General features: G+C 74.1%; 45 protein-coding genes. 26 read left to right on the forward strand and 19 right to left on the reverse strand.

Features of this window, described 5'->3' with window-relative positions; translation table 11 throughout:
• Window positions 1-26: 26 nt before the first annotated feature.
• The 6 genes from pgl to tkt form a co-directional block, all read right to left on the reverse strand.
• Complete coding sequence (gene pgl / locus PSD17_RS19560) at window positions 27-809, reverse strand: 6-phosphogluconolactonase (RefSeq protein ID WP_013675520.1); 783 nt, start codon at window positions 807-809, stop codon at window positions 27-29.
• Window positions 810-857: 48 nt separating this feature from the next.
• A complete protein-coding gene (opcA, locus tag PSD17_RS19565; RefSeq protein WP_013675519.1) occupies window positions 858-1,811 on the reverse strand; it encodes a glucose-6-phosphate dehydrogenase assembly protein OpcA in 954 nt (317 codons plus the stop codon).
• 28 nt (window positions 1,812-1,839) lie between these two features.
• Entirely contained in the window at window positions 1,840-3,408 is a 1,569-nt protein-coding gene (zwf, locus tag PSD17_RS19570; protein ID WP_013675518.1) for a glucose-6-phosphate dehydrogenase, read from the reverse strand.
• An 86-nt stretch (window positions 3,409-3,494) separates the two neighbouring features.
• Complete coding sequence (locus PSD17_RS19575; RefSeq protein ID WP_339124047.1) at window positions 3,495-5,006, reverse strand: glucose-6-phosphate isomerase; 1,512 nt, start codon at window positions 5,004-5,006, stop codon at window positions 3,495-3,497.
• Window positions 5,007-5,013: 7 nt separating this feature from the next.
• Window positions 5,014-6,126 (reverse strand): transaldolase, encoded by a 1,113-nt coding sequence (gene tal, locus PSD17_RS19580; RefSeq protein ID WP_339124048.1) that lies wholly within the window; start codon window positions 6,124-6,126, stop codon window positions 5,014-5,016.
• 37 nt (window positions 6,127-6,163) lie between these two features.
• On the reverse strand, window positions 6,164-8,251 hold the full coding sequence (tkt, locus tag PSD17_RS19585; protein WP_013675515.1) for a transketolase: 2,088 nt from the start codon (window positions 8,249-8,251) through the stop codon (window positions 6,164-6,166).
• 384 nt (window positions 8,252-8,635) lie between these two features.
• Between tkt and PSD17_RS19590 the strand changes: the two genes are divergently transcribed.
• Window positions 8,636-9,562, forward strand: a complete 927-nt coding sequence (locus PSD17_RS19590; RefSeq protein WP_103381984.1) for a heme o synthase — start codon at window positions 8,636-8,638, stop codon at window positions 9,560-9,562.
• A 67-nt stretch (window positions 9,563-9,629) separates the two neighbouring features.
• Here the strand turns inward: PSD17_RS19590 and PSD17_RS19595 are convergent, their stop codons facing one another.
• The 5 genes from PSD17_RS19595 to mptB all read right to left on the reverse strand — a co-directional run bounded on the left by PSD17_RS19595 (window position 9,630) and on the right by mptB (window position 15,264).
• The gene (locus PSD17_RS19595) at window positions 9,630-10,601 is read right to left on the reverse strand and encodes a quinone oxidoreductase family protein (protein ID WP_103381972.1); all 972 of its coding nucleotides are present in this window, start codon (window positions 10,599-10,601) and stop codon (window positions 9,630-9,632) included.
• 116 nt (window positions 10,602-10,717) lie between these two features.
• The gene (locus PSD17_RS19600) at window positions 10,718-11,782 is read right to left on the reverse strand and encodes a COX15/CtaA family protein (protein WP_339124049.1); all 1,065 of its coding nucleotides are present in this window, start codon (window positions 11,780-11,782) and stop codon (window positions 10,718-10,720) included.
• Between the two features lie 59 nt (window positions 11,783-11,841).
• Window positions 11,842-12,627 (reverse strand): ABC transporter permease, encoded by a 786-nt coding sequence (locus tag PSD17_RS19605; RefSeq protein ID WP_013675511.1) that lies wholly within the window; start codon window positions 12,625-12,627, stop codon window positions 11,842-11,844.
• Between the two features lie 47 nt (window positions 12,628-12,674).
• Entirely contained in the window at window positions 12,675-13,631 is a 957-nt protein-coding gene (locus PSD17_RS19610) for an ABC transporter ATP-binding protein (RefSeq protein ID WP_013675510.1), read from the reverse strand.
• Between the two features lie 28 nt (window positions 13,632-13,659).
• Entirely contained in the window at window positions 13,660-15,264 is a 1,605-nt protein-coding gene (gene mptB / locus PSD17_RS19615; RefSeq protein ID WP_013675509.1) for a polyprenol phosphomannose-dependent alpha 1,6 mannosyltransferase MptB, read from the reverse strand.
• A gap of 96 nt (window positions 15,265-15,360) precedes the next feature.
• Here mptB and PSD17_RS19620 point away from each other — a divergent pair, with 96 nt between their 5' ends.
• From PSD17_RS19620 to PSD17_RS19650, 7 genes are all read left to right on the forward strand, one after another.
• On the forward strand, window positions 15,361-16,200 hold the full coding sequence (locus tag PSD17_RS19620) for a helix-turn-helix transcriptional regulator (RefSeq protein ID WP_013675508.1): 840 nt from the start codon (window positions 15,361-15,363) through the stop codon (window positions 16,198-16,200).
• On the forward strand, window positions 16,197-17,633 hold the full coding sequence (sufB, locus tag PSD17_RS19625) for a Fe-S cluster assembly protein SufB (protein WP_013675507.1): 1,437 nt from the start codon (window positions 16,197-16,199) through the stop codon (window positions 17,631-17,633). The genes PSD17_RS19620 and sufB overlap by 4 nt, the downstream gene beginning before the upstream one ends.
• Window positions 17,630-18,823: a SufD family Fe-S cluster assembly protein gene (locus PSD17_RS19630; RefSeq protein WP_013675506.1), complete on the forward strand. Its 1,194-nt coding sequence runs from the start codon at window positions 17,630-17,632 to the stop codon at window positions 18,821-18,823. The genes sufB and PSD17_RS19630 overlap by 4 nt, the downstream gene beginning before the upstream one ends.
• Window positions 18,824-18,916: 93 nt before the next feature.
• Entirely contained in the window at window positions 18,917-19,693 is a 777-nt protein-coding gene (gene sufC / locus PSD17_RS19635; RefSeq protein WP_013675505.1) for a Fe-S cluster assembly ATPase SufC, read from the forward strand.
• Window positions 19,690-21,009: a cysteine desulfurase gene (locus PSD17_RS19640; RefSeq protein WP_013675504.1), complete on the forward strand. Its 1,320-nt coding sequence runs from the start codon at window positions 19,690-19,692 to the stop codon at window positions 21,007-21,009. Before sufC ends, PSD17_RS19640 begins: the two co-directional genes overlap by 4 nt.
• Window positions 21,009-21,467, forward strand: a complete 459-nt coding sequence (gene sufU, locus PSD17_RS19645; RefSeq protein ID WP_339124050.1) for a Fe-S cluster assembly sulfur transfer protein SufU — start codon at window positions 21,009-21,011, stop codon at window positions 21,465-21,467. Before PSD17_RS19640 ends, sufU begins: the two co-directional genes overlap by 1 nt.
• 125 nt (window positions 21,468-21,592) lie before the next feature.
• Window positions 21,593-21,955, forward strand: a complete 363-nt coding sequence (locus PSD17_RS19650) for a metal-sulfur cluster assembly factor (RefSeq protein ID WP_049803698.1) — start codon at window positions 21,593-21,595, stop codon at window positions 21,953-21,955.
• Between the two features lie 65 nt (window positions 21,956-22,020).
• Here the strand turns inward: PSD17_RS19650 and PSD17_RS19655 are convergent, their stop codons facing one another.
• From PSD17_RS19655 to PSD17_RS19670, 4 genes are read right to left on the reverse strand one after another with little or no spacing between them, the layout of a single operon-like run.
• Window positions 22,021-22,968 (reverse strand): adenylate/guanylate cyclase domain-containing protein, encoded by a 948-nt coding sequence (locus PSD17_RS19655; protein ID WP_013675501.1) that lies wholly within the window; start codon window positions 22,966-22,968, stop codon window positions 22,021-22,023.
• A gap of 7 nt (window positions 22,969-22,975) precedes the next feature.
• Complete coding sequence (locus PSD17_RS19660) at window positions 22,976-23,425, reverse strand: universal stress protein (protein ID WP_013675500.1); 450 nt, start codon at window positions 23,423-23,425, stop codon at window positions 22,976-22,978.
• 51 nt (window positions 23,426-23,476) lie between these two features.
• Complete coding sequence (locus PSD17_RS19665; protein WP_339124065.1) at window positions 23,477-24,760, reverse strand: lycopene cyclase family protein; 1,284 nt, start codon at window positions 24,758-24,760, stop codon at window positions 23,477-23,479.
• Entirely contained in the window at window positions 24,757-25,563 is an 807-nt protein-coding gene (locus tag PSD17_RS19670) for an SDR family oxidoreductase (RefSeq protein ID WP_339124051.1), read from the reverse strand. The genes PSD17_RS19665 and PSD17_RS19670 overlap by 4 nt, the downstream gene beginning before the upstream one ends.
• 186 nt (window positions 25,564-25,749) lie before the next feature.
• Between PSD17_RS19670 and PSD17_RS19675 the strand changes: the two genes are divergently transcribed.
• From PSD17_RS19675 to PSD17_RS19690, 4 genes are all read left to right on the forward strand, one after another.
• The gene (locus PSD17_RS19675) at window positions 25,750-27,375 is read left to right on the forward strand and encodes an ABC-F family ATP-binding cassette domain-containing protein (RefSeq protein WP_103381980.1); all 1,626 of its coding nucleotides are present in this window, start codon (window positions 25,750-25,752) and stop codon (window positions 27,373-27,375) included.
• 237 nt (window positions 27,376-27,612) lie between these two features.
• Window positions 27,613-27,822: a helix-turn-helix domain-containing protein gene (locus PSD17_RS19680; protein ID WP_013675497.1), complete on the forward strand. Its 210-nt coding sequence runs from the start codon at window positions 27,613-27,615 to the stop codon at window positions 27,820-27,822.
• 182 nt (window positions 27,823-28,004) lie between these two features.
• A complete protein-coding gene (locus tag PSD17_RS19685; RefSeq protein WP_041759757.1) occupies window positions 28,005-28,814 on the forward strand; it encodes an enoyl-CoA hydratase/isomerase family protein in 810 nt (269 codons plus the stop codon).
• 252 nt (window positions 28,815-29,066) lie between these two features.
• Entirely contained in the window at window positions 29,067-30,509 is a 1,443-nt protein-coding gene (locus PSD17_RS19690; protein ID WP_339124052.1) for an MFS transporter, read from the forward strand.
• Window positions 30,510-30,682: 173 nt separating this feature from the next.
• Here PSD17_RS19690 and PSD17_RS19695 read toward each other — a convergent pair whose 3' ends face one another.
• The gene (locus PSD17_RS19695) at window positions 30,683-31,285 is read right to left on the reverse strand and encodes a TetR/AcrR family transcriptional regulator (protein WP_013675494.1); all 603 of its coding nucleotides are present in this window, start codon (window positions 31,283-31,285) and stop codon (window positions 30,683-30,685) included.
• A 108-nt stretch (window positions 31,286-31,393) separates the two neighbouring features.
• Here PSD17_RS19695 and egtA point away from each other — a divergent pair, with 108 nt between their 5' ends.
• From egtA to gcvT, 6 genes are all read left to right on the forward strand, one after another.
• Window positions 31,394-32,773 (forward strand): ergothioneine biosynthesis glutamate--cysteine ligase EgtA, encoded by a 1,380-nt coding sequence (egtA, locus tag PSD17_RS19700; RefSeq protein ID WP_339124053.1) that lies wholly within the window; start codon window positions 31,394-31,396, stop codon window positions 32,771-32,773.
• Window positions 32,770-34,176 carry an ergothioneine biosynthesis protein EgtB gene (gene egtB / locus PSD17_RS19705; RefSeq protein ID WP_379653083.1) on the forward strand — a complete coding sequence of 469 codons (1,407 nt, stop codon included), beginning with the start codon at window positions 32,770-32,772 and terminating at the stop codon, window positions 34,174-34,176. Before egtA ends, egtB begins: the two co-directional genes overlap by 4 nt.
• A gap of 4 nt (window positions 34,177-34,180) precedes the next feature.
• Complete coding sequence (gene egtC, locus PSD17_RS19710; protein WP_013675491.1) at window positions 34,181-34,996, forward strand: ergothioneine biosynthesis protein EgtC; 816 nt, start codon at window positions 34,181-34,183, stop codon at window positions 34,994-34,996.
• 7 nt (window positions 34,997-35,003) lie between these two features.
• Window positions 35,004-35,996, forward strand: coding sequence for an L-histidine N(alpha)-methyltransferase (gene egtD, locus PSD17_RS19715; protein ID WP_339124054.1), 993 nt, complete (start codon window positions 35,004-35,006; stop codon window positions 35,994-35,996).
• Between the two features lie 97 nt (window positions 35,997-36,093).
• Window positions 36,094-36,570: a cupin domain-containing protein gene (locus tag PSD17_RS19720; RefSeq protein ID WP_339124055.1), complete on the forward strand. Its 477-nt coding sequence runs from the start codon at window positions 36,094-36,096 to the stop codon at window positions 36,568-36,570.
• A 122-nt stretch (window positions 36,571-36,692) separates the two neighbouring features.
• Window positions 36,693-37,802, forward strand: a complete 1,110-nt coding sequence (gcvT, locus tag PSD17_RS19725; protein ID WP_339124056.1) for a glycine cleavage system aminomethyltransferase GcvT — start codon at window positions 36,693-36,695, stop codon at window positions 37,800-37,802.
• Window positions 37,803-38,643: 841 nt separating this feature from the next.
• Here the strand turns inward: gcvT and PSD17_RS19730 are convergent.
• Entirely contained in the window at window positions 38,644-41,463 is a 2,820-nt protein-coding gene (locus PSD17_RS19730; protein ID WP_379653084.1) for an aconitate hydratase, read from the reverse strand.
• A gap of 204 nt (window positions 41,464-41,667) precedes the next feature.
• Entirely contained in the window at window positions 41,668-43,257 is a 1,590-nt protein-coding gene (locus tag PSD17_RS19735; RefSeq protein ID WP_339124057.1) for a hypothetical protein, read from the reverse strand.
• Between the two features lie 294 nt (window positions 43,258-43,551).
• Here PSD17_RS19735 and PSD17_RS19740 point away from each other — a divergent pair, with 294 nt between their 5' ends.
• The 7 genes from PSD17_RS19740 (at window position 43,552) to PSD17_RS19770 (ending at window position 50,560) form a co-directional block, all read left to right on the forward strand.
• Window positions 43,552-44,868: an NlpC/P60 family protein gene (locus tag PSD17_RS19740; RefSeq protein ID WP_339124058.1), complete on the forward strand. Its 1,317-nt coding sequence runs from the start codon at window positions 43,552-43,554 to the stop codon at window positions 44,866-44,868.
• A 73-nt stretch (window positions 44,869-44,941) separates the two neighbouring features.
• Window positions 44,942-45,988 (forward strand): AAA family ATPase, encoded by a 1,047-nt coding sequence (locus PSD17_RS19745; protein WP_339124068.1) that lies wholly within the window; start codon window positions 44,942-44,944, stop codon window positions 45,986-45,988.
• 9 nt (window positions 45,989-45,997) lie between these two features.
• Window positions 45,998-46,975 (forward strand): DUF58 domain-containing protein, encoded by a 978-nt coding sequence (locus tag PSD17_RS19750; RefSeq protein ID WP_339124059.1) that lies wholly within the window; start codon window positions 45,998-46,000, stop codon window positions 46,973-46,975.
• Window positions 46,972-47,955 (forward strand): VWA domain-containing protein, encoded by a 984-nt coding sequence (locus tag PSD17_RS19755; RefSeq protein WP_339124060.1) that lies wholly within the window; start codon window positions 46,972-46,974, stop codon window positions 47,953-47,955. Before PSD17_RS19750 ends, PSD17_RS19755 begins: the two co-directional genes overlap by 4 nt.
• A gap of 43 nt (window positions 47,956-47,998) precedes the next feature.
• Complete coding sequence (gene fabG / locus PSD17_RS19760) at window positions 47,999-48,709, forward strand: beta-ketoacyl-ACP reductase (RefSeq protein WP_041759752.1); 711 nt, start codon at window positions 47,999-48,001, stop codon at window positions 48,707-48,709.
• A gap of 32 nt (window positions 48,710-48,741) precedes the next feature.
• Window positions 48,742-49,518, forward strand: coding sequence for an enoyl-ACP reductase FabI (gene fabI / locus PSD17_RS19765; protein ID WP_013675480.1), 777 nt, complete (start codon window positions 48,742-48,744; stop codon window positions 49,516-49,518).
• A 7-nt stretch (window positions 49,519-49,525) separates the two neighbouring features.
• On the forward strand, window positions 49,526-50,560 hold the full coding sequence (locus PSD17_RS19770; protein WP_339124061.1) for a ferrochelatase: 1,035 nt from the start codon (window positions 49,526-49,528) through the stop codon (window positions 50,558-50,560).
• Between the two features lie 44 nt (window positions 50,561-50,604).
• Here PSD17_RS19770 and PSD17_RS19775 read toward each other — a convergent pair whose 3' ends face one another.
• Window positions 50,605-51,882 (reverse strand): tyrosine-type recombinase/integrase, encoded by a 1,278-nt coding sequence (locus PSD17_RS19775; protein ID WP_339124062.1) that lies wholly within the window; start codon window positions 51,880-51,882, stop codon window positions 50,605-50,607.
• Window positions 51,883-52,030: 148 nt separating this feature from the next.
• Here PSD17_RS19775 and PSD17_RS19780 point away from each other — a divergent pair.
• On the forward strand, window positions 52,031-52,844 hold an 814-nt coding region (locus PSD17_RS19780), incomplete at its 3' end, for a hypothetical protein (RefSeq protein ID WP_339124063.1).

A 52,844-nucleotide genomic window follows, 5' to 3' on the forward strand; every position in this document is an offset into this window, starting at 1 on the left:
ATGGGAACACCGCGCGCGCCGGACCGTCAGGCGATCGGCGGGACGAGGTCGCGCGGCAGCTTCGAGGCGGCGGCCCGGTCGAGCAGCCACCGCGTCCGGCTGCGGCCGCGGACCCCGGCGACCGGGATCGCGACCTCCCCGGCACCGGTCAGGGCCATCGCGACCGCGGCGGCCTTCGGCTCGCCCGTCGTCACCACCCAGACCTGGTCCGCGCTGCGGATCGCGGGCAGCGTCAGCGAGACGCGGGTGGGTGGGGGCTTGGGGCAGTTGTGCACCGCGACGACGGTGCGTTCGGTCTCGTAGACGGCGGGGGAGTGCGGGAAGATCGACGCGGTGTGCCCCTCGGGACCCATGCCCAGGAGCAGGACGTCGAGCGTCGGCATCGGACCGTGGTCCTCGGGGGCGGCCCGGCTCGCCAGCATGTCGGCGTAGGCCTGGGCGGCGTCCTCGGCGCCCGCCGGCCCGGTACCGGTGTCGGCGCCCATGGCGAAGATCTTGGCCGGGTCGACGGCGACGTGGTCGAGCAGCGCCTCGCGGGCCTGGGTCTCGTTGCGGTCGGCGTGCCCGCGGGGCAGGAACCGCTCGTCGCCCCAGAAGAACTCCACCTGTGACCAGTCGACGGCGTCGCGGGCCGGACCGGTGCGCAGCTGCTCGAGCAGCGCGATCCCGATCCCGCCGCCGGTGAGCCCGAGCCGCGGCACCCGGCCGGCGGACTGCAGGTCGACCAGCCGGGTCACGAGGCGGGCCGCGACCGCGGCGGCCAGCACGTCGGGACTGCGGTGGACGACGATGTCCGGTTCGGACGCCATGGGGACTCCCTCTCGCGCGCGACGGGTGAGGACGGGGTGCGGGGACGGTCAGGGGACGAGGTTGACGGGCGAGCGGCCCCGCGAGACCAGCCCGATCCCGGCGAGCGCCTCGCCGTAGATCTCGTCGGGGTCGAGCCTGCGCAGCTCCTCGGCCAGGCAGTCGGGGACCCCGCGGCGGCTGAGCACGATCATCCGGTCGGGCTGCCCGGGCTGGCGCAACGTCGCGGTGCGACCGTCGGGCCGCAGCAGCTCGATACTGCCGGAGCGGCGTGCGAGCTGCACCGACGACATCCCGCCGCCGCCCGCGGTCGAGGGCGAGCGCTTGACCTTCACCCCGAGCCGGACGGCGAGCCAGCCGGCCAGCAGGTCGGTCGAGGGCGACACGGCCTCGCCGGCGACGACGGCACCGGTGACGGGCTCGTGCGGCGGGTTGTCGAGGGCCGTCGCGAGCAGCGCACGCCAGTGCGTGAGCCGGGTCCAGGTGAGGTCGCTGTCGCCGGCGACGTGCCCGGACCGGCGCTGCTCGAAGGCCTTCGTCGGGTTGCGGGCCGAGAGCGCGTCGGTGATGCGACGCTGGGCGAGCCTGCCGATCGGGTCGTCGGAGGGGACGGCCGGGGCGTCGGCGGGCCACCAGGCGACGACGGGCGCGTCGGGCAGCAGCAGCGGCACGACCATGCCGGCGCCGGCGTCCTCGGAGGCGAGCGGGCCGTAGCCGCGCAGGACGACGACCTCGCTCGCACCCGCGTCGCCGCCGACGCGGATCTGGGCGTCGAGGCGGGCCGCGGCCTGCCGGGAGCCGCGGGCGATGACGAGGACGCGGCACGGGTGCTCGCGGCTCGCGGCGTTGGCGGCCTCGATGGCCTGCTCGGCGGACCCGCCGTCGTCGGTGACGATGACGAGGGTCAGCACCCGGCCGAGCGCCATGACGCCGCCGGCCTCGCGGAGCTCGACGAGCTTGCGGTTGACCGCCGAGGTGGTGCTCGACGGCAGATCGACGATCATCGCGGGCTCCTCGTGGAGGGTGGGACGGTCACGGCCGCCGCCAGGTGCGTCCGGTGCGGGCGAGCATGCGGTTGGCGGAGTCCGGGCCCCAGCTGCCGGCGGGGTAAGGGTCGGGGCCGTCCTCGCGGGCTGCCCACGCCTCGAGGACGGGGTCGAGGATCTGCCAGGAGCGCTCGACCTCCTGGTTCACCGGGAACAGCGAGGGTTCGCCGAGCAGCACGTCGAGGATCAGCCGCTCGTACGCCTCGGGGGAGGCCTCGGTGAAGGCGGTGCCGTAGCCGAAGTCCATCGTGACGTCGCGGACCTCCATCTGGCTGCCCGGCACCTTGGACCCGAACCGCATCGTGACGCCCTCGTCGGGCTGCACCCGCACGACCAGTGCGTTCTGCCCGAGCTCCTCGGTCATCGTCGCGTCGAACGGTAGGTGCGGGGCCCGCTTGAAGATCACCGCGATCTCGGTGACGCGACGACCCAGCCGCTTGCCCGTGCGCAGGTAGAACGGCACGCCCGCCCAGCGGCGGGTGTCGACCTCGACGGTGATCGCGGCGAAGGTCTCGGTGCGCGACTCGGGGTCGTAGCCCTCCTCCTCCTTGAGCCCGACGACCTTCTCCCCGCCCTGCCACCCGCCGGTGTACTGGCCGCGCGCGGTGGTCTCCTCGAGCGGGCCGACGAGGCGCGTCGCGTTGAGCACCTTGATCTTCTCGGCCCGCAGCTCGTCGGAGGAGAAGGAGACCGGCTCCTCCATCGCCGTGAACGCGAGCAGCTGCAGCAGGTGGTTCTGGATGACGTCGCGGGCGGCCCCGATGCCGTCGTAGTAGCCGGCGCGCCCGCCGAGGCCGATGTCCTCGGCCATGGTGATCTGCACGTGGTCGACGTAGTGGCTGTTCCAGATGGGCTCGAACAGCTGGTTGGCGAAGCGCAGCGCCAGGACGTTCTGGACGGTCTCCTTGCCGAGGTAGTGGTCGATGCGGAACACCGAGTCCTCGGGGAACACCTCGTTGACGATCTCGTTGAGCTCGATCGCCGAGCCCAGGTCGTGCCCGAACGGCTTCTCGATGACGACGCGGCGCCACTGGTCGCCGTCCTGCGCCGACAGCCCCGAGCGCGCCAGCTGCTTGCAGACGACGGGGAACGCCGAGGGCGGGATCGAGAGGTAGAAGGCGTGGTTGCCGCCGGTGCCGCGGACCCGGTCGAGATCGTGCAGGGTGCGGGCGAGCTGGTCGAACGCGTGGTCGTCGTCGAAGCTGCCCTGCACGAAGCGGAAGCCCTCGGCGAGCTTGTCCCACACCTCCTGCCGGAACGGGGTGCGGGCATGCTCGCGCACCGCCTTGAGCACGACGTCGCCGAAGTCGTCGGCGGCCCAGTCGCGCCGCGCGAACCCGACGAGTGCGAAGCCCGGTGGCAGCAGCCCGCGGTTGGCGAGGTCGTAGATCGCCGGCATGAGCTTCTTTCGGGACAGGTCGCCCGTGACACCGAAGATCACCAGTCCGCAGGGGCCGGCGATGCGGGGGAGCCGCTTGTCGCGGGGGTCGCGCAGTGGGTTGGTCCAGCCGTCCGCCAGTTGACCGGCGGTTCTGCCCGTCGGCATCGGTGTCATCCCCGTTCTCCTCGCATCCGAGGCGGTTCGCCGGCCCGGGGCCGGATGGGTGTCGCGGCGGGTGCCGGTGTGGTCGTCGATGATCCTCACAGCTGTTCGACGGCGCGCGCGACCGTGACGAGCCCGCCGAGCCGGTCGCGCAGGTGCAGGCCGAGCACCGGTCGGCCGCGGGCGACCAGGTCGGCGGCGTCGGCACCGACCTGGGCCGCGACCAGGTCGGCGAGGGTCCCACCGCCCGGCACCGCACGATCATGCTCGCTCTCGCCGGTGACGACGCAGAACGCGGCGCCCGGCGCGTCGCGATGGTGGCGGCCCAGCCCGTCGTGCCCCCGGGGTGCCCAGCCGAACGTGGTGAGCAGCCCGGTCCGACGGGCCAGCTCGGGGCGCAGCACGGCGGCCGAGGCGTCGTCCACCGGGTCGAGCCAGGCCTCGACGGCGAGCGTGCCCTCGGCGCGGGCCGCGAGGGCCCGCAGCGCGTCGGCCACGCTGGTGGTGCCGTCGGGCAGCCAGTCGCCCGCCGCCCTGATCTCGACGTCCCCGTCGACCCCGACGCACGGCAGCGCCGCCGGGGTGCCCTCGGCCAGGGCCGGGGCGATCCCGCCCGCGAACGGGTCGGCGCCCAGCACCCGGGCCGCGACGGCGACGGCGTGCTGCCAGAGCACGACCTGCGCGCCGACGCCGCCGCGGGTGGCGAAGAACGTCTCGTCGCGCAGCAGGGACAGCACCCGCCCGCTGCCGCCCGCACCGGGCCACGGGTCGCCGACCAGCGGCAACGGTCCGAGCCCGCCGGTCGACCCGCCGACGAGGTGCTCGACCCACCCGGCCAGCCCGTCCGGCCCGGTGCCGGCCGCGATGCGCAGGGGCCCGGACCCTGCCGTCAGCAGGCCGGCAAGCTCCAGCGCGGGGTTCTCGGCCGCGTCCGCGACGACCGCGTCCACCGCGCCGGCCGCGTCGGCGAGGATCTCCTCGAGGTCGGCGCCCGCGAGCCCGGCGGCGACCAGCCCCGCGGCGCCGAGGGTGCCGAAGCGGGCCGGGACGTCGCGCTCGCACGTCACGACCGTGGCCCCGGCCGCGCGGGCCGGGCCGTCGAGCGGAGACCCCGGCTCGGTGACGGCGACGGTGCGCCCCGCGGGCTCGACGCCCTCCTCGCGGATCGCGTCGGCCAGCACCCGGGCCACCGCCGCCGCGGGGCCGTCCGGATCGCCCATCGGGTCGACGACGACCAGCACGGTCGTCGCCATGTCCCCGGCCAGCGCGTCGGCGACCGCGCCCGGATCGGCCGAGTCGAGGACCGTCAGCGGCGCACCCGCGGCCCGCGCGAGCAGGTCGGCGCCGTGCGCGAGCCCGGGCGCGGTGACGAGCACCACGCGACGAGCCCCGTCGACCCGGAACCGCTCACGCAGCCCCGCCACCTGCCCGAGCAGCGGCCGGGACGTCCGGGGCAGGGCGGCCCAGCCGAGCGCGTCGGTGGCGGCGCGCCCCCACACGCTCGGGTCACCGTCCCCGATCCGTGACGCGACGGTCTCACCGGCCAGCCGCGCCGCGACGAGCGCGGCGTCGGCGGCGAGCGGTCCGTCGGCGGGGTCGAGGAGTGCCATCGCCCGGTCAGCGGGAGGCGTCCAGCTGCTGCTGCACGGTCGCGGCCAGCTCGTCCCAGGACTTGTCGAACTTCTCGACGCCCTCGTTCTCGAGGACGAGGAAGACGTCGGTCAGGTCGACGCCGACGCGCTCCAGGTCGTCGAACACCCGCTGCGCCTGGGGGCCGGTGCCGGTGACCTTGTCGCCCTCGATCACGCCGTGGTCGGCGAAGGCCTTGAGGGTCTTCTCCGGCATCGTGTTGACGGTGTCGGCCACGACCAGCTCGGAGACGTAGAGGGTGTCGGGGTAGTCGGGGTTCTTGACCCCCGTCGAGGCCCACAGCGGCCGCTGCACGTGAGCGCCCTGGGCCTTCAGTGCCTCCCACCGTGCACCGGTGAAGACCTCCTGGAACGCGGCGTAGGCCAGCCGCGAGTTGGCCACGCCCGCCTTGCCGCGCAGGGCCTTCGCCTCGTCGGTGCCGATCGCGTCGAGCCGCTTGTCGATCTCGGTGTCGACCCGGGACACGAAGAACGACGCGACCGACCGGATCGACGCGAGCGGGTGCCCGTTCGCCGCGGCCTGCTCGAGGCCGCTGAGGTAGGCCTCCATGACGGCCCGGTAGCGCTCCACGGAGAAGATCAGCGTGACGTTGACGCTGACCCCCTCCGACAGCGCACGGGTGATCGCGGGCAGGCCCTGTTCGGTGGCCGGGATCTTGACCAGCAGGTTGGGCCGGTCGACCGCCTTCCACAGGTCCAGGGCCTCGGCGACGGTGGCGTCGGTGTCGCGGGCCAGCGTCGGGTCGACCTCGAGCGAGACCCGGCCGTCGACGCCGCCCGTGGCCTCCCACGTGCCGCTGAACAGGTCGCAGGCCTGCTGCACGTCGGCGACGGTGATCTCGCGCACGGCGTCGGCGACCGACGCGCCGCGGGCCGCCAGCTCGCGGACCTGCTCGTCGTAGGCCTCGCCGTGGGCCAGGGCCCCGGCGAAGATCGTCGGGTTCGTCGTGACGCCGACGACGTTCCAGTCCTCGATGAGCTCGCGCAGGTTGCCGCTGCGCAGCCGCTCGCGGGACAGGTCGTCGAGCCAGATGGACACGCCCGCGGCACTGAGGCCGGCGAGCCGCTCGTGGGTGCTCATGAAGATCTCCTCTGCTCGTGTCCCGGCACGGGGCCCGTCATGCCCGCGCGAGGCTCTTGCGGGCCGCCGCGACGGCGGCTTCGGTCGTGATCCCGAACTCGCGGAACAACGTCTGGTAGTCCGCGCTCGCGCCGAAGTGCTCGATCGAGACGTGCTCGCCGGCGTCGCCGGTGTAGCGGTACCAGGGCATCGCGATGCCCGCCTCGATCGAGACCCGGGCGCGGGTCGCGGCGGGCAGCACGTCCTCGCGGTAGAGGTCGTCCTGCTCCTCGAACCACTCGACGCACGGCATCGACACCACGCGGGTGGGCACGCCCTCGGCCTCGAGAACGGTGCGGGCCTCGACGGCGATCTGGACCTCCGAGCCCGTCGCGATGAAGATCAGCGCGGGCCCGTCGGCCCCGGACTCCTTGGCCAGCACGTACCCGCCGCGCGCGACGCCCTCGGTGGACGTGCCCTCCAGCACCGGCAGGTTCTGCCGGGTCAGCGCGAGGCCGACGGGCCCGTCGCGGCGCTCGAGGGTCGCCTTCCAGGCGGCGGCGGTCTCGTTGGCGTCGCCGGGGCGGACGAACGCCAGGCCCGGGATGGCGCGCAACGCCGCGAAGTGCTCGACGGGCTGGTGGGTGGGGCCGTCCTCGCCGAGGCCGATCGAGTCGTGGGTCCACACGAAGATCGGGTCGGCCTTCATCAGGGCGGCGAGCCGCACCGACGGACGCATGTAGTCGCTGAACACGAGGAACGTGCCGCCGTACGGCCGGGTCGGGCCGTGCAGCGCGATGCCGTTGAGCGCGGCGCCCATCGCGTGCTCGCGGATGCCGAAGTGCAGCGTCCGGCCGTACGGGTTCGCGTTCCACATGCCGGTGGCGGCGTCCTTGGGGCCGAACGAGTCGGCGCCCTTCATCGTCGTGTTGTTGCTCTCGGCGAGGTCGGCCGAACCACCCCACAGCTCCGGCAGCACGTCGGCGAGTGCGTTGAGCACCTCGCCCGACGCCTTGCGGGTGGCGATGCCCTTGGGGTCGGGCTCCCAGCTCGGCAGCGCCTTCTCCCAGCCGTCCGGGAGCTGCTGGGCGACGAGCCGGTCGTAGAGCTTGCGGCGCTCGGGCTCGCGGGCGGACCAGTCGTCGAACGACTTCTGCCACTCCTCGTGCGCGCGGCGGCCGCGGTCGCGGACCTCGCGGGCGTGGGCGAGGGCCTCGGGGTCGACGTCGAAGCTCTTCGCCGGGTCGAAGCCGAGCGCCTCCTTGACGGCCGCGACCTCGTCGGCTCCCAGTGCGGCCCCGTGCGCGGCGCCGGTGTTCATCTTGTTGGGGGCCGGGTAGCCGATGATCGTCCGGAGCAGGATGAACGAGGGCCGCTGCGTCTCGGCGCGGGCGGCCTCCAGCGCCGCGAGGATGCCGGTGACGTTCTCCCCGCCCTCGACGACCTGCACGTGCCAGCCGTAGGCCTCGTAGCGCGCCGCGGTGTCCTCGGACAGCGCGATGTTCGTGTTGTCCTCGATGGAGATCTTGTTGTCGTCGTAGACGACGGTGAGGTTGCCCAGCGCCTGGCGCCCGGCCAGCGACGACGCCTCGGAGGTGATGCCCTCCTCGATGTCGCCGTCGGAGGCGATGACGTAGATCTGGTGGTCGAACGGGCTCGCGCCCTCGGGGGCGTCCGGGTCGAACAGGCCGCGCTCGCGGCGGGCGGCCATCGCCATCCCCACCGCCGACGCCAGGCCCTGCCCCAGCGGCCCCGTGGTGATCTCGACGCCGGGGGTGTGCCGGTGTTCGGGGTGGCCGGGGGTCTTGGAGCCCCAGGTCCGCAGCGCCGCGAGGTCGTCGATGGTGAGGCCGTAGCCCGACAGGTAGAGCTGCAGGTAGAGCGTCAGGCTGGAGTGGCCGCAGGACAGCACGAACCGGTCGCGGCCGGGCCAGTCCGCATCGGACGGATCGTGCCGCATGACGCGCTGGAAGAGCGTGTACGCCAACGGTGCCAGGCTCATCGCCGTGCCGGGGTGACCGTTTCCGGCCTTCTGGACGGCGTCCGCGGCGAGCACCCGGACCGTGTCGACGGCCTTGCGGTCGAGCTCGGTCCAGTCGGCCGGTACGTCGGCGCGCAGGAGGGGGGAGACGTCGGTCGCTGACACAGGTGCGCTCCTGGGGTCGTCTCGATGTGCGGATCCCGCGTGGTCGCGGGTCCGGGTCGCGGTCAAGCCTAGTCACGGTGACCACCCCTCGTACGTGTCCGAGTGGTGTCGCGACGGTGACGGACGGCGCGTCGTCGCGAACACCCCGTGGAGATCGCCACGGAGGGGCGCGGGCGGCCGCCGTAGCGCCGGTCACCTGCGCCGGGAGCGGCACCGGTCTGCGGTCTACCCCACGGCCCGGCCCGTCATGCGTCCGGTTACCATCGACGCGCTGTAGAACTGCCGACGGACCTGCCCCGGTCCTTCCCACCACACCGAGCGAGGTACCAACTGGTGAGCGCCCCGGCGACCCCGGCGGACCCGGCGAGCACGCCGACCGCGGGCGTGCGGCGCGGCCGCGGCACGACCCGCGTGCAGCGGGCGCGCGAGGTCGTCGACTCCTACCTCGCGCTGACCAAGACGCGCATCATCGAACAGTTGCTCGTGGTCACGGTGCCGGCGATGTTCCTGGCCCAGCGCGGGGTGCCGTCGGTCTGGCTGATCCTGGCGACGCTCGTGGGCGGCGCGATGGCCGCCGCCAGCGCACACGCGCTGAACTGCGTCGTCGACGCCGACATCGACGCCAAGATGAAGCGCACCTCGCGGCGGCCGCTGGCCAAGGGCGTCGTCCCGCCGCGCAACGCGCTGATCTTCGGGCTGGTGCTGGGCGCGGTCAGCTCCGCGTGGCTCGCGCTCACCACGAACTGGCTGGCGGCAGCGCTGTCGGCCGCGGCCATCGCGTTCTACGTCCTCGTCTACACGCTGCTGCTCAAGCGGCGGACCGCGCAGAACATCGTCTGGGGCGGCGCCGCGGGATGCATGCCCGTCGTCATCGGCTGGGCGGCGGTCACCGGCACGGTCGGCTGGCCGGCGCTGGTGATGTTCGGTGTGATCTTCTTCTGGACCCCGCCGCACTTCTGGGCGCTCGCGATGCGCTACCGCGACGACTACGCGGCGGCCGGGGTGCCGATGCTGCCGGTCGTCGCGCGGCCCGACCAGGTCTCGGTGCGCATCGTCGGCTACGCCGTCGTGATGGCGCTGTGGACGCTGCTGCTGCTGCCCGTGACGTCGTGGATCTACGCGGCCGTGGCGGTGCTGGGCGGTGGCTGGTTCGTCTTCAAGAGCGTCCGGATGCACGTGGCGGTCAAGGCCGGCCGCGACGTCACGCCGATGAAGCTGTTCCACCTGTCGAACATCTACCTGTGCGTGCTGTTCGCGGCGATCGCCGTCGACGCCGCCGTCGGGCTCCCGACGTTCGGCTGGCCGTTCTGACGTCCGGCTCCTGACGTGGGGCCGCCGGCGCGCGCCGGCGGCCGTCGTCGCGGAGACCCCCGCCCGGTCAGGGCATGAGCAGCAGCTTGCCCGTCGTCCGCCTGCTCTCCAGGTCCGTGTGCGCCGTCGCCGCCTCGGCCAGCGCGTACCGGTGCCCGATGCGCACCGCCAGCGTCCCGTCGGCCACCTGGGCGTAGACGGCGGCGGCCCGGGCGCGCAGCGCCTCCGTACCGACGATGTGGTCGAACAGCTTGGGACGGGTGAGGAACACCGAGCCCTGCGCGTTGAGCCGCTGCGGGTCGACGGGCGGCACCGGCCCGCTCGCCGCCCCGTACAGCACGAGCATCCCGCGCCGGCGCAGGCTCGCGAGGCTGGAGTCGAAGGTCGTCGCGCCGACGCTGTCGAACGCCGCCGCCACGCCCTCCCCGTCGGTGGCCGCGCGGACGGCCGCTGCCAGGTCGTCGACCTCGGTGTAGCGGATCACCTCGGCGGCGCCGGCCTCGCGGGCCAGCTCCTCCTTCTCCGCCGTCGACACGGTCCCGATGACGCGGGCGCCCCGCGCGGTGGCCATCTGGGTCAGCAACAGGCCCACCCCGCCGGCCGCGGCGGTGACGAGCACGGTGTCGCCGGGGGAGACCGGGAAGGTGTCGTGGACCAGGAAGTGCGCGGTCATGCCCTGCAGCAGCGCGCCGACCGCGTGGTCGTCGGAGACGGCGTCGGGGACCGCGACCACCTTGTCCGCGGGGACGACGACCGCCTCGGCATAGCTGCCGAGCTGCTCGGTCCAGGCCACCCGGTCGCCGACGCCGAAGCCGGCGGTGCCGGCGCCGACGGCGCGGACCCGGCCGGCGCCCTCCATCCCGGCGACATAGGGCAGCTCCATCGGGTAGAGCCCGCTGCGCTGGTAGGTGTCGATGAAGTTGACGCCCGCGGCGCTCACGTCGACGAGCAGCTCACCGGGGCCGGGTTCGGGCTCGGGGACGTCGACGAGCGTGAGCACCTCCGGGCCGCCGTGCTCGCTCACCTGAACTGCCCGCATCTGTCGCCTCCTGGGGAAAGGACGGCACGGCGTCGTGTCCGGGTCGTGCCGGGGTCGTGCCGCCGATCATGCCCGTCCGCGCCACGGCCCACGGCCGTGGCGCCACGGACGGTCGGTCAGGGCTCGTCGCGGCCGGTCGCGGCGTCGGCCAGCGGGCGGGACGCCGACGCCGCGTCGGCGGTTCCGGCACCGGTCGGGGCCCCGGCGGGGTCGGCCGCGCGCGTTCCGGTCGAGGTGTCGGGCGCGGCGTCGGGCGCGGCGTCGGGCGCGGCCGCCACCGGGGTGCGGGTGGCCGTCCACACGGCCGCCGCGGCGGCGGTCACGAGCGCGGCACCCAGCACGTGCAGCGAGACGAGTGCCTCGGGCACCCCCAGGGCGTATTGGATCCCGCCGAGCGCGCCCTGCAGCAGCACGACCAGGACCAGGACCCCGTAGCGGCGGCGCAGCCGCGGGGTGGCCCCCGTGGCCCACAGCGCGAAGCCGAGGCCGACGACCAGCCCCAGGTAGCCGAACAGCAGGTCGGCGTGCAGCTGGGCGAGCGCAGGGACGCCGATGCCCAGCCGTGGGGTGGCAGCGTCGCCCGCGTGCGGCCCGGCCGCGGTGACGAGCGTCCCGGCGACGAGCAGCGCGCCGAGCGCGACCGTGGACACGATCACCAGCGCGCGCACCGCCCGCGGCACCACGGGCCGCGTCGGGGCACGGTCGCGGGCCTCCGCGACCAGTTCCACCGCGAGCCAGACCAGCACGATCGAGGCGAGGAAGTGGGGCATCACGCTCCACCAGACGAGCCCGGCCAGCACCGTCAGCCCGCCGATGACGGCCTGCGCGACGACGCCCAGCGGCATCGCGGCGGCCAGCCAGAGGAGCCGGCGGCGCCGCGGCCGGGCGCCGAGCGCGGCGAGGAAGCACGCGGCCGACACGACGACCAGCACGATCGCCAGGATCCGGTTGCCGAACTCGACCCACTGGTGCAGCGGCAGCGTCTCGGGGTGCGCGACGGGCACGAGGCTGCCGGGGAAGCACTGCGGCCACGTCGGGCAGCCCAGCCCCGACCCCGTCACCCGCACGACCGACCCGGTGACCGCGATACCGATCTGCGCGACGACGGCGGCGATCGCGAGCCGACGCATCAGCGCGGGCGGGGTCACGGGGAGACGGTCGAGCAGGGAGGGACGGGCCACGGCCCGATGGTAGGCGCAGCTCGGACGGCCCCCGGCGCCGGCCCGAGCAGACGCCCCCTTCAGTGCAGGCGGACGAACCGGGCCGCGAGGGCCGCGCCGACGACCGTCCACGCGACCAGGACCAGCACCGACTGCGTCAGCGAGCCGGCGGTCCCGGCCAGCGCGATCCGCAGCCCCTCGGCCAGCGCCCCGGACGGGAGGTACGCGGCGACGGCGGCGACCGCCGTGGGCAGCGAGTCGAGCGGGACGACGATCCCGCCGCCGAGCAGCAGGACGAACCAGATGACGTTGGCGACGGCCAGCACGATCTCCGCGCGCAGCGTCCCGCCGAGCAGCAGGCCCAGGCCGCCGAACGCCGCGCAGCCCAGCAGCACGAGCACCAGCGCCAGCCCGATCTCCCCGGCGTCGGGCCGCCAGCCGAGCAGCGCGCCGATCACCCCGAGCACGACGACCTGCACCGCGACCGTGCCCAGGACCGCCGCGAGCCGGCCGGCGACGAGCAGCCAGCGGGGCAGCGCGGTCGCCGCGAGCCTGCGGATGACGCCGTAGCGCCGGTCGAACCCGAACGCGATCGCCTGGCCGGTGAACGCCGTCGACATGACCGCGAGGGCGAACACCCCGGCGATCACGCCGTCGACGCGCGGCTCGGGCAGGTCGATGACGTGGACGAGGGTCAGTCCGACCAGCAGCACGACGGGGATGAGCAGGGTCAGCAGCACCTGCTCGCCGTTGCGCAGCGCGAGCTTCAGCTCGACGCCGGACTGGGCGGCGAGCATCCGGGGCAGCGACCCGCGGCCGGGGCGCGCGGTGAAGGTGCCGGGCTCGAACCGCAACGGGCCGGTCATCCCACTCCCTCGTCGGGGCTCGGTCGGCGCGGCCCCCGGGTGCCCCGTCACGACCGCAGCTCCCGTCCGGTCAGGTCGAGGAAGACGTCCTCGAGGCTGCGCCGCGCGATCTGCACGTCGTCGGCGAGTGCGCCCTGGTCGGCACACCACGACGTGATCGCGGAGAGCACGGGCGGGTCGATCCGGCCCTGCACGACGTAGCGGCCGGTCGCGGTCTCGGCGGCGTGGTAGCCCGCGGGCAGTGCGGCCGCGAGCTCGTCGAGGTCCATCCCGGCGCGGGCCCGGAACCGCAGCTCCTGCCGGTCGCCCGCGGCCGTGAGCTCGGCGGGCGTGCCGTGGGCGACGACCCGGCCGTGGTCGACGATGACGACGTCGTCGGCCAGCGCCTCGGCCTCTTCCATGAGGTGCGTGGTGAGCAGCACGGCGACGCCGTCGCGGCGCAGCGCCTCGACCAGGTCCCACACGAGCCGGCGCGCCTGCGGGTCCATGCCCGCGGTCGGCTCGTCGAGGAACACCAGCTCGGGGCGGCCGACGACGGCACAGGCCAGCGCGAGGCGCTGCTGCTGGCCGCCGGAGAGCCGCTTGTACGGGGTGCGCGCGCACGAGCCGAGGCCCAGCACGTCGATCAGCCAGCCGACATCGAGCGGGTGCGCCGCGCAGGTGGCGACGAGCCGCAGCATCTCCTCCGCGCGCACACCCGGGTAGGCGCCGCCGCCCTGCGGCATGACACCGATCCGGGACCGCAGCGCGTCCGGTGCGCCCGCCGGGTCGAGACCGAGGACACGGACCTCGCCCGCGTCCGCCCGGCGGAAGCCCTCGCAGATCTCGACCGTCGTCGTCTTGCCCGCGCCGTTGGGCCCGAGCAGGGCCAGCACGCTCGCGACGGGAACGTCGAGGTCGACGCCGTCGACGGCGGTGGTCGGCCCGTACCGCTTGACCAGGCCGCGCACCGTGACGGCCGCGTCGGCCGCCGCGGACGACGGCGCGCCGGCAGGGAAGCTCACGAACGGTGAGTCTACGGAGCGACGCCGGTCACGACGCCGGGGGCGCCCCGGCGAGGGCGTCGTGATGATCTCCCGCGCCGGGGCCGGCGCTCGCGCGGTGCCGGCCGCGGACGACGAGCACGGCGACGGCCAGTAGCGCGATGCCGGCGACGATGGCCATCGGCAGCTGGTAGGCGCGGAAGTCGAAGTCGGCCCCCGTCGGCGGCACCATCACCGCCAGCACGGCCGAGGCGGCCAGCGCGAGCCTGCGGTACCGCGGCAGGCCCCGGGTCGCCGCGAGCGGGATGGCCGCCCACAGCAGGTACCAGGGATGCACGACGGGCCCGAGCAGCACGACCGCGCCGAGCCCGGCGCCCAGGCCCGTGACGGGGTCGACGCGGCCGCGCAGCGTCGCGAACAGCAGCACCGCGCACAGGGCCGCGCCCGCGAGGCCGCCGATGCCGCGGGTGAGGGTGAGCGCGCTGTCGGTGTGGTCGCCGAGCCCGGCCAGGATGCCCAGCTGCCCGGAGAGCTGGCCGAGGTCGGTCGACAGCGACATCCAGCTGCGGATGCTGTTGGCGGTGCCGAGGGTGTGCACCCAGCCGAACCCGAGCCCGGTGACCCAGCCCAGCGCGCCGAGGACGACCGCCGCAACGGCGGCGAGCACCGCCGCGACGAAGGCGACGTCGCGCACCCGCCCGCCCCGCGCGCGGGCGAGGTGGACGCCGAGGAAACCGAGCGCGAGCAGGGCGGGCACCTTGACCGCCCCGCCCGCGGTGATCAGCGCGGCGCCGGGGAGCCAGCCGAGCGGGGTCTGCGCCCGCAGGCCCAGCTCGAGCCCCGCGAGCATCAGCCCGATCATCAGCGCCTCGTTGTGGATGCCGCTGACCAGGTGGAACAGCACCAGCGGGTTGGCGGCGCCGAGCCACAGCGCGAGCCCCGGCTCCACGCCGCAGCGCCGGGCCAGCTTCGGCAGCGCCCAGATGACCAGCGCGACGCCCGCGAGCGCGAGCACCCGGTGCAGGAACAGGCCGAGGACGACGTCGTCGCCCGAGAGCGCGGTGATCCCGCGGCCCAGCCCCAGGAACAACGGACCGTACGGCGCCGGGGTGTCGCGCCAGATCGTCGGGATCGCCCGGGTCAGCGGGTCGTCGACGCCGAGTGCCTGCGCCGGACCCAGCACGTACGGGTCGATGCCGCGCGCGGTGATCGCCGACTGCGCGAGGTAGCTGTAGACGTCCTTGGAGAACAACGGCGGCGCGAAGCACAGCGGCAGCGCCCAGACGATGCCCGTGCGGGCGAGCTGACGACGGTCGGGCGCCGGGTGGACCGCGCCACGCTCGTTGAGCATCCGGCCGATCCACAGCCACGCGAGCACGAGCATGCCCATGCCCGCGTAGGTGATGGCGATCGCGACGGTGACGTTGCGGCCCGGCAGGCCGAGGATGCGCAGGCCGTTGAGCGGGTTGGGGACGGGCAGCGCGCCGGCTCCGAGCGCACCGAAGGCCATGAGCAGGGCACCGGTCAGGCCGAACCGGCGGGCGATCCGGGAGGGGTCGCGGCGGTCGCGGGCGCGTGGGCGCGACGGCGCGGGCTGCGGACCGGAGGACGGGACGGCGCCGGGCCCGGAGGTCTCGAGCCCCGGTACGGCCATGCGTCGCAGGGTAGCGACCGGGTGGGCGGGTGACGCCGCTCACCCGTCGGGCGACCCCCTTTGCCGAGTGGCGGGTAAATACGCAACACTGGTGTTGTGAAAACAGCCGGGCGTCCCGATGCGGGGGAGCGGCCCGTCGACGAGCAGGGGCCCGACCAGGGCGCCGCCGCCGACGGGGGCACCCGCCTGGCCGTCGCGCGGCTGCTGCTCGAGCAGGGCCCGATCACGGCGGCGGCGGTCGCCGCGGAGCTGGAGCTCTCGGCGCCGGCGGTGCGTCGCCACCTCGACGCGCTGATCGCCGACGGGGAGGCCGAGGCCCGCCAGGCCTCGCGCCGGGCCAACCGCGGGCGGGGCCGTCCCGCTCGCGAGTACCTGCTCACCGACGCGGGCCGGGTCCGGTTCGGCCACGGCTACGACGACCTCGCGGCGAGCGCGCTGCGGTTCCTCGCCGAGACGGTGGGCGGCGGCGCGGTGAGCGCGTTCGCCGAGAACCGGGTGCTCGAGCTGCTCGGCCCGCAGGCCGAGCAGATCCGCCGCGTCTCCTCGCCCGACGCGCGGGCCGACGCGCTGGCCAAGCTGCTCACGGCGCGGGGCTACGCTGCGCAGGCCCGGGAGGCCGGGCACGGCGTGCAGCTGTGCCAGCACCACTGCCCGGTGGCCCACGTGGCCGCCGAGTTCCCGGAGCTCTGCGAGGCAGAGACCAGGGCCTTCGCCCAGCTGCTCGGCACCCACGTGCAGCGGCTGGCCACCATCGCGCGCGGCGACGCCGCGTGCACCACGCACGTTCCGCTGGAGGGCGCACCCGACGTCCTGCGGCGGCTCGGTACGGATCACTCCGGGCCGCGGGCAACGGTGCCCGTGCCGCCGGAGGATCACGCCCTCACGACCACCACTGGGCCGACCACCACGGTCCCGACAGGGAGGCAGCCCGAATGACGACCGCTCCTGAGGTGCAGCCTCAGCTGACGCAGGAGGAGACGCTCGCGACGCTCGGCCGGTACGACTTCGGCTGGAGCGACCCGGACGTCGCCGGGGCGTCCGCACGTCGCGGCCTGTCGGCCGACGTCGTCGCCGACATCTCCCGCCTGAAGAACGAGCCCGAGTGGATGCTCGAGTTCCGGCTCAAGGCGCTCAACCTCTTCGAGCGCAAGCCGATGCCGCGCTGGGGTTCGGACCTGTCGGGGATCGACTTCGACAACATCAAGTACTTCGTCCGCTCGACGGAGAAGCAGGCCGCCTCCTGGGAGGACCTGCCCGCGGACATCAAGAACACCTACGACAAGCTGGGCATCCCGGAGGCCGAGAAGGCCCGCCTGGTCGCCGGTGTCGCCGCGCAGTACGAGTCCGAGGTCGTCTACCACCAGATCCGTGAGGACCTGGAGGAGCAGGGCGTCATCTTCCTGGACACCGACACCGGCCTGCGCGAGCACCCGGAGCTGTTCAGGGAGTACTTCGGCTCCGTGATCCCGTCGGGGGACAACAAGTTCTCCGCGCTGAACTCGGCCGTGTGGTCGGGCGGGTCGTTCATCTACGTGCCGCCGGGCGTGCACGTCGACATCCCGCTGCAGGCCTACTTCCGGATCAACACCGAGAACATGGGCCAGTTCGAGCGGACGCTGATCATCGTCGACGAGGGTGCCTACGTGCACTACGTCGAGGGCTGCACGGCGCCGATCTACAAGTCGGACTCGCTGCACTCGGCCGTCGTCGAGATCGTCGTGAAGAAGGGCGGCCGCTGCCGCTACACCACGATCCAGAACTGGTCGAACAACGTCTACAACCTCGTCACCAAGCGCGCCAAGGCCGAGGAGGGCGCGACCATGGAGTGGGTCGACGGCAACCTCGGCTCCAAGGTGACCATGAAGTACCCGGCCGTGTTCCTCATGGGCGAGCACGCCAAGGGCGAGGTCCTCTCGATCGCGTTCGCGGGCGAGGGCCAGCACCAGGACGCCGGCGCGAAGATGGTCCACCTGGCGCCCAACACGTCGTCGACGATCATCTCGAAGTCGGTGGCCCGCGGCGGTGGCCGCACGTCCTACCGCGGCCTGGTCCAGGTCAACGCGCGGGCGAAGAACTCGCGCTCGACGGTGAAGTGCGACGCGCTGCTCGTCGACACGATCAGCCGGTCCGACACCTACCCCTACGTCGACGTCCGCACCGACGACGTCTCGATGGGCCACGAGGCCACGGTCTCCAAGGTGAGCGACGACCAGCTGTTCTACCTGATGAGCCGCGGCCTGACCGAGGACGAGGCCATGGCGATGGTCGTGCGCGGGTTCGTCGAGCCCATCGCGCGCGAGCTGCCCATGGAGTACGCGCTGGAGCTCAACCGGCTCATCGAGCTGCAGATGGAGGGTTCGGTCGGATGAGTTCGCCCGACACTGTCGCCGCCGCCGCGGAGGCCGGCCGGTACGGCCAGGGCGGGGTTCCGCCCGCCGGTGCGATGGAGCGGTTCACCTCCTACGACGTCGAGGCCTTCGAGGTCCCCGGCGGCCGTGAGGAGAACTGGCGCTTCACGCCGATGAAGCGGCTGCGCGGCCTGCACGACGGCACCGCGACGTTCGACGGCACCGCCGCGGTCGACGTGTCGGCGGGCGGTGCGGGTACCGGCGTGACCGTCGAGACCGTCGGCCGCGACGACGCGCGCATCGGCGAGGGCGGCGTCCCTGCCGATCGCGTCGCCGCGCAGGCGTGGTCCGCGTTCCGCGAGGCGACCGTCGTGACCCTCGACGGCACGCCCGAACCGGTCACGATCACGCTGAACGGCCCCGGTGCCGGCGCCACGGCGGTCGCGCACCTGCAGGTCCGCACCACGCCGCACACCGAGGCCACCGTCGTGGTCGAGGGTCGCGGGTCCGGCGCGCTGGCCGACAACATCGAGTTCGTCGTCGCCGACGGCTCGAAGCTCGTCGTCATCGTGACCGAGGAGTGGGCCGACGACGCCGTCCACGTCAGCGGCCAGCACATCGCGCTGGGCCGGGACGCGACGATCGTCGCCACGTCCATCGCCTTCGGCGGCGACCTGGTCCGGGTCAGCCCGACCGTCACCTACACCGCCCCCGGCGGGTCCGCGGAGCTGTTCGGCCTCGGGTTCGCCGACGCCGGCCAGCACCTCGAGCAGCGCCTGCTCGTCGACCACTCGACGCCGCACTGCAGCTCGAACGTCCTCTACAAGAACGCGCTGCAGGGCAAGGAGGGCGTCACCGACGCGCACACCGTCTGGATCGGCGACGTGCTGATCCGGGCGGCCGCCGAGCAGACCGAGACGTTCGAGTTCAACCGGAACCTGGTGCTGACCGCGCACGCGCGGGCCGACTCGGTGCCGAACCTCGAGATCGAGACCGGCGAGATCGCCGGCGCCGGCCACGCCAGCGCCACCGGCCGGTTCGACGACGAGCAGCTTTTCTACCTGCAGAGCCGCGGCATCCCCGAGGACGTCGCGCGCCGCCTGGTGGTCCGTGGCTTCTTCGGCGAGATCCTCAGCAGGATCCCGCTCGCCGAGCTGCGCGAGCGCCTCGAGGCCGCCGTCGAGGCCGAGCTGGCCGTCACCGGCGCCTGAGTCCCGGCGACAGCGCCTCGGTCCCGGCGAAGAGCCCGGACCGCCCCCACCCGCCACAGAGCTTCACAGAGCCACGGAGTCATCGAGAACACCATGTCCACTCTGGAGATCAAGGACCTGCGCGCGTCGGTCACCACCGACGCGGGCGCCAAGGAGATCCTGCGCGGCGTCGACCTCACGGTCCGCGCCGGCGAGACCCACGCGATCATGGGGCCCAACGGCTCCGGCAAGTCCACGCTGGCCTACGCCATCGCCGGGCACCCGAAGTACGAGATCACCGGCGGCGAGGTCCTCCTCGACGGCGAGAACGTGCTCGAGATGTCGGTCGACGAGCGCGCCCGCGCGGGCCTCTTCCTCGCCATGCAGTACCCGGTCGAGGTCCCCGGCGTGTCGATGGCGAACTTCCTGCGCAGCGCGGCCACCGCGGTGCGCGGCGAGGCGCCGAAGCTGCGCACCTGGGTCAAGGAGGTCAAGGGCGCGATGGACGCCCTGGAGATCGACCAGACCTTCGCCGAGCGCAGCGTCAACGAGGGCTTCTCCGGCGGTGAGAAGAAGCGCCACGAGGTGCTGCAGCTGTCGCTGCTCAAGCCGAAGGTCGCGATCCTCGACGAGACCGACTCGGGCCTGGACGTCGACGCCCTGCGCGTCGTGTCCGAGGGCGTCAACCGCTACAAGGCGGCCGGCGACGTGGGGGTGCTGCTGATCACGCACTACACCCGCATCCTCAAGCACATCACTCCCGACGTCGTGCACGTCTTCGCCGGCGGCCGGATCGTCGAGTCCGGGGGCGCCGAGCTCGCCGACGAGCTCGAGACCAACGGCTACGTGAAGTTCACCGGCGCGGCGGCGGGAGTCGAGGTCGCCTCGTGACCGCGGTGCAGGCCCCGGCGGGCGCGGGCCTGACCCGGCTCGACCCGGCGGCCCTGCGTCCGGACTTCGCGATCCTCTCGCGGACGGTCCGCAACGGCCGCCCGCTGGTCTACCTCGACTCGGGTGCGACGTCGCAGCGGCCGCGCCAGGTGCTCGACGCGGAGCGTGAGTTCCTGGAGCAGCACAACGCCGCGGTGCACCGCGGCGCGCACCTGCTCGCCGAGGAGGCGACCGACGCCTACGAGTCGGCCCGCTCGCGGATCGCCGCGTTCGTCGGGGCCGAGCCCGACGAGCTCGTCTTCGTCAAGAACGCCACCGAGGGGATCAACCTCGTCGCCTACGCGATGAGCAACTCCTCGGTCCGCACCGGGCTGGGCGCCGAGTCCGAGCGGTTCGCGCTCGGCCCCGGCGACGAGATCGTCGTGACGGAGCTGGAGCACCACGCGAACCTCGTCCCCTGGCAGGAGCTGTGCCGGCGGACCGGCGCTACCCTGCGCTGGTACGAGGTCACCGACTCCGGACGCATCGACCTCGACTCGCTCGAGCTGTCCGAGCGGACGAAGGTCGTCGCGTTCGCCCACCAGTCCAACGTGCTGGGCTCGGTGGCGCCGGTCGCCGAGCTGGTGCGGCGGGCCCGCGCGGTGGGGGCCCTCGTCGTCCTCGACGCGTGCCAGTCCGTCCCGCACATGCCCGTCGACCTGCGGGCCCTCGACGTCGACTTCGCGGTGTTCTCCGGGCACAAGATGCTGGGGCCCTCCGGCGTCGGCGTGCTCTACGGTCGCACCGAGCTGCTCGAGGCGATGCCGCCCTTCCTCACGGGCGGGTCGATGATCGAGCTGGTCCGGATGGAGGGCTCGACGTACGCGCCGCCGCCGCAGCGGTTCGAGGCGGGCGTGCCGATGACGTCGCAGGCCGTGGGCCTGGGCGCGGCCGTCGACTACCTGTCGGCGATCGGCATGGACGCCCTGCACGCGCACGAGCTGGAGCTGGCGCAGGTCGCGCTCGACGGGCTGCGGGCCCTGCCGGGCGTGCGGATCATCGGGCCGGAGACCCTGGAGAGCCGGGGCGGCACGGTCGCGTTCGTCGTCGACGGGGTGCACGCGCACGATGTCGGACAGGTCCTCGACGACCGTGGCATCGCCGTGCGCGTCGGGCACCACTGCGCGTGGCCGCTGCACCGCAGGTTCGGCGTCGCGGCGACGGTCCGGGCGTCGTTCCACTGCTACAACACCGTCGACGAGGTCGCCCAGCTCGCCGAGGGCGTGCGGGCGGCGCAGGAGTTCTTCGGCGTGGCCGGTGCGGGGACGGGCGACTGATGCAGCTCGAGCAGATGTACCAGGAGATCATCCTGGACCACTACCGGTCGCCGCACGGCTCCGGGCTGAAGGACCCGTTCGACGCGGAGTCCCAGCAGATCAACCCGACGTGCGGCGACGAGATCACGCTGCGCGTCAAGCTCGACGACGCCGGTGAGAAGGTCCTCGACGTCTCCCACGAGACGCTGGGCTGCTCCATCAGCCAGGCCTCGGCGTCGGTGCTGACCGACCTCGTGGTCGGCCAGACCGTCGACGAGGCGATCAGGATCCTCGCGGCGTTCCAGGAGATGGCCCAGGGCCGGGGCAAGGTCGAACCCGACGAGGACGTCCTCGGCGACGCGGTCGCGTTCGCCGGGGTGGCGAAGTACCCGGCGCGCGTCAAGTGCGCGCTGCTGGGGTGGATGGCGTTCAAGGACGCCGTCGTACGGGTGCAGGACGGGAAGGGAGCCACCGCATGAGCGAGACGGCGAACGAGGCCGCAGCCGCGGCGGAGCGGCCCGCCGACACAGCCGCGGCGGAGCGGCCCGCCGACACAGCCGCGGCGGAGCCGGCGGCCGACGAGGTCGTGCGCGGCGCGGCCGGCATGCCCGAGCCCCCTGCCGCCGCGGGCGAGGGCGCACCGGGTGACGCGTCGCTCGAGGACATCGAGGAGGCCATGCGCGACGTCGTCGACCCCGAGCTGGGGATCAACGTCGTCGACCTGGGCCTGGTGTACGGGCTCGCGGTCGAGGAGAAGACCGCGGTGATCGACATGACGCTGACGTCGGCGGCCTGCCCGCTGACCGACGTCATCGAGGAGCAGACCCGCGCCGCGCTCACCGGCGGTCCGTCGGGCGGCCTGGTCGACGACATCCGGATCAACTGGGTCTGGATGCCGCCGTGGGGCCCGGAGAAGATCACCGAGGACGGCCGCGAGCAGCTGCGCGCGCTGGGCTTCCGGGTCTGACCCGTGAGTGGCGATGGTCGCCACGGTGACTGTCGCCATGGCGACCACCGCCACTCACGAGCGCGTCACGCCCTGCTCAGGGCGTGCAGCTGCAGGTGCCGGTAGCCGCGGACCGATCGTGACCGCAGCCGCCGGACCCGGAAGCGCTCGTCACCGTCGAGCGCGGCCGCGACCTCCCGGTCGACGAGCACCGTGCCCGGGCGCGCCTGCGCCGTCAGCCGGGCGGCGATGTTCACCGGCTCACCGAACACGTCTCCGAAACGCGCCAGCACCTCGCCCGCGGCGAGCCCGATCCGCAGGGGCGGCAGCAGGTCGTCGGCGGCGACCTGCTCGTCGAGCGCCAGCGCGATCCCGGCGGCCGTCGCGGCGTCGTCGGCGACGAAGAGCACCTCGTCGCCGACGGTCTTCACGATCCGTCCGCGCCCCTCTGCGATCACCCCGGCGGTCCGGGCGGAGAAGCGTTCGAGCAGGTCGTCGAGCTCGGCGGCGCTGCGTCGGCGCGTCGCGCGGGTGAAGCCGACCATGTCGGCGAAGCCGACGGCGAGCGGACGGGTGTCGCTGTCGGCGGCACCGGGCGCCGCCCGCTCCAACGCGGCGGCGAGATGACGACGCCACACGTAGTCCTGCAGCCGGCCGAGCTCCGGGACGAGCGCCGCGGCCAGGTCGGCGGGGGAGCGCTCGCCCGCCGGGCCGGCGAGCACCGTGCGCAGCATCCCGACCTGCCACTCCGCGAGCCGCGACATGTCCTGCGCGACCGCCCTGGCGACGGCCTCGCGCACCCGCGGCGGCAGCAGCCCGGCGTCGCCGAGCTGCTGCATGACCCGGACGGCCTCGACGTCGCGGTCGGTGAACAGCACGTCGTCGTCGGCGGGCTCGGGGAAGCCGAGCGCGCGCCACAGGCGCTCGCCCTCCTCGGGGTCGATCCCCGCGGCGGCGATCACCTGCGGACGGGTGAGGGTGCGGGCACCACCCAGCACGGCCTCGGCGAGGCCGGGCTCCGGGCCGTCTGGCACGGGTCGCTCAGGTGGTGTGGACGATCAGCACGTCGACGCCCGCGCGGCGCGCCGCGTCCGACGGGACCGACCCGAGCAGCCTGCCGGACAGCGTGTTCAGCCCGCGGTTGCCGACGACGAGCAGGTCGGCCCCGTGGTCGCGGACCGCCGCGCGCAGCACCTCGACCGGCGCGCCGTCCACGGCGTGGGTCGACACCTCACCCGCGCCGGCCGCGCGCGCCCGGTCGGCCGCCTCGCGCAGCGCCTCCTCCGCGGGCGTCCAACCCCGAACGAGGTGGGCCTCGCCCTTGAGCGCGTCCTCCGCGCCCGCGGTGTCACCCGGGTCGGACGGGGTGAACGCCGACACGACGACGAGCTTCGCCCCGCTGTCCGCGGCGACGGACGCGGCCCGCTCGACGGCGGCGAACGAGGTCGCCGACCCGTCGGTGCCGACGACGATGGTCTTGTAGGCGGGCATGGGTCCTCCGATGCCGCGGACGGTGCGACTCTCGCTGTCCGTGTTCGGAGGCTACCGTCGGTAGCGTCGGCCGCGGGCACCCGGCGCGCGGTCGTCACCCGCTTCGGGGTCCCGCGCGGGAGCCGCGGGCAGCAGCGCGGGTCCGACGAGCCGCCCGCGCAGCGGCCAGCCCGAGCGGCCGAACAGCGCGGTCATCGCCGCGAGCGTGGCGCCCAGGTCGTCGCGGGCGCCGAGGTAGGCCCGGCGGTGCCGGTCGGGCAGTGCGAGGAACGTGTCGAAGAACGCGGGTACGTCGCGCGCGGGCATGCGCAGCAACGCCTCCAGCCCGCGCCGGCGCAGCGCGTGCACGGCCCGCGCGGTCGGCGTCCAGAGCACCGTCCGGTCGACCCGGGCCGCCGCGTCGGCCCCGTCGTCGCCCTCGGCGAGCGCCGCGGCCAGCGCGCCGGCCACCCGCGGCGCGAGCACCAGCGCCGTCGCGACGCTGAAGCCGGTGGCCGGGTGGACCAGTGGGGCCGCCGCGCCGAACCCGAGTACGCCGTCGCGGTCGTGGCGAGGGGTGTCGACGGGGAACCGCACCCGCTCGACGCGTGCACCGTCGGGCACGGCGACGCCGTGCCGGGCCAGCCGCGCGTGCAGCCGTCTGCGCAGGTCCTCCAGGGCGAGCCCGGGCCGGCGCGCGAGCGAGGTCTCCTCCAGCAGCACCGTGCCGTCGCCCAGCGCGACGCCGTAGAGGAACGTGGGCCAGCCGTCCTCGCCGTGGTCGGGGCGCCAGTCCATGAACAGGGCCTCCCCGGGCCCCACCAGCGGCAGCGCGACCTCGGCGGGCACGACGACCCCGTGCGCGGTCTGTTCCGCGGCCGCCGGCCGGCGCCAGTCCGTCGTCCCGAGGGGGCGTCGGTGGCCGCCGGCGTCGACGACGACCCGCGCGGTGAGCGACCCGCCGCCGTCGAGCACCACCCGGTGCGGCGAGGGGATCGCCACCGCCCGGCCCGCGACGACCCGCGCCCCGCCCCGACCGAGTGCCTCGTCGAGGTGGGCGCGCAGCGGCTGCGTGCCGAGCACGACGTAGTCCTGGCCCAGCCGGTGCTCGGTGAGGGCGACGGCCCGCCCCGGCGACCTCGACGCGACGACGGCGTCGGGCAGGTCCGCGGGCAGCTCGCTCGCCCACGCCGCGTACGTCGAGCGCCACGGGCGCCGCGGCGCCGGGTCGAGCAGCGTCGTGCGCAGGCCGAGGGCCGCACAGGCGGCCGCGACGGCACGCCCGGCCGGGCCCGCCCCGACGACGAGGACGTCGTCGACGGGCCGCGGACCGGCCGTCCCGGACGCCCGCGTCAGCCCGTCCCGCCGGCCGCGAGCAGACCGCCGTCGACCAGCACCGTCTCACCGCTGATCCACGCCGCGGAGTCCGACACGAGGAACCCGACGAGCGCAGCGACGTCACGCGGCTCACCGAGCCGCTTGAGCGGGTAGGACGACGCGACGCCCTCCTCGTCGTGGGCGTAGAGCGCCGTCGCGAACCGGGTCTTGACGACCGCGGGCGCGACGGCGTTGACCCGGATCCCCGGGCCGAGCTCGGCGGCGAGCTCGGCGGTGAGCCGGATGAGCGCGGCCTTGGACGCGCCGTAGGCGGCGATCGCGCCGGTGGAGCGCAGCCCGCCGACGGATGCGAGGTTGACGACGGCGCCGCCGTGCTCGGCCATCCACGCCTTGTGGGCGAGCTGCGTGTAGCCGAGCGCCGCGACGACGTTGACGTCGAAGATCTTGCGGACGGCGTCGAGGTCGGCGTCCATCAGCGGCCCGTAGATCGGGTTGATGCCCGCGTTGTTGACCAGCACGTCGAGCCGGCCGAACGTGTCGGCGGTCCGGGTGACGGCCTCCTCGCGGTGCGCGGGGTCGCCCGCGTTGCCCGCCACGGTGAGCACCCGCGACGCGTCGCCCCCGGCGGGCCCGCCGAGCAGGTGCTCGGCCGCCTCGGCCAGCACGGCCTCCTTGCGCGCCGTGATCGTGACCGATGCGCCGCGGGCCAGCAGCTCGGCGGCGATCGCGAGCCCGATGCCCCGGCTCGCGCCCGTCACGAGCGCGGCACGGCCGATGAGGTCCTGGGGGGTCGTCGCCGCCGGGGCGAGGGCTTCGTCCATGTCGTGACCCTAACCAGGGTGACCGGGTCCACGGCGTGATGTGGCCGACCCCGCGCCGACGCGGCGGGAAACCGGGGCGACACGGCCGGTACCCTGGACGTCGTGATCCGGATCGGGTAGCGCCCGTCGTCGTCGACCGCCGTGCCGCATTCCCGCGACCGTCCCCCGGATTCTGGAGCCTCCTTCGTGATCACCGCCACCGACATGGAACTGCGTGCCGGGTCCCGGATCCTGCTGTCCGGGGCGACGCTGCGCGTCCAGCCGGGCGACCGCATCGGTCTCGTCGGGCGCAACGGCGCCGGCAAGACCACGTCGATGCGGGTGCTGGCAGGGGAGTCCGAGCCCTACGGCGGCACCGTCGGGGCCAACAGCCCGGTGGGCTACCTGCCGCAGGACCCGCGCGAGGGCGACCTGCGGGTCACGGCGAAGGACCGGGTGCTCTCCGCGAAGGGCCTCGACGAGCTGCTGCGCCGCATGGAGAAGGCGCAGACCGCGATGGCCGAGCTGGTCGACGGCGCGCAGAACGACAAGGCCGTCCGCGAGTACGGCCGCATCGAGGAGCGGTTCGCCGCGCTCGGCGGGTACGCCGCCGAGAGCGAGGCGGCCCGGATCTGCGCCCACCTCGGGCTGCCCGAACGCGTGCTCGGCCAGCCGATCGCCACCCTCTCCGGCGGGCAGCGCCGCCGCGTCGAGCTCGCCCGGATCCTGTTCGCCGCGACCGACGGGGGCGGTGCCCCCAGCGGTACGACGCTGCTGCTCGACGAGCCGACCAACCACCTCGACGCCGACTCGATCACCTGGCTGCGGCAGTTCCTGTCCGCGCACGACGGCGGGCTGGTCGTGATCAGCCACGACACCGACCTGCTGGCCGCCGTCGTCAACAAGGTGTGGTTCCTCGACGCCACCCGCGGCGAGGTCGACGTCTACAACATGGACTGGAAGCGCTACCTCGACGCGCGCGCCACCGACGAGAAGCGCCGCCGCCGCGAGCGCGCCAACGCCGAGAAGAAGGCCGCGGCACTGCACACCCAGGCGCTCAAGATGGGCGCCAAGGCGACGAAGGCCGTCGCGGCCAAGAACATGGCCCGCCGCGCCGACGAGCTGCTCGCCGGGCTCGAACCCGAGCGGAAGAACGACCGGGTCGCGAAGATCCGGTTCCCCGACCCCGCGCCGTGCGGGCGGACCCCGATCACGGCGGAGGGGCTGTCGAAGGCGTTCGGGTCGCTCGAGGTGTTCACCGGCGTCGACCTCGCGGTGGACCGCGGGGCCAAGGTCGTCGTGCTCGGCCTCAACGGTGCGGGCAAGACGACGCTGCTGCGGCTGCTCGCCGGGACCGAGGTCCCCGACGCCGGGCAGGTCGTCCCGGGGCACGGGTTGCGCACCGGCTACTTCGCGCAGGAGCACGACACCCTCGACATGGACGCGACGGTCTGGGAGAACATCCGGCACGCGTCACCCGACACCCCCGAGCAGCAGCTGCGTACGGTGCTGGGCACGTTCATGTTCTCCGGCGAACAGCTCGAGCAGCGGGCGGGGACGCTGTCGGGCGGCGAGCGGACCAGGCTGGCCCTCGCCGGCCTCGTGTCGAGCTCGGCCAATGTGCTGCTGCTCGACGAACCGACCAACAACCTCGACCCGGCCAGCCGCGAGCAGGTGCTCGACGCGCTGCGCCGGTTCGCGGGCGCCGTCGTCCTCGTGACGCACGACCCCGGCGCGGTGGAGGCGCTCGACCCCGACAAGGTGATCGTGCTGCCGGACGGAACCGAGGACCTGTGGTCGGCGGACTACCTCGAGCTGGTCCAGCTCGCCTGACCCTCGCGAGCCCCCGTCCGTGGTCGTTCGGGACCGCGACACCCGGATGACCGCGTCCGATCGCCACCGACCGCGATGATCACCCATCCGCGTGATCCGTTCGGGGGAACCGTTCACCGATCATCGAGTCGATCATCTGGCACGTTCCTACCCCGTGGTCGATCATTGCCGCACCGCGAGCCGAGCGGGGCTCGGGGGCCGCGGACGGCCCGCGGCGGGGCAGAGGAGGTCAATGACGTGGCCGACCTGAAGAAGGGCGCCCGGATCACCGGCGCACAACGGGACAAACTCGCGACCGACCTGAAGAAGAAGTACGAGAAGGGGGCGAGCATCCGGGCCCTGGCCGAGCAGACGGGACGGTCCTACGGCTTCGTGCACCGGGTGCTGAGCGAGACCGGTGTGACGCTGCGCGGCCGTGGCGGGGCGACCCGCACCAAGAAGAAGTAGGTGGTACCGGCCCGCGACGCGGGCCCGCGGTTCGACCCGCCCCTGCAGCGCGTCCTGGTCCGACGCGCACCGCCGGGGCACCCGGAGACGACCGGGTAGCGTCGGCCACCGGGACGGGCGCTCGGCCCGCCCGCCCTGGACGAAAGGCGGACTCGGTGACCTCTGCGCACTCGGTGGACCCTGTGACCGACGGACCGGCTCCCGCGGTCGACGCGGACCTGCTGTCGCGTGGCGGGGTCGTCCTCACGGTCGACGGCGTGCGGGCGACGGTGACCCTCGACCGGCCGGACCGGCTCAACGCGCAGACCCCGGACACGTGGCAGGCCCTCGCCGCCATCGGTGAGGGCCTGCCCGCGGAGGTGCGCGCGGTCGTCGTGCGCGGGGCCGGGCGGGCATTCTCCGCCGGGCTCGACAGGCGGATGTTCACCCCCGAGGGGATCGACGGCCACCCCGGCGTCGGCACGATCGCCGGCCTCTCCGACGCCGACGGCGACGAGGCCATCGCCGCGTTCCAGGCCGGGTTCGTGTGGCTGCGCGACCCGGCGCGGGTGACCGTCGCGGCCGTGCAGGGGCACGCCATCGGCGGCGGCTTCCAGCTCGCACTCGCCTGCGACATCCGGATCGCGGCGGAGGACGCGCAGTTCTGCATGGCCGAGCCGGCGCTGGGCATCGTGCCAGACCTGGGCGGGACGTTCCCGCTGGTCCGCGCGGTCGGGTACGCGCGGGCCGTGGACATCTGCCTCACGGGCAGGCGGATCGGCGCGGAGGAGGCCCTGGCCATCGGCCTGGTGCAGCAGGTCGTCCCCGTCGACCAGCTCGACGCGGCGACCGACACCGCGGTCACCGCCCTCACGTCCGCACCCGCGGGCGCCGCCCGGGAGACGCTCGCCCTGCTGGCCGGGGTGGCCGACGGCGTCGATCCCGCCGGGGCGCTCGCCGCGGAGCGGGCCGCCCAGCTGCGCCGGCTGCGGGCCCTGGCCGCCGGCGACTGACATCGGGCGTGGCGTCGCGGCCGGGAGCGTGGCGTCGCGGCACCCGGTGGCTGTCGGCGACACGGTCGTGAGTGGCGACGGGCCGGCGCGAGCCCGACCGTCGCCGTCCCTCGCCGCCGTCGGTGTCCAGGGGCGGTAGCGCGGTCCGCGGGGGCCGCAGCGTGTCGACGATCTCGTCGTCCCGGCCGGGATCCGGTCGCCAATTAGTTGTAGCGTGCTAACTGTTCGGTACGCCACGACGAACGGAGCGGGATGCCGGAGATGACGGCGCGGACGCGCTCGGTGATCCTCGCGATCTGCTGTTCCAGTCTCTTCGTCGTCAGCCTCGACAACACGATCGTCAACGTCGCGCTGCCGGCCATCTCGCGCGATCTGGGCTCCTCGGTGAGCAGTCTGCAGTGGGTCGTCGACGCGTACCTGCTCGTGCTGGCGAGCCTGCTCATGCTCGCGGGCTCGACCGGGGACCGGATCGGCCGTCGTCGGGTGTTCCAGACCGGTCTGATGCTGTTCGGTCTCGGTTCGCTGCTGTGCAGCCTCGCCCCGAACACCGGGTCGCTCATCGCCTTCCGGATGCTGCAGGCCGTCGGCGGCTCCATGCTCAACCCCGTCGCCATGTCGATCATCACGAACGTCTTCACCGAACGGCGGGCCCGGGCCAAGGCGATCGGGGCGTGGGGGAGCGTCGCCGGGATCAGCATGGCGCTCGGCCCACTGCTGGGCGGGGTGCTCGTCGACGCCGTCGGATGGCGGTCGATCTTCTGGGTGAACGTGCCGGTGACGCTGGTCGTCGTCGTGCTCGCGGCGCGGTTCGTGCCCGAGTCGCGGGCCGAGCGACCGCGCCGCATCGACCCGATCGGCCAGGTGCTGGTCGTCCTGCTGCTCGCAGGCGTCACCTTCGCGATCATCGAGGCGCCGGTGCGTGGCATCGGGTCGCCGTGGATCCTCGGGTCCGCCGCGGTCGCGGTCGTCGCGCTGGCGGTGCTCGTGCCCGTCGAGCTGCGCCGCCGCGAGCCGCTGCTCGATCCGCGGTTCTTCCGCAGCGTCTCGTTCAGCGCGGCCACCGTCATCGCGATCGCCGCGTTCGCCGCGCTGGCCGGGTTCCTCTTCCTCAACGCCCTCTACCTGCAGACGACCCGCGGCTACAGCGCCCTGCACGCGGGGCTCCTGACGTTGCCCATGGCCGCCGCGGTCGCGCTGCTGCCACCACTGTCGGCACGGCTGGTCGGCACCCGGGGCCCGCGGATTCCGCTGATCGTGGGCGGTCTCGGGCTCGCCACCGGCGGCGCGCTGCTGACGGGGCTGACCGAGACGACGTCGCTGGGCCTGCTGCTGGTCGCCTACGTCGTGTTCGGGATCGGCTCGGGCATGGTCAACGCCCCGATCACCAACGCCACCGTCTCCGGGATGCCGGTCAGCCAGGCCGGGGTGGCGGCCGCGGTCGCCTCGACGTGCCGGCAGGTCGGATCGGCGCTGGGTGTAGCGGTGCTGGGCGCGATCGTCACCTCGCGGACGACGGGCCCCGGCGCGGTCGGGCTGGCGGAGGCGAGCCACACGGCGTGGGTCGTGGTGACGGTGTGCGGGATCGCCGTCGCCGTCCTCGGGGTGGTGTGCACGAGCCGATGGGGACGGCGCGCCGACGAGCGCGCGGCGACCCGGATCGCCGACGAGGTGGGCCGGCAGCCTGCCGCGGCCTGATTCGCGCCCACCGGGTGCGCCGTTGCACCCAACGGACGGTGCTCACGTTCGCAGCCGGAGTGACCCGGGTCAACCCGCCGTGACCGGTCCGTGACAGCACCGCCGATCGGGTGGGGCGGCTCGTCCGGCCTCGTCCCGCAGCGGGCGGCGCCGCGGCCGGACGGCGCGGCGGCTCAGCCCACCGCGCCCGCGCCGTCCACCGGAGCGGTGGTGCGGCGCACCGACTGCTCGACGACGTCGAGCACGCTCGCGAGATGACCGGCCGGCAGGCCCATCGCCAGGTGCGACACCAGGCCCTCGAGCACGAGCTCCAGGTACTGGGTGAGCACGGTGAGGTCGACGTCCGCGCGCAGCGCACCGGACGCGGCCTGGCGCTCCAGCCGGTTGCGGGTCGCCGTCGTGAGCTCGGCGGAGTAGGCCTGCCAGTGCCCGCGGAACGCCTCGTCGGTGCGCGCCTTGCGGGCCATCTCGAGATATGTCCCCGTCCAGCCGGCAGGGCGGCTGTCGGGCGAGGACAGCAGCTCCCGCATGACCTGCACGAGCCCCTGCTCGGCCACCACCGCCGCCATCACGCGGGCGTCCTGCTCGGCGATCGCGAGGAACAACGCCTGCTTGTCGCGGAAGTAGTGGAAGATCGCGCCACGCGAGAGCCCGGTCGTCTGCTCCAGCCGCCGGACCGTCGCCCCCTCGTAGCCGTGGCGGGCGAAGCACTCGCGCGCCCCGTCGAGGATCTGACGGCGGCGCGCCTCGAGCTGGTCGGAGCTGACGCGGGGCACGCCTCCAGTATTCCGTACGTACGGATTGCAGGGGAGCCGATGCCGGCCACATGATCGTCATTGTTCGGTCATCTGCAACTGTCGGTCCCCGCGGGTACCGTTTCCGCCGTGGTCCACGAGGTGGAAGTCGCGGCGTCCTCGCCGTCGCACACGCCGGCGGCGGCGCGGCAGCTTCGCAGCCTGTCGGAGGCGGAGGCGTACGTGGCGTCGGTATGTTTCAAGCACGGCCCACCGCGGCTGCAGGGTGTCGAGCTCGAATGGCTCGTCCACTCCGGCACCGCCCCCGGGGCACCGCCGGACCGCGCGCGCCTGGCTTCGGCCCTCGGCCCGCACGCCCCCACCACCCTCGTCCCGTCCTCCCCGGCCCAACCGCTCCCGCACGGATCGACCGTGACGGTCGAGCCCGGCGGCCAGGTCGAGCTGGCCAGCCCGCCGCTCGCCGATCTGGACTCGCTCGTCCGCGTCACCGCCGCCGACGCCGCGGAGCTCCACCGCCGCCTCGCGGCCTGCGGTCTCGTCGTCCAGCCGCGGGCCACCGACCCGCTCCGGCCGCCGACGCGGATCCTCGACCATCCGCGCTACGCCGCGATGGAACGCGCCTTCGACCGCCGCGGTCCGCACGGCCGCAGCGGGATGTGCTCGACGACGGCCGTCCAGGTGTGTCTCGACGTCGGGACGGCCGCCGACCTGCCGCTGCGCTGGGAGGCCCTGCACGCTCTCGGACCGGTGCTGCTGGCGGCCTTCGCGAACTCGCCCGTGCTCGCGGGGCGCCGGACCGGCTGGAAGTCGTCGCGGATGGCCTGCTGGCTCTCCGCCGACCCGACGCGGACGACCCCGCCTCGCCCGCGCTCGGCCGACCCGGTCACCGACTGGGCCGCCCGGGTTCTCGGCACCCCGCTGCTGTGCGTGCGCCGCGACGACGGGCCGTGGGACGCGCCGCCCGGCGTCACGTTCGCCGACTGGATCGCGGGCGCGTTGCCCACCGCGCCGACGACGGCCGATCTCGACTACCACGTGTCGACGCTGTTCCCGCCGGTGCGGGCGCACGGCTTCCTCGAGGTCCGCTACGTCGACGGGCAGGCCGGTTCCGGCTGGGCCCTGCCCATCGCCGTGCTGGTCGCCCTGCTGTCGCGGCGCGAGGTCACCGAGCGCGCGCTCGAGCTGAGCCGGCCCGTCGCCGACCGCTGGATCGAGGCGGCCCGCTGTGCCCTCGCCGACCCGGCGTTGGCCGCGGCGGCCGGGTCCGTGTTCGAGCTCGCCTGCGCCGCGGCGCGCGAGGTGGGCGCCCCGGCCGACGTCGTGACCGCGCTCGAGGACATGACCGCGCGACGTGTCCTGCGGGGCCGGTGCCCGGCCGACGACCTGCTCGACGAGGAACGGCTGCGCCCGCAACCCGTCGTCGACACCGGTGACGGGTGGCCGCTGCTCACCAGCGTGGTGGCGCCGGCCGCCCTGTCCACCGCCGTCCCGGAAGGAGACCCGTCGTGACCGAGGTGCCGACCGTCACCGATCCCGCTGCGCCCGACGGCGACGCGATCGAGAGCGAGGCGGCCGTCCGCGACCGGGTGGTGCGGCTGCTCGAGCGCTCCCGCACGCGCAGCATCGCGCTCACCGACGCCGTCGACGAGGCCGACCTCGTCGCGCAGCACTCACCGCTGATGTCGCCGCTGGTCTGGGACCTCGCGCACATCGGCAGCCAGGAGGAGCTCTGGCTGGTCCGCGACGTCGGCGGCCGCGAGCCGCTGCGCCCGGAGATCGACGGGCTCTACGACGCGTTCCAGCACAGCCGCGCGAGCCGCGTGGACCTGCCGCTGCTCACCCCGCCGGAGGCGCGGGCCTACGTCGCCGAGGTGCGCGACAAGGCGCTCGACGCGCTCGGATCGACCCCGCTGCGCGGGCACCGGCTCGTCGAGCACGGTTTCGCGTTCGGGATGATCGTCCAGCACGAGCAGCAGCACGACGAGACCATGCTCGCCACCCACCAGCTGCGCGCGGGCGCGCCCGTGCTGCACGCCGAGCCCCCGCCGCCCGGCCCGGGCCCGGCGCGGCTCGGGGCGCGCGAGGTCCTCGTCCCGGCGGGCCCGTTCGTGCAGGGCACGTCGACCGAACCGTGGGCGCTCGACAACGAGCGGCCCGCGCACACCGTCGACCTGCCGGCGTTCGTCATCGACACCTACCCGGTCACCAACGCCGAGTACACCGCGTTCGTCGAGGCCGGCGGGTACGACGACCCGCGCTGGTGGAGCGCACGCGGTTGGGCACACCGGGTCGAGGCGGACCTGCGGGCGCCGCAGTTCTGGGAGCGCGACGCGTCGGGAACGTGGTGGCGGCGCCGGTTCGGCGTCGTCGAGCCGGTGCCGGCCGACGAGCCCGTCGTGCACGTCTGCTTCCACGAGGCCGCGGCCTACGCCGCCTGGGTGGGCAAGCGCCTGCCCACGGAGGCGGAATGGGAGAAGGCGGCCCGCCACGACCCCGCCACCGGGCGCTCCCGGCGCTACCCGTGGGGCGACGAGGAGCCCGGTGCCGGCCACGCCAACCTCGGGCAGCGGCACCTGCAGCCGGCGCCGCTCGGCGCCTACCCGGCAGGGGTGTCGGCGCTGGGCGTGCATCAGATGCTGGGCGACGTCTGGGAGTGGTGCGACAGCGGCTGGGAGCCCTACCCGGGATTCGAGATGTTCCCGTACCCCGAGTACTCGCAGGTGTTCTTCGGCGGCGACTACAAGGTGCTGCGCGGCGGGTCGTTCGGCACGGACCCGTCGGCGGTCCGGGCGACGTTCCGCAACTGGGACCACCCGATCCGCCGCCAGATCTTCTCCGGGTTCCGCTGCGCGCGCGACGCGTCGGCGGCCGAGGCGGCGGAGTCGTCCGGCGTGCCGACCGGGGGTCGATGACGGCGTGTGCCGCCATCTCGCGTACCTCGGCCCGCCGGTGACGCTGTCGACACTGCTCACGGAGCCGTCGCACGCGCTGCTGCGGCAGTCGTGGGCGCCGCGCGACATGCGTGGCGGCGGCACCGTCAACGCCGACGGGTTCGGGGCCGGCTGGTACCCGGGTTCGGGGGCGCCGCCGGTCCGCTACCGCAGCGACCGGCCGATGTGGTCGGACACGTCGTTCGCCGCGCTGGCCGGGGCGACGCGTTCGGCCGCGGTGCTGGCCGCCGTGCGGTCCGCGACGACGGGCATGCCGGTGGTGAGCACCGCGGCGGCACCGTTCACGGAGGGTCGCTGGCTGTTCAGCCACAACGGTGTCGTCCGCGGATGGCCCGCGTCGGTGGCGGGCGTCGCGGCACGGCTTCCGGTCACCGACCTGCTCACCCTCGACGCGCCCACCGACTCGGCCCTGCTCTGGGCGCTGGTGCGCGACCGGCTGCGTGCGGGCCGTGACCCGGGCGACGCGCTGGCCGCCACCGTCGCCGAGATCGCGGCCGTCGCCCCTGGGTCGCGGCTCAACCTCCTGCTCACCGACGGCTCGGCGATCTGGGCGACCGCGTGGGACCACGCGCTGTCCGTGCGCGTGCTGCCCGCCGCGGGGACCGCCGCGGCCGCGGTCACCGTCGTCTCCGAGCCGTTCGACGACCTCCCCGGCTGGGCCCCCGTGCCCGACCGGCACCTCGTACGGGCCGTACCGGGCCGGTACCACCTCGACGCGCTCACGACCGTGGGCGCGACGTCGGCGACGGCGGGATCCGGGCCGTCGCCGGTGATCGGATAGGAGTCCGATGTCTGTCGTCCAGCTCGACGTCCACCTGACCGACGCCGACGCCGCAGCCGCCCTGCGCGCCGACGTGACCAGGGGCCTCACGTCCGAGCCGAAGGTCCTGCCGCCCAAGTGGTTCTACGACGCCCGCGGCAGCGAGCTGTTCGAGCGGATCACCGAGCTGCCCGAGTACTACCCGACCCGCACCGAGCGGGCCCTGCTGGAGTCGAGCGTCGACGAGATCGCCGCGGCGTCGGGCGCCGACACGATCGTCGAGCTCGGGTCGGGCTCGTCGGCCAAGACCCGGCTGCTGCTCGACGCGTTCGCCCGCGCCGGGACGCTGCGCCGCTACGTCCCACAGGACGTCAGCGAGGCGGCCCTGCGCGGCGCGCTCGACCAGCTCACCGAGGAGTACCCGGGACTGGAGCTGCGGGGCGTCGTCGGCGACTTCACCCGCGACCTCGGCCGGTTGCCCGGCGGTGGCCGCCGGATGATCGCGTTCCTCGGCGGCACGATCGGCAACCTGCTGCCCGCGGCACGGGCGCAGTTCCTCGCGCACGTGCGGTCGGTGCTGGAGCCGGGGGAGCAGCTGCTGCTGGGGACCGGGCTGGTCGTCGCACCCGAGGTCGTCGTCCCGGCCTACGACGACGCCGCCGGCGTCACCGCGGAGTTCAACCGCAACGTCCTGCACGTGCTCAACCGGGAGCTGGGGGCCGACTTCGAGCCCGAGGCGTTCGACCACGTGGCCCTGTGGGACGCGGAGAACGAGTGGATCGAGATGCGGCTGCGGGCGCAGCGGGCGATGACGGTGCACGTCCGCGAGCTCGGTCTCACGGTGCGCTTCGCCGAGGGCGAGGAGCTGTGCACCGAGGTCTCGGCGAAGTTCCGCCGCAACGGGGTCCGGGAGATGCTGGCCGGCGCGGGCTTCGAGCTGACCCGCTGGTGGGCCGATCCGCTCGACCGCTTCGGCCTGAGCCTTGCGACGGCCGTCCGGCCCGGCGAACCCGTGCGGTGACCCGTCGACCGTGGACCGGAGCGCCGGGGGGCCGCGTCCCCGGCGCTCCCGCTCCGGCCGGTGCGTGGTGACCGGCCGCGTCACTAGGCTCCTCCGCATGAGCACGGCCGACGAGCACTCCCACGACTGGCGCACCGACGGCGTGCGGGTCGTCCCCGGCGACGCGCTGGACACCAACACGCCGCAGACCCCGGGCATGAACCGGGCCGCGGCGATCGACCACGCCCGGGTCGGCGCGCAGAAGCTGTGGGCAGGCACGGTGACCATCCACGCGGGCGCCAAGACCGGCGCGCACCATCACGGTGAGCTGGAGAGCGTCATCTACGTGATCCGGGGCAAGGCATGCATGCGCTGGGGGGAGAACCTCGAGTACACGGCGGAGGCGGGTCCCGGCTCGTTCATCTTCGTGCCGCCGTACGTGCCCCACCAGGAGATCAACGCGCTCGACGACGAGCCGCTCGAGTGCGTGCTCACCCGCAGCGGGCAGGAGCCGGTCGTGGTGAACCTCGACATCGAGGGCGTCGCCGATCCCGTCGAGGTGCCGTGGGTCGACCCGGGGCACCCGCACCCCTGACCGCCAACTCCCGACCGCGAATCCCCGACCGCGACACGCCGACCCCGCGCGCCGACGACCCGGCGCCGCCGTCCGCGCCCGCGCCGTGTGATCCCGCGTCGCACCACCCACCGGAGCTCCGCATGACCGCCGCACACGATCATCTCGTCCGTACCCCGCTCGACGCCGAGCACGAGGCGCTCGGGGCGACGTTCACCGACTTCGCCGGCTGGCGCATGCCCGTTCGCTACGGCAGCGACCTCGCCGAGCACCACGCCGTCCGGACCGCGGCCGGGCTGTTCGACCTGTCGCACATGGGCGAGGTCGAGTTCGAGGGCCCGCAGGCGGGGGCCGCGCTCGACCACGCGCTCACCGGGGCGATGTCGGCGATGCGTGTCGGCCGGGCGAAGTACTCGCTGCTGTGCGCCGCCGACGGCGGCGTGCTCGACGACCTCGTCGTGTACCGGCTCGCCGAGGAGCGGTTCCTGGTCGTCGTGAACGCGGCCAACGCCGGCGCCGACGCCACCGAGCTCGCCCGCCGTGCCGAGGGTTTCGACGTCCGGGTCCGTGACCGGTCGGCCGACACGGCGCTCGTCGCCGTCCAGGGCCCGCGGGCGGCCGAGATCGTCCGCGGCCTCGTCCCGGACCCGGCCGTCGTCGACGAGCTCCGCTACTACGCGGCCACGCCGGCCGCCGTGGCCGGGATCGAGATCCTGCTGGCGCGCACCGGGTACACGGGCGAGGACGGCTTCGAGCTGTACGTGCCCGGCGCCGACGCACCCGCGCTCTGGCGGGTCCTGCTCGATGCCGGCCGGCCGCACGACCTCCAGCCGGCCGGGCTGGCCTGCCGGGACACGCTGCGCCTGGAGGCCGGGATGGCGCTCTACGGTCATGAGCTCACGGTCGACACCGACCCGTTCGCGGCCGGGCTGCGCCGTGTGGTCGCGCTCGACAAGGAGTTCGTCGGACGCGACGCGCTCGCCGCCCGGGCCGAGTCCGAGCCGGCCCGGGTCCTGGTCGGGCTGACGGGGGAGGGACGCCGGGCGGGCCGGGCCGGCGCCGCGGTCCTCGACGCCGACGGATCGCTGGTGGGGGAGGTGACCTCCGGCGTCCTGTCGCCGACGCTCGGAGTCCCGATCGCGCTGGCCTACGTCGACGCCGCGCTGGCCGCGCCCGGTACGGCGGTCGAGCTGGACGTCCGGGGCCGGCGGCAGCCGTACACCGTGACGGAGCTGCCGTTCTACCGGCGCTGACGCGGCCGACTCTGTCCCGGTGGGAGCCGGGCTCGCCCCTTCTCTCTGGTAAACGATTCATTGACACAACGCGCGAACCGGTTGGCCCTCGAGGACCCTGCCGGCACCGCGCCCGACTGACGCGGCACGGGGGAGCGGGCAGGTTCCTGCCTGTCTGGTCGACCCGGCTCCGGGCTCCTCGGCACCCCGCCGACTCCGTGCGAGGGTGAGGTACCACCGGCCGGTCCGACCCGCCCTACCTGCTCGTCGCCGGCGCGAAGCTCAGACTCTGGAGACCGCGACGAACCGCCCCTGCCGCGGAACTCGTGGAGGGAGCGCGCAGCGCGCCGCTGGCTGTCCGCCGGCGCCGACCGGCAGCGGGACATCGATCCCGGCCAGTGCCGGCACCCCCGAACAGCTCCTGTGAGTGGCGGCACCGTGCCGCGTACCGGGCGGGCGGAGATCGACCCGGGCGGACATCGACCCGGGCGGACATCGACGGAGACGAACGGCGCGTCCGACCCAGCGCCGGGTCCGGGGAATGCCACCCGTCGCGGCGACGTTCTGCTCCTCCGCAAGTGCGGCCGCAACCTCAGGGTCGTCGTACGCCCGCCCACGAGCAGTGGGGTTGCGGCCGGCGGGTTGCCCGCAACCCCGCTGCTGCCGGATCGGCCGGCGGAAGCGGTGAGGTTGCGGCGGGAGGAGGTCATGGTGGGGACGCAGGTGCCTCTCCATGTGTAAACCAATCATTGACGCGCCGGAAACGATCTTGGCACCAGGGAGACTGATCTCAAAGGAAAAACCAGCCACGACGACGGGGGCGGCCCCCGTGGGAGCCGCCCCCGTCAGAAGGTGGGTCGGATCAGCCGGCGAGCATGCCGCGCAGCACGTACTGCAGGATGCCGCCGTTGCGGTAGTAGTCCGCCTCGCCGGGGGTGTCGATGCGGACGACGGCGTCGAACTCGATGGTCGAGCCGTCCTCCTTGGTCGCGGTGACCGTGAGCGTGCGCGGGGTGGTGCCGTCGTTCAGTGCCGTGATGCCCGCGATGTCGAAGGTCTCCGTGCCGTCCAGGCCCAGCGACGCCGCCGACTCGCCCTGCGGGAACTGCAGCGGGATGACGCCCATGCCGATCAGGTTCGAGCGGTGGATGCGCTCGAAGGACTCGACGATGACGGCCTTCACGCCCAGCAGCGCGGTGCCCTTGGCCGCCCAGTCACGCGACGAGCCCGAGCCGTACTCCTTGCCGCCCAGCACGACGAGCGGGGTGCCCGCGGCCGCGTAGTTCTGCGCGGCGTCGTAGATGAACGCCTGCGGGCCGCCGTCCTGGGTGAAGTCCCGGGTGTAGCCGCCGGAGACCCCGCCGTCGACGATGGCGTCCAGCAGCTGGTTGCGCAGCCGGATGTTGGCGAACGTGCCGCGGATCATCACCTCGTGGTTGCCGCGCCGCGAGCCGAAGGAGTTGTAGTCCTTCTTGTCCACGCCGTTCTCGTCGAGGTACTGCGCGGCCGGGGTACCGGGCTTGATCGACCCGGCGGGGGAGATGTGGTCGGTGGTGACGGAGTCGCCCAGCAGCGCGAGGACCCGCGCGCCGGTGATGTCCTGCACCGGCGCCGGCTCGGTCGTCATGCCCTCGAAGTACGGGGGCTTGCGCACGTAGGTCGACGCCGGGTCCCACGCGAAGGTCTGGCCCTCGGGGGTCGGCAGCGAGCGCCAGCGCTCGTCGCCGCGGAAGACGTCGGAGTAGCTCTTGGCGAACATCTCCTCGTCGATCGCGGCGTCCATGACGGCGTTGACGTCCTCGGTCGAGGGCCAGATGTCGGCGAGGAAGACGTCCTTGCCGTCGCCGTCCTTGCCCAGCGGCTGGGTCTCGAAGTCGAAGTCCATGGTGCCGGCGAGGGCGTAGGCGATGACCAGCGGCGGGGACGCCAGGTAGTTCATCTTGACGTCCGGGTTGATCCGGCCCTCGAAGTTGCGGTTGCCCGACAGCACGGAGACGACGCTGAGGTCGGCCTCGTTGACTGCCGCCGAGATCTCCTCGGGGAGCGGGCCGGAGTTGCCGATGCAGGTGGTGCAGCCGTAGCCGACGAGGTTGTAGCCCAGCTTGTCCAGGTACGGCCAGAGGCCGGCCTTCTCGTAGTAGTCCGTGACGACCTGCGAGCCGGGCGCCATCGACGTCTTCACCCAGGGCTTGACGGTCAGCCCCTTCTCGACGGCGTTGCGTGCCAACAGGGCCGCGCCGAGCATCACCGAGGGGTTCGAGGTGTTGGTGCAGGAGGTGATCGAGGCGATCACGACGGCGCCGTGGTCGAGCACGAACTCCCCGCGGGAGGCCGAGGTCACCGTGGTCGGCTTGGACGGCCGGCCCTCGCAGCCGTCGGCCGCGGAGAACACGACCGGGGCCGCCTCGTGGCCGTGGGTGGACGTCGCCGGCGCGTCGCTGGCGGGGAAGGACTCGTCGGAGGACTCGTCGACACCCGAGAGCGGTTCGACGACGGCGTCGTCGGTGTAGTCCTGGACCGCCGCGCGGAAGGCGGCCTTGGCCGCGGTGAGCTCGATGCGGTCCTGGGGCCGCTTCGGGCCGGAGATCGAGGGGACGACCGTCGACAGGTCGAGCTCGAGGGTCTCGGAGAAGACCGGCTCGGCCGCCGGGTCGTGCCACAGGCCCTGTTCCTTGGCGTAGGCCTCGACGAGCGCGATCTGCTCGGCCGAGCGGCCGGTCAGCTTGAGGTAGCGGACGGTCTCGTCGTCGATGGGGAAGATCGCCGCGGTCGAGCCGAACTCCGGGCTCATGTTGCCGATGGTGGCGCGGTTGGCCAGCGGGACGGCCGAGACGCCGGCGCCGTAGAACTCCACGAACTTGCCGACGACGCCCTGCCGGCGCAGCATCTCGGTGATCGTGAGGACGACGTCGGTCGCGGTGACGCCCGCGGGGATCTCGCCGGTGAGCTTGAAGCCGAGCACCTTCGGGATGAGCATCGAGACCGGCTGGCCGAGCATCGCGGCCTCGGCCTCGATGCCGCCGACGCCCCAGCCCAGCACGCCGAGGCCGTTCACCATCGTGGTGTGCGAGTCGGTCCCGACCAGCGTGTCAGGGTAGGCCTGGCCGTTGCGGGCCATGACGGTGCGCGCGAGGTGCTCGATGTTGACCTGGTGCACGATGCCGGTGCCCGGGGGGACGACCTTGAACTCGTCGAAGGCGCCCTGGCCCCAACGCAGGAACTGGTAGCGCTCCTGGTTGCGGCCGTACTCGAACTCGATGTTCTTCTCGAACGCGTCGGCGGTGCCGAAGAAGTCGATCATCACCGAGTGGTCGATGACGAGCTCGGCGGGAGCGAGCGGGTTGACCTTGGCGGGGTCGCCGCCCATCTCGGTCACGGCCTCGCGCATGGTCGCGAGGTCGACGACGCAGGGGACACCGGTGAAGTCCTGCATGATCACGCGGGCGGGCGTGAACTGGATCTCGGTGTCGGGGTCGGCCGCCGGGTCCCACGCGGCGAGCGCGCGGATGTGGTCGGCCGTGACGTTGGCACCGTCCTCGGTGCGCAGGAGGTTCTCCAGCAGCACCTTGAGGCTGTACGGAAGCTTCTCGGCGCCCTCGACGGCCGCCAGCCGGAAGATCTCGTACTGGTTCTCGCCGACGTCGAGCGTTCCCCTGGCTCCGAAGCTGTCGGTGCTGGCCACGATGGCTCTACCTCCTGGCGTGCGTGGTGGGCGCGCTGTGCGGCGCGTGTCGGGCTCCGCCGCGGGTAGCCGGCAGGCCCCTCGACCCAAACAGTACGCCTGTCCTACTTGCGGGTCGAGCAGGCCCGGCACCGTCACACGGCAGCGGGGCACGGGCAGTGTGCACCCGTGCCCCGCTCGGCTCCGGCGACGGCCGGCGTGACGTCAGTTACCGGCGAGATCCAGCAGGTCCTTGACGTCCTGCGGCTGCAGCACGCCGAGGATGTCGGCGTAGGCCTGCAGGACCGTCTGCGACGGGCTGACGTACCAGGACCCGCCCTCCTCGGAGGCCATCACCTTGATGTCGAGCACGGCCGTCATCAGCTTGGGCAGCAGCTGCTGCACCGACGGCGGCAGTGACGACGTCGTCGAGCCCAGCCCGGCCAGCTGCGTGATGTCGGCGCTGCAGAACCGCTGCGACTGGCCCTGGACCTCGACCGAGAGGCAGTCGCCGTCGCGGGCGACGGTGATCTGCTGGCCGTCCTGCGTCAGCACCAGCCGCTTGAGCGACATCGCGGTGTAGCCGCGGACGGTCTCGGTGTTGGTCTCGAGCGTCGTGACCTGCAGGCCCGACGGCCGCGGGCGCCCGGCGGAGTCGATGATCGCCTGGCCCGCGTCGTGCACGACGGCGAGCTCCGTCGGCGGTGCGAGCTCGACGAGCCGCTGCGCGTTCTGGTCGGCGATCGCCTGCACGGTCTGCTTGAGCGCGTCCTCGGCGCTGCTGCCGCCACGCGCCGGGACCGACGTCGTCGGCCAGGCCTTCTTCTCCTGGTGCAGCGCGTAGTCGGCGATCGTGTAGAAGAGGCTGACGTACCACTTGCCGTCGACCTCGACGGTCGCGATGCGGATGGGCTCGCCGTTGCGCTTGACCTCGTCGGCGATGTTGATCGTCGTGTTCTCCGCCCCGGGGACGCCGTCCTTGAACACCCGGTTCTTGAAGTCGTCGGTGAACGGGATCTTCGCCGGGTCCTGGTTCAGCGTGATCGTCCCGGCCACCAGCTTGTTGATGACGACGTTGTCGCGCACCTTCTCCTGGGCGCCCTCGTCGAACTTCAGGTCCTTGAACTCGACCGTGCCGATCGAGGCGGTGGGGTCGGCGTCGGGCTTGAGGATCTGCAGCCGCTTGAGCTGGTCGCCGAGGACCTGGTTCGCGTCGACGGCGAGCTTGGCCTCGGTGGGGTGCAGCGTCTTGAGCGCGTCGAGGTAGTTGTCGTCGGTCAGGTCCTGCGCGAGCAGGGTGACCGCCGCGTTGGGGGTGTTGGCGCCGCCGCCCCCGAACACCGTGAACCCGACGACCACGGCGGCGATCACGACGACGACGCCCACGAGCGCAGTGATCAGCGGCCAGCGCTTGCGCTTGGGCGGCTGGCCGCCCGACCCGTCGAACCCGGGCGGGGGCGGGTACCCGGGCGGCCCACCCTCGCCACCCCAGGCCGGCTGCGGCACGGGCGCCTGCGGGTAGCCCGCGGCGGGGTACTGCGCCGTCTGCTGCGGCCCGCCCTGCCAGCCGCCGGGCGCCGCGCCTGCGGGCTGCGCACCCCACGCCGGCTGCTGCTGCCAGGCCTGCTGCGGATATCCCTGCTGTGAATATCCCTGCTGTGAATATCCCTGCTGTGGATATCCCTGCTGGTAGGGCTGCTGCTGGTAGGCCTGCTGGGCCTGGGGGTCACCCCACTGCTGCTGTCCGGGCGCGGGCTGCGGGGCCCCCCAGCCCTGCTGCCCGCCGTCCTGCGGCCACGGCTGCCCGGGGGGCATTGCTCCACGTCCCTGGTCGTCGGTCATGAGTCCCCTCGGTGTATCGCGCGTGACCGCCCGGTGCGGCCCCGACGATGATCTGCGAGTCGTGTCGAGCCCGGAATGGGGCCAGCACTACGTCTGGATTCGCACTCAGGGGGTGCTAGCTCCCCCTTGTCGGACGCAGACTAACCGTTACGCCATGTGGTGGAAGTTCTTGACGGTGAGCGTGTGGTGGTTGGGAACGCGTCCCTCGAATGGCACAGTCACCCCGGCCGCGCCGGGTGATCATCGCGGCCGGAGGGGAGACGTGTCGTGCGGGTCGGGCGCGCGGTGCTCGTGGTCGTGCTGACGGCTGCTCTCGCATTCGCGGGCGGCACGCCGGCTGCGCTGGCCGCGCCGCCCCCGACGCCGCCGCCGAACCCCAGCGACCAGGACCTCCAGAACAGTCGCAACACGGTGTCGGGCACGGCCGCGCAGGTCGCCCGGCTGACCGACCGGCTCAACGAGCTCCAGGCGCAGGCCGACGACCTGCAGATCCAGGTCGCCGAGCAGCACGAGTCGGCCAACGCCGCGCAGGACACCTACACGGCCGCGCAGAAGGCCGCGGCCGACGCCGCGCTGAAGGCGCAGCAGGCCCGCACCGAGACGCAGGCGGCGGGCTCGGCCATCGACGCCGCCCGCGCCCGCCTCGACGACTTCGTCGCCAACACCTACCAGGGCGGCCTCGACCTCGGCCCGCTCGGGCTGCTCACGTCGTCGAGCGGGCCCGCGGACTTCATCGACCGCGCCCAGCTGACCGACTACATCGCCCAGCAGCAGACCGCCGCCCTCGACGGGCTGCAGAAGGCGCGCGCCGAGAAGGCCAACGCGGACTCCCTCGCCCGGCAGGCCCAGCAGGAGGCCGACGACCGGGCCGCCGCGGCGGCCCGGGCCAAGCAGGCGGCCGACGCGGCGCTGGCCGACGCCCAGCAGCAGGCCGCGGCGCAGGCGCAGAAGCTCCAGCAGGTCGGCGCCCAGCAGGCCGAGGTGCAACGTCAGCTCGACGCCGCCCAGAACGCCGACGCGGGGCTGCGGGCACAGCGGCAGCGTTTCGACGACTGGCAGGCCCAGCAGGCGGCGGCCGAAGCCGCCCGGCAGGCGGCCGAGCAACGGGCCGCGGCGGCCAGGGCGGGGCAGGCACCGCCCGCGTCGGTGCCGCGCAGCGCGTCGGCGAAGGTGCAGACCGTCATCGACCGGGCCATGTCGCAGCTCGGGGTGACCTACGCCTGGGGTGGCGGGACGGCGCGCGGCCCGAGCCTGGGCATCCGCGACGGCGGCGTCGCCGACCAGTTCGGCGACTACCGGAAGGTCGGTTTCGACTGCTCGGGGCTGATGCTCTACGCCTTCGCGGGCGTCGGGATCAACCTGCCGCGCTACAGCGGCAACCAGCACGCCGCGGGCCGGCAGGTGCCCCTCTCGCAGATGCGGCCGGGCGACATGCTGGCGTGGGCCCGCAACGGGCGCGTCTACCACATCGCGCTCTACATCGGGAACGGCAAGATGATCGAGGCGCCGTACTCCGGCTCGTCGGTGCGGCTCAGCCCGGTGCGCTACGCCGGGCTGCTGCCGACCGTCGCCCGGATGTTCTGACCGGCTCACCGGCGTCATACGGCTCGGCCGGTTGGATGGACGCGTGAGCGTGCCCGATTCCCGTCCCGAGCCCGTGGCCGACTCCCCGGCCGACTCCCAGGCCGGCGGGGCCGCACCGACCCCCGCGCGCGACGCCGAGCTGCTCGAGCGCGTCGTGTTCGAGGTCAAGCGCGTCATCGTCGGCCAGGACCAGCTCGTCGAGCGGATGCTGGTCGGGCTGCTGGCCAGGGGCCACCTGCTCATCGAGGGGGTGCCCGGCGTCGCGAAGACGCTGGCGGTGGAGACGGTCGCGAAGGTCGTCGGCGGCTCGTTCGCGCGCCTGCAGTTCACGCCCGACCTCGTGCCCGCCGACATCCTCGGCACCCGCATCTACCGGCAGGGCCGCGAGGAGTTCGACGTCGAGCTCGGCCCGGTCGTCGCCAACTTCGTGCTGGCCGACGAGATCAACCGGGCGCCGGCCAAGGTGCAGTCGGCGATGCTGGAGGTCATGGCCGAGCGGCACGTGTCGATCGGCGGCCGCACGTTCCCGATGCCCGACCCCTTCCTCGTGCTGGCGACGCAGAACCCCATCGAGAACGAGGGCGTCTACCCGCTGCCCGAGGCGCAGCGCGACCGCTTCCTGTTCAAGATCGTCGTCGACTACCCGGGCGTCGAGGAGGAGCGCGAGATCGTCTACCGGATGGGCGCGGAGCCGCCCGTCGCCGACCAGATCATCGACCCCACGGTGCTGACCCGGCTGCAGGGCACCGCGTCGCGGGTGTTCGTGCACCACGCGCTGGTCGACTACGTGGTGCGACTGGTCGTCGCCACCCGGACGCCGGCCGAGCACGGCCTCGCCGACGTCGCGGGGTGGGTCTCCTACGGCGCGTCCCCGCGCGCGACGCTGGGGATCGTCGCGGCGGCCCGTGGGCTCGCCCTGGTCCGTGGCCGCGACTACGTGCTCCCGCAGGACGTGCTGGACGTCGCGCCGGACGTGCTGCGGCACCGTCTCGTGCTGTCCTACGACGCGGTGGCCGACCAGGTGCCGGTCGAGCACATCGTCTCGCGCGTCCTGCAGACGGTGCCGTTGCCCCAGGTCACGGCCCGGCCGCAGTTCAGCCCGGCGGGTGCCGCCCGGTGAGCGGCCGCCGTGACCGGTGACGCCACGGCCGCGCCGGCCCCGGTCCCGCGCGGTGCCGCGGCCCGCAGGCCGGCGACGGCGCCGCCGTCGTTGCGCGACGGCCGGCTGGAGGCCGCCCTGCGCACGCTCGAGCTGAGTGTCCGGGGCCGCCTCGACGGGCTGTTGCAGGGCAACCACCTCGGGCTGGTTCCCGGCCCGGGCACCGAGCCGGGGGAGGCCCGGGTCTACCAGCCGGGCGACGACGTGCGGCGGATGGACTGGTCGGTCACCGCGCGGACCACCGAGCCGCACATCCGCGAGACGGTCGCCGACCGCGAGCTGGAGACGTGGGTCGTGGTGGACCTGTCCCCGAGCCTCGACATGGGCACCGCGGCCTGCGAGAAGCGCGACCTCGCGGTGGCCGCGGTCGCGGCGGTCGCGCACCTCACCCGCGGTGGCGGCAACCGCATCGGTGCCCTCGTCACGACGGGGGAGCACACCGTGCGGGTCCCCGCCCGCGGCGGCGTGGCGCACGCCCGGGGGCTCGTCCGTCGCGTCGCGGAGGTGCCCAGGGCTCCCGAGGGGACGCGCGGCGACCTCGCCGAGGCGCTGGAGCAGCTGCGCCGCCCGGCGCGCCGCCGCGGCCTGGCCGTGGTGGTCTCGGACTTCCTCGGCGAGCCGACGTGGGAGCGCGCGTTGCGCGGGCTCTCGGCCCGGCACGACCTGCTGGCCGTCGAGGTGCTCGACCCCGCCGAGCTCGACCTGCCCGACGCCGGGACGGTCGTGCTGGCCGACCCCGAGACCGGCCGTCAGCGCGAGGTCCACGTGACCCCGCTGCTGCGCCGGGAGTTCGCGGCCGCCGCCGGCGCGCACCGCGACCGGGTCGCGACGACGCTGCGGCGCTGCGGCGCGGCCCGGCTGACGCTGCGCACCGACTCCGACTGGATCGCCGACATCGTGCGGTTCGCGCTGGCGCGCAAGCGGACCTGGTCGGGAGGCGGCCGGTGACGTTCTCGCATCCGTGGTGGCTGCTGGCGCTGCTGGTCGTCGCCGCGCTGGTCGCCGGGTACCTGCTGCTGCTGCGCAGGCGCCGGCGCGACGTCGTGAAGTTCACCAACCTGGAGCTGCTCGACACGGTCGCGCCGCGGCGCCCGGGCTGGTACCGGCACGTCCCGGCGGCCGCGATGATCCTGGCGCTGGCGGTGCTGGTCGTCGCCATCGCGGGACCGCAGGCCGACGCGAAGGTGCCGCGCAACCGGGCCACGGTCGTGCTGGTCATCGACGTGTCGCTGTCGATGCAGGCCACCGACGTCGCACCGACGCGGCTGGCGGCCGCGCAGGCCGCGGCGAAGTCGTTCGCCGACCAGCTGACCCCCGGGATCAACCTGGGGCTCGTGTCGTTCGCGGGCACGGCCGCGGTGCTGGTGTCGCCGACGACCGACCGGACCGCGGTCAAGCAGGCGGTCGACGGGCTGAAGCTCTCGGAGTCCACCGCGACCGGCGAGGCGATCTTCGCGGCGCTGCAGTCGATCGACTCGTTCTCCCGCACGGTCGCCGCGTCGGGCACCGAGGGGCCGCCACCCGCGCGCATCGTGCTGATGAGCGACGGCAAGCAGACCGTCCCCGGCCCGGACGGCGAGAACGACCCGCGCGGCTCGTTCACCGCGGCCAAGCAGGCCGCCGCCGAGAAGATCCCTGTGTCGACGATCTCCTTCGGCACCGACTACGGGACGATCGACATCGAGGGCGGGCGGACCCGCGTCGCCGTCGACGACGCGTCGATGCAGCAGATCGCGTCGCTCTCGGGCGGCCAGTTCTTCACCGCCGCGTCGGAGTCGCAGCTCAGGCAGGTGTACTCGGAGCTGGGGGAGCAGATCGGCTACGAGACCCGGCAGGTCGACACGAGCCGGCCGTGGCTGCTCGGCGGGGCGATCCTGCTGCTGCTGGGGCTCGGTGGGGGCATCGCGCTGGGGCGCAGGCTGCCCTGACGGGCGGTCCGGCGATCTTCGTCGTGCACTAGGTTCTCCGGACGTGGGACGCAGCGTGCTGGTGACCGGAGGAAACCGCGGGATCGGCCTGGCCATCGCCCAGGCGTTCGCCGCCCAGGGCGACCAGGTGGCGGTCACGTACCGCAGCAGCGCCGACGGGCTGCCCGACGACCTGCTGCCCGTGCAGTGCGACGTCACCGATGCCGAGGCCGTCGACCGGGCGTTCGGCGAGGTCGAGGACAAGCACGGCCCGGTCCAGGTGCTGGTCTCCAACGCGGGGATCACCGACGACGGGCTGCTCATGCGGATGAGCGAGGACTCCTTCACCCGGGTCGTCGACGCCAACCTGACCGCCGCCTACCGCGTCGCCAAGCGCGCGTCGCGCGGTATGTTGCGCGCGAAGGGCGGCCGCATGATCTTCGTCTCGTCCGTCGTCGGGCTGATGGGCTCGCCCGGCCAGGTCAACTACGCCGCCTCCAAGGCCGGGCTCGTCGGGCTGGCCCGCTCGGTCGCCCGCGAGCTGGGCTCGCGCGGCATCACCGCCAACGTCGTCGCACCCGGGTTCGTCGACACGGACATGACCCGCGCGCTGTCCGACGCCCGCCGCGCCGAGATCGTCGCCCAGGTGCCGCTGGGCCGCTACGCCGCGGTCGAGGAGGTCGCCTCGGCCGTCACCTGGTTGGGCTCCGAGCACGCCGGCTACGTCACGGGGGCCGTCATCCCGGTCGACGGCGGCCTCGGCATGGGCCACTGACCTTCCCTGTTCCCTCCCCAGAAAGGGTCCTCATGGGACTGCTCGACGGTAAGCGCCTGCTGGTCACCGGTGTGATCACCGACGCCTCGCTGGCGTTCCACGCGGCGAAGATCGCCCAGGAACAGGGCGCCCAGGTGGTGCTGACGGGCTTCGGCCGGATGCGGCTCGTCGAGCGCATCGCGCAGCGGCTGCCCGAGGCCGCCCCCGTCGTCGAGCTCGACGTGTCGGACCAGTCGCAACTCGACTCGCTGGTCGAGCGCGTCAGCCCGCACCTCGGTGACGAGCCGGGCCTCGACGGCGTGCTGCACTCCATCGGCTTCGCCCCGGCGTCGTGCCTGGGCGAGGGTGCGTTCATGAACGCGCCGTGGGAGGACGTCGCGACGACGATCCAGGTCAGCGCGTACTCGTTCAAGTCGCTGGCGACGGCGGTGCTGCCGCTGCTCGGGCCGGGCAGCTCGGTCGTCGGGATGGACTTCGACAACCGGCAGGCGTGGCCGGCCTACGACTGGATGGGCGTCGCCAAGTCGACGCTGGAGTCGGTGACCCGCTACCTGGCGCGTGACCTGGGCCCCAAGGGGATCCGCGTCAACCTGTGCGCGGCCGGGCCGGTCCGGACGATGGCCGCGAAGTCGATCCCGGGTTTCGCGGCGTTCGAGGACGCCTGGGACGGGCGGGCCCCGCTGGGCTGGGACGTGAACGACCCGGTTCCGGTCGCGAAGACGGTGTGCGCCATGTTGTCCGACTGGCTGCCCGTCACCACCGGCTCGATGGTGTGGGCGGACGGCGGGTTCCACGCGATCGGGGTGTGACGGGCGCGTGGAGGTCGATGCACTGCTCGTGCTCTCGTTCGGTGGCCCCGAGGGTCTCGACGAGGTGCGCCCGTTCCTCGAGAACGTCGTGCGGGGGCGCAACGTGCCACCCGAGCGGCTGGACGAGGTCGAGGAGCACTACAAGCCGTTCGGCGGGGTGTCGCCGATCAACGCGCGCAACCGTGAGCTGATCGAGGCCGTGCGCGCGCGCACGGACGTGCCGGTCTACTTCGGCAACCGCAACTGGCACCCGATGGTCGAGGACACCGTCGCGGAGATGGCCCGCGACGGTGTCCGGCGGGCACTGGTGTTCGCCACCAGCGCCTACGGCGGCTACTCGGCGTGCCGGCAGTACACCGAGGACATCGCCCGAGCCCGCGCCGCGGTCGGGGACGGCGCGCCGGAGCTGGTCAAGCTGCGGCACTTCTACGACCACCCGGCGTTCGTCGCCGCCAACGCCGACGCCGTACGCGCCGCCCGGGAGTCGCTGCCCGCAGAGGTCCGCGACGCCGCCCGGGTCGTGTTCACCGCGCACTCGATCCCTGTCGCCGCCGACGAGACCGATGGCGTACCCGCCGAGGGTCACCACCGCTACTCCCGGCAGGTCGCCGAGACCGCGCGGCTCGTCGCCGCCGAGCTGGGGCTGCAGGAGTACGACCTCGTCTGGCAGTCGCGCTCCGGGCCGCCGCAGGTGCCGTGGCTGACGCCCGAGCCGGAGCCGACGGTCGAGGCGCTCGCCGCGGCCGGGGTGCCGGCGGTCGTCATGGCGCCCATCGGGTTCGTGTCCGACCATGTCGAGGTCGTCTGGGACCTCGACGAGGAGCTGCGCGAGCTCGCGCACGGGCTCGGGCTCGCGTTCGCCCGGGCGGCGACGGCCGGGCCCGACCCCCGTTTCGCGGACATGGTCGTCGAGCTCATGGCCGAGCACATCGCCGGCGTCGCCCCCCGCGGATCGGGCACCGTCGCGCGGGCGGGCTGCACCGTCAACGGGGTGCCGTGCGCCGTCGACTGCTGCGTGCCGCGCCCGCGCCGCCGCCCGTGAGTGGCGATGGTCGCCATGACAGTCGCCCCGGCGACCATCGCCACTCACGACGGATCGCGGACTCCCGCGGGCGGGGAGGGCTCACCCGCGGCGGCCGACGGGTCCGCCGCGGCTGACGACGGGTCGCCCGTCGTGGTCGACGGGTCCGCCGCGGCGATCGCGGCCGCGACCAGGTCCGCCGCCGTCGTGTCGCGGGTGCGCATGCCGCGGTCGTAGTGCTCGGTCGTCGTGATCGAGGCGTGCCCGACGTCGGCGCGCACGTGCTGGATGCGGGCGTCCTGCTCGAGCGCGATCGTCACGTAGGCGTGCCGCAGGGCGTGGGGGTGGATCCGGTCGGCGACGTCGGCGAGTGCGGGGCCGGCCGCGGCGGCGATGCGGCGCAACAGCCGGTACAGGTCCACGCGTGAGCAGCGATGGCCGTCGCGGGTGGCGATGAGGGGCTCGGCCACGGCTCGTGAGGTCCCGCGGCGGGCCGGCGTCGCGGTCGACCCGAGCCGGTCGCGTTCGGCCAGATAATCGGACAGTGCCTGCTGCGCGAGGTCGGTCATGTAGACCTCCCGCCGCACGCCTCCCTTGCCGTGCACCCGCAGCACCTGGTCACCGCCGGTGCGGAGGAGATCGTCGCGGTCCAGCCCGGTGAGCTCGGAGATCCGCAGCCCGAGGGTCAGCAGGGCGACGACCGCGCGGGCACGCGTCGCGTAGAGCGTCCGCAGCGCCGGTCCGTGCCGCAGCGTCCCCGACGCGTCGAGGAGGGCGCGGACCTGTTGCGCGGTGAGCCGGATCGTCGGTGACGGCTCGCGAGTGCTGACGACGAGGCCAAGCCGCCGGCGGTCGATCGCCGCCGGGTTCGCCGCAACGGCGCCGGTCTCGGCCAGGTGGCCGTAGAGCGCCGACAACGTCGCGAGCATCCGCTGCCGGGTGCGCCGCGCCGCGCCCGCCGCCGACAGGGCGTGCAACCACGCCTTGACGTGCGCGGACGTCGCGACCCGGGGGTCGAGGTCGCGGGTGGCGCACCACCGGAACCAGGCCAGGGCGTGCAACGGGCCGGGTGCGGCGGCGGGTGGTCGGGGGCGCGCCGCGCGCGTGTCGGGGGAGTGGGCCCCGCCGAGCGCGTCGACCCAGGCGACGGGCAGCCCCAACGCGTAGGCGTAGGTCCGCCGGGTGCCCGCGTTGTCGTACTGCGCGAACCAGTCGAGCAGCTGCGCCCGCAGGACGTCGGGGTCGGTGACGCCGGGCCACTCGGGTGTCTCGACGGTCGCGGGTGCGTGGCCGGGTGCCGGCGCGGCGCCGGCTTCCAGCACGAGCAGGGGGTCGTCGATCACGGGTCGATCCTCGCCCGGCGACGCGGCCGGATCGTCGCGCCACGCCGGTGCGCCAACGAAACGATGGTTTCGTTGGCAGCAGAGATTCAGTTTCGAAACGCCGAACCGGTTACGTGGTTTACGAAACGCCAACAGATACGGTCCGGCGGTGATCGACGAGCAGGTCAGGTGCGGGTACAGCCGATGCCGGGCGGAGCTGCCACCCCCGGGACCCCAGGGCGGACGACCCCGGTCCTTCTGTCGCGACACCCGCTGGGAGGGCGGCCGCACCTGTGCGCAGATGGCCCGGGCCGAACGCGAGGCCCTCGGCGCACTTGGCCTGGACGCGCCGAGCGCGGGGTTCGCGCTCGACGCCGACCGGCTCCGTGAGCACGTCGCCGCTCTCCAGGGACCCGTCACGGCGCTGACCGAGGCGCTGGCCGCGATCGGCACCCGCCTCGACGAGGTCGAGGCACACGCCGTCGCGGCCGTCGAGACCGCCAACCGGGAGACCGCCGCGGCAACGGCGGCCCGGGCCGCCGCCGAGCAGGCCCGCGAGGAGGCCGAACGGGCCGCGCGACGCAGCCGCGAGCACGCCGAACAGGCCGACCGGGAGCGCGCCGACGCCGTGGGCCGCGCGGCGGCGGCGGCGCGGCAGGCGATCGAGGCCACGGAGGAGCTGGGCGCCGCGCGCCAGCGCGCCGACGAGGCCACGGCCGCACGCGCCGCCGCCGACGACGCCGCGGCGGCAGCGGAGCACGGCCGTGTCGAGGCCGAGCGTCAGGCCCGTGACTCGGCCGTCCGCGCCGAGCGGGCCGAGACCGAACGCGATGCCGCCACGCGCCGGGCGGCGGAGTGGCAGGCCGAGGTCGAGGCGCTGCGCGCGCAGGTCGACGATGCGCGCGACGCCGCCGCGGCCGCCCGCGGTGAGGCCGCCGCCGCGGCCGCGGGCGCGGCGGCGGCGGCCGCAGAGCTGGCCCGGG

The organism is Pseudonocardia sp. D17, assembly GCF_036984265.1.
GTDB classification, from domain to species: domain Bacteria; phylum Actinomycetota; class Actinomycetes; order Mycobacteriales; family Pseudonocardiaceae; genus Pseudonocardia; species Pseudonocardia benzenivorans.

What these genes read in the sequence shown, in the direction of transcription:
- PSD17_RS19650 (WP_049803698.1), top strand. Translation starts at nt 21,593, where the DNA reads ATGCCCGAGCCCCCTGCCGCCGCGGGCGAGGGCGCACCGGGTGACGCG.
- PSD17_RS19670 (WP_339124051.1), bottom strand. Translation starts at nt 25,563, where the DNA reads ATGGACGAAGCCCTCGCCCCGGCGGCGACGACCCCCCAGGACCTCATC.
- PSD17_RS19575 (WP_339124047.1), bottom strand. Translation starts at nt 5,006, where the DNA reads ATGGCACTCCTCGACCCCGCCGACGGACCGCTCGCCGCCGACGCCGCG.
- sufU (WP_339124050.1), top strand. Translation starts at nt 21,009, where the DNA reads ATGCAGCTCGAGCAGATGTACCAGGAGATCATCCTGGACCACTACCGG.
- PSD17_RS19735 (WP_339124057.1), bottom strand. Translation starts at nt 43,257, where the DNA reads ATGCCCCCCGGGCAGCCGTGGCCGCAGGACGGCGGGCAGCAGGGCTGG.
- PSD17_RS19720 (WP_339124055.1), top strand. Translation starts at nt 36,094, where the DNA reads ATGAGCACGGCCGACGAGCACTCCCACGACTGGCGCACCGACGGCGTG.
- PSD17_RS19605 (WP_013675511.1), bottom strand. Translation starts at nt 12,627, where the DNA reads ATGACCGGCCCGTTGCGGTTCGAGCCCGGCACCTTCACCGCGCGCCCC.
- PSD17_RS19595 (WP_103381972.1), bottom strand. Translation starts at nt 10,601, where the DNA reads ATGCGGGCAGTTCAGGTGAGCGAGCACGGCGGCCCGGAGGTGCTCACG.
- PSD17_RS19690 (WP_339124052.1), top strand. Translation starts at nt 29,067, where the DNA reads ATGCCGGAGATGACGGCGCGGACGCGCTCGGTGATCCTCGCGATCTGC.
- fabI (WP_013675480.1), top strand. Translation starts at nt 48,742, where the DNA reads ATGGGACTGCTCGACGGTAAGCGCCTGCTGGTCACCGGTGTGATCACC.
- PSD17_RS19630 (WP_013675506.1), top strand. Translation starts at nt 17,630, where the DNA reads ATGAGTTCGCCCGACACTGTCGCCGCCGCCGCGGAGGCCGGCCGGTAC.
- tal (WP_339124048.1), bottom strand. Translation starts at nt 6,126, where the DNA reads ATGAGCACCCACGAGCGGCTCGCCGGCCTCAGTGCCGCGGGCGTGTCC.
- egtD (WP_339124054.1), top strand. Translation starts at nt 35,004, where the DNA reads ATGTCTGTCGTCCAGCTCGACGTCCACCTGACCGACGCCGACGCCGCA.
- opcA (WP_013675519.1), bottom strand. Translation starts at nt 1,811, where the DNA reads ATGATCGTCGATCTGCCGTCGAGCACCACCTCGGCGGTCAACCGCAAG.
- sufB (WP_013675507.1), top strand. Translation starts at nt 16,197, where the DNA reads ATGACGACCGCTCCTGAGGTGCAGCCTCAGCTGACGCAGGAGGAGACG.
- PSD17_RS19660 (WP_013675500.1), bottom strand. Translation starts at nt 23,425, where the DNA reads ATGCCCGCCTACAAGACCATCGTCGTCGGCACCGACGGGTCGGCGACC.
- zwf (WP_013675518.1), bottom strand. Translation starts at nt 3,408, where the DNA reads ATGACACCGATGCCGACGGGCAGAACCGCCGGTCAACTGGCGGACGGC.
- pgl (WP_013675520.1), bottom strand. Translation starts at nt 809, where the DNA reads ATGGCGTCCGAACCGGACATCGTCGTCCACCGCAGTCCCGACGTGCTG.
- sufC (WP_013675505.1), top strand. Translation starts at nt 18,917, where the DNA reads ATGTCCACTCTGGAGATCAAGGACCTGCGCGCGTCGGTCACCACCGAC.
- mptB (WP_013675509.1), bottom strand. Translation starts at nt 15,264, where the DNA reads ATGGCCGTACCGGGGCTCGAGACCTCCGGGCCCGGCGCCGTCCCGTCC.
- gcvT (WP_339124056.1), top strand. Translation starts at nt 36,693, where the DNA reads ATGACCGCCGCACACGATCATCTCGTCCGTACCCCGCTCGACGCCGAG.